We start from the raw sequence: 45,131 nt of genomic DNA, 5'->3' as shown, positions 1-45,131 counted from the left end.
CATCTCAAACCCCTCAAGATGATTGCCAAACTCTAGCGGTGTACCTAATGCAATTCCACGAAAGCTGACTGCGCGGGCCACATGGAATTCTTGGGCGATATCTACGCCGATGACTAGGTGATGAACGGTAATGTTTTCAATGAGTTGATTTTGCTTGTCCTGTGCCTTAAACTTCATAGTAGAGCGACCTCCTGGATGGGATTATTGAGGCAATGACCTCGTGCACAACCCCATCGTACCGAGGCGCTCGTTTTTGTTCAACCACCCAATTATTCGTATTACAGGAATTCTAACGGGGCAGTTTAATTGAAGAAGGAAAATAATTGTTTTACATAGAAGTAAATAAAATGTCTTAAAAAATAATGGGGTGTATAAACGGTGGTTATTATTGGGAATCCAAAAAAAGTGAATTTTATTTTTTGACGGATATGCTTTATGCATCTATTCATATTCCTAAAAATAAACCACATATAAAAAAATATCATGAAGGTTGGGGAAGAAAGGGCGATACAGCATACAGCATTAATAGCATTAAATACTAATAACCAAGCAGTCGGGGCTGTCTGATATAGATTGTTTAACGAATTTAATAAGGGATATGGTTATGTAGACAGTAACACTCCTGAAATAGGAATAGCAGTTGCTGAAGAAGTTAGAGGAACGGGAGTTTTCTGTGGCGAAGAGCTTATTTTTGCACTTCATGGATGGCTAACGGGGCTAAAGAGTTGAAGAGGGTTACTCTAAATATAAAATAGCAAAGGGGATATTAAATGGTAAGTGAAATAGAATTATTCGAAAAAGAGTCTCAGGAATTCAAACCTTTTAAACACTTTATTTCACGCATTCAAGTAATGCGGAAAGAATCCAGCTATGGGGCTGAAGTTGCCTCAAAATGGACTGATATTTTAAACCAAACTCTTCTAGATGAAACTTACCCAGTGATACATCCAATTGGTCAGGAGACATTCTCGTTATATGCAGAGTTCACGACTGGGGTATTTGAGTATACCTTAGACATAGACGGGGCTACTACATTTATAAAAGAAAAAAACATTAAACCCATAAAGACTTCTCCATCGAATATAATTGAATCTGTTGACCAAGGTAACATAAATAAAGACCCAAACCGAATAAAACCCAATCATAAAAATCCTGTAATGGTACTTCAGAGTCGATATTTAACCAACAACAAACCTTATTGTATCAATGGAAACCATCGTATATTTGAAGCAAATAGAAATAATGATGAACAAATAGAAATTTATGTTTTTAAAGATTTGGAGTTTGTTCCTTTCTTTTATGACGTTCTAAGTAAAGCAACATATTTTTTAGAGATTGATTACCATAATGTTGTTAATGATAAAAGATATTTATTGCATAACGAAAATGGTGCATTTGCAAATGAATTTAAGTAGATACGTTTCTTCAACTAACGGGTGCTTTAATTGAAAATTCGCATCCAGAAATCATCAATCTTTATTATAAAAATCAAACTAGATAAATAAAGAACCAACTGTTTTGATCAAACTTTGTTTCAAAACAGTTGGTTTCTTTCGTATATAAAATAAGCATTTGCAACTTACTTTTAATCGAACTTTGTTCAAAAGCTACATTATTTTGTGGATTTAAAATAAAGTCGCGACTTTTATAAAAAAACTGCGAAGCTTTGCCCCTTTGGATATGATTATCTAAAGGGGTGTTTTTGTGTCGAAAAGAAAAAGAACATCTAAAATTGATAAGTGGATTAAAGAGGGTCGAGGAACTGGCAGTGGGGCAGATATCAGCCTTGGCTTAAAATTCAAGATGTTTCCTCATTAGGTCGGTCAACAAGATTAAAAGGTATAAAAACCGCCAGACAACATGAGTTTTTATCAGATTTGGAGCGAAATTACTTTTATTTGACTGAATTTTCTGATGTCATTTTGGATATTCGTGAACAAATTCCTTTATTACCACAAGAAGAGACGATTATCATTGCTGAAGAGCTTGGGATTAAACACCCAGCTGATTCAAAAACAGGCGATCCAATTGTTATGACAATGGACTTTTTATTAACAGTTGATAAGGGGCAAGGTGTATTTGAAGTCGCTCATACTATATAAATGAAAGATAAGCTGTTAGAAGAACGTGTGTTAGAGAAGTTTGAAATTGAACGGGAATATTGGAAGCGAAGAAGCATTAATTGGGCAACTGTAATAGAGGAGGAAATTCATAAGACAATGGCTAGAAATATTAAATTATATCTATGATTTTTTTGATACTCGCAGCTATGATGTATATCAAGAAATGGGTGACCAAAATATTGAGGATTTATCCATGTCTCTTATGAATCGCCTATTGAATAATTCACGAAGTATCTGTGAAATTACTAATGAGTTTGATACAGATATACACTTACCTTTTGGAAGTGGCGTTACACTATTTTATCACTTACTTGCTAGAAAAATTGTAGTCATTGATATGCAAAATCCGATTGATTTAGAGCAAACAATTGATATTAAGTGTATTGATGAAGGTAATTTAGAGAAGGTGAAATACGGATGATTTATATTAATCAAGTGTTTCAATATGTGACCGATTCGACATTAACACTTGCTACGGAAATAGTCCCTACCAGTATACAATGATGAATATCCAGCTAGAGCGTACGGTTCCGACTTCTTAGTTTAGTTTTTTTATTGTAAAAATATGAATATACGGATTGGGGAGTTTATAAGGGCAAAGTCTAAGCGTGATCCAAAAACAGTAGAATTAGCTAATAGAATTATAGAACAATAGCCCGTAAAAAAGACCTGATTTCTCAGGCCTTATCGCTTTCACAATATTGATGTACAGCTTTCCAATGATTATTTTCACATACTAAATAATAGTCACCAGTAGTACAAACTCTTGCTCCCTCATTTTTACAATATTTTCCCTCTGCCGGGTCAGTGTGGTGCTGGGGATCTCTTGGCTTTTCATTGTTCATGTTTTATCACCTCCTGATAATTATATTCTACTTAATTTGTTTATTTATTAAGGAAATAAATGTTATATTATCTTCATACTGCCCGGTGATCCTATGTTTGAACATCTTCATTATTCTTTTTACCTCCATTATATCGAGTATAGCAATCTTTCTAGCTTCTTCCTTAGTAAGCCTGAATCCCACGGAATCCGGATTCATCCTTATTAGGGTAAACATTTTTCACCTGAAAGCTGCCTAATAACCGCTTATTCTTCAATGATCGTGGCCGAAGCATGAATCCGTTTTGATCAATCTTTTATTAAAATGGATTCTTTTTATTTACAAAAATATAGGTTAATGAGGGAATTTTTACGTGGGAAATTTGTACCGGCGTAACTGTCATAAAGTGCAGTGTGGATTGGTGAAGCTGGCTGCCAAGTACCACTGTCTTTTCACTTGGCACCGGGCAGCAAGATATTCAAAACATAGATTTAGTCCAATTTATGCACATATGTCCATGATTAATTGTCAACGTATGCAGGAATGACGGTTTGATTTTTTTAAAATTTCTTCTTGCTCAATAATTCCGATCCTGCTATTATGAAGAAGCATTAATTTTGGAAAGCGAATATTCAATATATTTTTAGGATCTTTCCAAGCAGATAATTTTTGACCACTTCCTCTCCGGAAGTTAAGGCCATACGGACAGCCGGGTCAAATGCCGACTGGCAACTTTTCGTTGCCTTATTGATTGAGTTAAAAGCTCAAATTTTATAAGTTGGTTACTTTACAACCAGTGCAATACGCACACAACTTGTGAAACGGTCAATAAGAGTGGTAAAGGCATTATTTGCTATATAGACTCTGATCCTAACAAAATATATTTGAATATAAGAGCTCTTCCATGAAACGATGAGTCCTAGGGGTGACTGATAAGCACGCTAGGAGTTTGTTCTGTCATGTTTATTGGGAATATCTTATTTTTTAAATATATCAAGCAAGTGTGATGCGCATGGTGCGTGTTTCACTTGCTTTTTTTGTTGCCGTTTTTACAGTGAAAAAAATTGAATTCGGTGAGGAGATTGAAAAATGGGAAAAGCACTAATCATTGGCGCCGGTGGCGTAGCATCTGTAGCAGTTCATAAATGCGTTCAAAACAGCGAGGTCTTCGAAGAAATCTGCATCGCCAGCCGTACGAAGTCCAAATGCGATGATCTGAAAGCAAAACTGGACGGCGGCAAAACTAAAATTACAACCGCACAGGTCGATGCCAATAACGTTGAAGAGCTGATCTCTCTGATTAACGAAGTCAAACCGGATATCGTCATGAACTTGGCTCTGCCTTACCAGGATTTGACGATCATGGATGCCTGCCTGGCTACCAGAACGCATTATATGGATACAGCGAACTATGAGCCAGAAGATACGGCGAAATTCGAATACAAATGGCAGTGGGAATATCGGGAACGCTTCGAAAAAGCAGGAATTACAGCACTGCTCGGCAGCGGATTCGACCCTGGCGTAACCGGCGTATTCTCGGCTTATGCGTTGAAACACTACTTTGACGAAATCGAATATATCGACATTCTGGATTGCAATGGCGGGGATCACGGTTATCCTTTCGCAACCAACTTCAACCCGGAAATCAATATCCGCGAAGTGTCTGCCAATGGTCGCTACTGGGAAAACGGGGAATGGATCGAAACAAAACCGATGGAAATTAAGCGTGAATATAACTTTGCAGAAGTCGGCCAAAAGGACATGTATCTGCTGTACCATGAAGAGCTCGAGTCTCTTGCGCAAAACATCCCTGGTCTGAAACGCATCCGTTTCTTCATGACTTTCGGCCAAAGTTATCTCATGCATTTGAAGGCGCTTGAAAACGTAGGAATGACCTCCATCGAACCAATCGAATACGAAGGAAAACAAATCATTCCGCTTCAATTTCTGAAGGCTGTACTTCCGGATCCGTCCTCCCTTGGACCTCGTACAGTAGGCAAAACGAACATCGGCTGTATCTTCAAAGGGAAGAAAGACGGCCAAGACAAGACGTACTATGTCTACAATGTTTGCGACCACCAAGAGTGCTATAAGGAAGTGGGCTCCCAAGCCATCTCCTATACAACGGGCGTTCCTGCCATGATCGGCGCGGCGATGATCCTCACCGGCAAATGGAACAAACCGGGCGTATACAATGTCGAAGAGTTCAATCCGGATCCATTCATGGAGGAGCTGAACAAATGGGGACTTCCATGGGTAGAAGACTTCAACCCTGTGCTGGTTGACGCCTTGCCTGAGGAAGCTAAAGAGCCGGAGCTCGTTCGTTAAGATGCGGTTTGAGGAATTACCGACACCCTGTTTTGTAGTCGATGAAGCACTCATCGAGAAAAACCTGAAAATATTGAACGGCGTCATGCAGCGTACGGGAGCCAAAATTGTACTGGCGCAAAAGGCTTTTTCCATGACTGCGATGTATCCGCTCATCGGAAAATACTTAAGCGGTACGACCGCGAGCGGATTATTCGAAGCACGACTGGGTCACGAAGAAATGGGCAAAGAAAATCATGTCTTTGCCCCTGCTTATCGTGAAGATGAGATCGATGAGATTATTTCCATTTGCGACCACATCATCTTCAATTCCTTCTCCCAGTTGGAAAAGTATAAAGCGAAGGCTCTTGCTGCTGGCAGAAAAATTGGCCTTCGTATCAATCCGGAATGTTCAACGCAAGTGGGGCATGAGATCTATGATCCTTGTTCGCCGGGCTCAAGATTTGGCGTCAAACGGGAGGATTTCCAGCCGGAACTGTTGGAAGGCGTTTCGGGATTGCACTTTCATACCCTTTGCCAACAGAACTCGGACGATTTAGAGACCACGCTGAATGCGGTCGAAGACAAGTTCGGACCTTGGCTGGCGCAAATGGAATGGATCAATTTCGGCGGCGGTCACCATATCACGAGAGAAGACTACGATATCCCGAAGCTCGAAGCTTGCATAACGCGAATGCAAAATAAATACGGCTTGGAAGTATACCTCGAACCAGGAGAAGCCATCGCGCTTAACGCGGGCTATATGGTCACTTCCGTGTTGGATATCCATCGCAACGGCATCGAGATTGCAATCGTGGACACGTCGGCTACCTGTCATATGCCGGATGTTCTGGAAATGCCTTATCGTCCACCTCTGGTCGGCTCGGGCGAATTCGGGGAGAAGCCATACGCTTACCGACTCGGTGGTCCGACCTGCCTTACGGGCGATGTCATCGGAGACTATTCCTTCGATCAGCCTCTCAAGAGCGGCGACAGATTAGTATTTGAAGATATGGCGATCTACTCCATGGTCAAAACCAATACCTTCAACGGCATGCCGCTGCCGGCCATCGCTGTGCAGGAGAAGGATGGGAATTGCCGCGTCGTGCGCGAGTTCGGTTATCAGGATTTTAAGATGAGACTAGCTTAATGAATAACCAAAGCCTTAACTCCGATGGGAATTAAGCGTGAATATAACTTGGCTGAAGTCGGCCAAAAGGACATGTATCTGCTATTCGGCGTAAAATGGAAAGATTTCGAGCCGGAACTGCTTAGAAAGGTTGTGACAGCATAAAATGGATCACCGTAACACGCCGCTATTTACAGCTCTGAAAGAACATGCGGCGAGCAATCCCGTACAATTTCATATTCCCGGTCATAAAAAGGGCGTAGGAACTGACAGTGAGTTCAGAGAGTTTATAGGCGATAGTGCCCTATCTATAGATTTGATTAACATTGCGCCGCTGGATGATCTCCATCAGCCTACCGGTGTTATTGAAGAAGCGCAAAAGCTTGCAGCCGACGCATTTGGCTCAGATTATACTTATTTCAGCGTACAGGGGACGAGTGGTGCCATTATGACCATGATTTTGTCTACATGCTCGCCTGGGGACAAAATTATCGTACCACGCAATGTGCACAAATCGATCATGTCGGCCATCATTTTCTCCGGCGCGAAGCCAGTATTCATATCTCCGGTTCGCGACGAGAATCTTGGAATCGATCACGGCATTACAACCAAATCCGTACAGCGTGCACTGGATCGCCATCCGGATGCCAAAGCGGTTCTGGTTATTAACCCGACATACTTCGGCGTATGCGCCAATCTGAAGGAAATCGTCGATCTTGCCCACAGCCGCCATGTTCCAGTGCTCGTAGACGAAGCGCATGGGGTACTTATCCATTTCCATGAGGATCTGCCGATGTCCGCTATGGAAGCTGGTGCGGATATGGCCGCAACTAGTGTGCATAAGCTTGGGGGTTCTATGACACAAAGCTCGGTTCTCAACCTGAATACAAAAAACGGCTATGTGAATCCTCAGCGCGTGCAGACGATCATCAGTATGCTGACAACAACTTCTACTTCATACGTGCTGCTTGCATCATTGGATACATCCAGACGCAATCTAGCGATTAACGGCCATGACATGGCGCAAAGAACGATTGATCTTGCCCAAAAAGCCCGCCGCAGCATTAATGAAATGGAAGGTCTGTACTGCTTCGGGGAAGAAATCCTTGGGGACGAGGCCACCTTTGATTATGATCCGACCAAACTCACCATCCATGTCCGCCATCTGGGCATTACAGGCTTTGAAGCGGAAAACTGGCTGCGTGAGCATTATAACATTGAGGTCGAGCTCAGTGATATGTACAACATCCTCTGCCTGGTAACCCCAGGCGACAACGAGGAAACGGTGTCGGTACTGCTTACAGCTCTCCGTGAGTTAGCTGGAACGTATTACAACGTGAACACTGCAAATGAGCTAATCGTGAAGATCCCGGAAATTCCTCATCTCTCCCTGATTCCAAGGGATGCATTTTACGGAGATACCGAAGTCATTCCGTTCAAGGAATCAGCCGGTCGAATCATTGCCGAGTTCATATATGTCTATCCGCCGGGTATTCCAATCCTGCTGCCGGGCGAAGTGATCTCCCAAGACAACATCGATTACATTGTCGATCATGTGGAGGTGGGGCTTCCGGTGAAAGGACCGGAGGATCGGTACATCCAAAATGTCAAGGTGATCGTGGAAACCGACCCGATCTCCTAAATCTGCATACCTTACGCGTAGAGTGCACCACGAAGCGCCGTCAATGCAAGTCTGGTCATTTTGATTGAAGGGCAGACGGGCGATATAGTCCGTCTTCGGCCTCCTTCGAAGCTATACATCGGCCACCCCGAAGGGGCATGGACTTGTATTGTTGAGGCGCGGAGTGGTAAGAGTTGCGATACCTGAAAAATAAAGTGTTAGACTGCCTTGGCCTCACTAAGCAATACCAGGATAGTTTGATAAATATATTTGATCCAAAGTACTTGACTATGACGTTACGTCATAGTGCATAATTCTCACTATAAATAACTAGTGGTGAGAGGTATGAACATAAAATCAATGCGTTCAGATTATATTTATCAAAAAGTTGCTCAAGCATCGCCCGAGGAAAAGCTTGAATTATTCAGAAACGAAATGATGGCTCCAATGACTCGCTATTTATCTGATGACAGGACGGGTGCAGTAGGCGACGAACCTTTACAAGAGGAGGAAACATAGGATGCTTGAAACAGTGCTCACGATTACTTCGATGCAGACGCCCGAAGAAGCTCGGGCCTTCAAAACACTTAACGAAGAATGGATCGCCCGAATCTTCACAGTCGAAGAGGCGGATCGGATACTCCTCGATAATCCGGTGGAGAACATCGTGAACAGAGGAGGAGACGTACTCATCGCACGCGATAGCGATTCGATCGTTGGATGCGTTGCACTCGTGCCGACTGGTGCTGGGGTGTTCGAGCTCTCAAAAATGAGCGTTATACCCGAGTTGCGAAGACGTGGATACGGACGGGAAATCATCCATGCCGCCATTAACCGCGCACGCGGACTTGGCGCGACATCGATCTTCTTGGGCAGCAGCACCAAGCTACCGAACGCCATTCATTTATACGAATCGGTTGGGTTCAAGCGCGTTCCTGTCGAGCAGATCGGGCCCATGCCCTATGTAAGAGCGGATGTGTTTATGGATATGGAACTAAAGTGAACGGAGACAAAATTAACATTGGTAAAAAAGAGTGAAACCATATAATTGTGCCGACCAAATAAAATTACAGATCGGCACAATTTTTTTCTTGTGGAAACCTATTACTACCATAAAAAAACTAGTCAACGGCTTTGGGACGGTATTTAATAAGCGATGCCGACACGGCTATTCTCATATCCTTCTTTATTTATCAAAGACCAGGTAAAATGAGCAGTATCGCCCACTGTAATTTTCGATCCGTTCAATGGTAGCACATCTACCTCAGTTCGATACATGCCCGTTTTTTCGCCATCGATTAAATGGGTAGGACAAATAATCGTCCAGCATAGCCCACTATTTTTTAAGGCTAGATAAGCAGCTAAATGATCTTCGGCAGCTGTGGTACTTCTTCTTTTTGATTCTTCCGATTGGAACCGATAGATCTTCGGATTAGTGCGAGCTTGTAAAATACCCGCTGTTCCAATTGTAACGATTCGGCTTATCCCCTCTTTTTTCATATGTTTAATAATGGTTTGCATACTTTTCGACAACGTGCCATTCCCATCTGTTCCAAGAGCACTGATAACGATATCAGCTTCCTTAAACGCCTTCTTCACATCATGTTCATCTAGTACATTTCCCTCGATGATCTGTAGATTCCTATGCGAACCTGCAAGCTTATTCTGATCACGCACTAAGACTGTAATATCATGCGAATCTTGTAATGCTAGTTTCAGTAGCTCTGATCCAACTCTCCCTGTTGATCCCAATATACATATTTTCATTTTTCCTTCTCCCTTACTCTCTAGTCTTTCTTTAAAAGTGGTAGAGACCGTTGGTTTCACGCCATGATGGGCCAGATGATGAAGACCTTGCAAAGCAAAGCCTATCTGAATGTGCCTACTTTGACAGGGGACACGTTTGAATCATCTCGATAAACCCGCATGCTGCCATGGAAAGCGGCATGTTGCGCATAATCATAATCCCCACGTGAGATGGCGGCAGCCGCACGTCCAATTGAATCTCGAAGAGGGTGCCCTCTTCCAGCTCTTTCGACACAAATTCTCTCGTCACGTATGAAATTCCGAGTCCTTTCCGAGCAAACTCGATGAGAAGATCTACGCTTCCGACCTCAATTTTAGGTGCGAGCTTATAGCCGTAGCTTTGAAATAATTCCGTAATGGTCATTCGTGCCCTGCTATTGCGCGAGAACAGGATAATTGGGTACTGGAGCAGCATATCCAGCGTTAAAACCGCATCCTTGAGCTCGGCATAACGTGTCCCCGCTACGAAGCATTCCTGCAGCTGAAAAGTCTCCCTCACTTCAAGTTGGGTATCGACGATAGGCATACGGATGACGCCTAAATCAATTTTCCCTTCTTTTAAGAAGGAGATGATTTCCGGCGTAGTTCCATGATTCAGGTGAAGTCTGATCCCGGGATGCTTCTCATGAAAGTCCTCCAAGTACGGGAGCAAATAATGCTTGAACAGCGAATCGCTTCCGCCAATCCGCAGCTCGCCGCTGTCCAAATTTTTAAGTGCTTCCATTTTTTCTTCGGCCAGCGATATTAAGATCTGTGACTGCTCAATATAGGAATACAGGATGGCGCCCTCTCTCGTCAGCCCAACGCCCTTTGAATTCCGGTAAAACAAAGTGACGCCGAAGCTGTTTTCAAGCTGTTTGATGGCGTGGCTGACGCTAGGTTGGGTTAGAAATAAGGCCTTGGCAGCCTGTGTCAAGCTGCCTGTCTTCGCAGCCCAATAAAATACTTTGTACAATTCGTAATTTATGCTCATAGATGTGGTCTATAGCTCCTGTGAAATATATTTATTACTTGTATAGATGATATTCGTATTATAGTGGAACTACGAAATAGAAACCAGAGCTTGATTAAGAGAGCGCTGCTTGAAGGAGAGAGAAACATGGAGCCGACCACTTTTGTTTTGTTTGGAGCGACAGGGGATTTAGCCAAAAGAAAAATATACCCTGCCCTTTACAACTTGTATATCGATCGGAAGCTGCCGCAATCATTCTCCTTATTTGGTCTTGGGAGAAGAGAACTGTCTGATGAATCGTTTCAGGCAAATGTCGAGCAGTCTATCCGTACTTTTTCCAGACGCGAAGCGAACAATTCTGCGTTAATCAAAGATTTTTTGAGCGCATTCCGTTACAGCGTTCTTCATATAGATCGCAAAGAAGATTATAGGAAGCTGCTGCAACTGATTGAACAGAGAGAAGAAGAGCTGCATATTCCGCCGAATCGCCTGTTTTATTTATCTGTTGGACCTGAATTTTTTGAAACGATCACAGCGAGCATTAAGGAAAGCGGGCTCGGTTCCGCGAATGGCTGGAAGCGTCTCGTGATCGAGAAGCCATTCGGCCATGATTTGAAATCTGCTCGTGATTTAAATCAGAAGCTGAGCCAAGCTTTTTCGGATCATGAAATTTACCGAATCGACCATTATCTCGGCAAGCCACTGATCCAGAAGCTTGAGATTTTGCAGCAGAATCCGGTTCTTAATGCCTTATGGACGAATCGTTATATTGCCAACGTGCAAATTACGGCAAACGAGACCGTCGGCGTAGAAGAAAGAGCGGGTTATTACGATCATGTAGGTGCCGTAAGAGACATGTTCCAAAACCATATGCTGCAATTACTGATGATGCTGACAAGTCATCTTCCAATCAACAGCGACTCGGAAATGGTGCGCTTTAAGAAGAAAAAGGTGATGGAAGCTCTCGAGCCGCTGCAAAAAGAGGAAGTGAGCGCGAGCATTATCCGCGGGCAGTACAAAGCAGGAACCGTTCAAGGTAAGCCGGTAATCGGCTATATCTCCGAACCAGGAATCGCTTCTACTTCCATGAACGATACGTTTATTGCCGCTAAATTGGAGATCAATGATTTCTTTTGGCGCGGCGTTCCTTTTTATATCCGTACAGGCAAACGAATGAAAGAGAAATCAACGCGGATTGTAATTGAGTTCAAGGATCTGTTAACGAAGTCCTCACAGGCAAATACAGAAGGAAAATCGCCTAACCTTCTGGTATTTGAAATTAGTCCTAACGAGGGCATTACGCTGCAATTAAATACAAGGGATCCTTTGCATAAAGGGGAGTTCAAGCCCCTTCAGATGAACTTTCATGAGAGCAAGGGCGATGTTCCCGAAGCTTACGAAAATTTGATTTACGATGCATTGCAAGGAGATCCTACGTTCTTCGCACATTGGGATGAAGTCGAATTGTCGTGGCAATGGGTTCAACCGATCCTGGAAGCATTCGAGGAGAATCTGGTTCCACTTCATCGGTATGAAGCGGGTACTTATGGACCTGCCGAATCCGATGCGTTGTTGGCGCAGGACGGCTATCATTGGTGGTTCGATGACAAATCAGAAGGAAATATTAAAGCGGAAGAAGGAGAACAATATGCTTACCAAGGAAACCATTGATCAATTATCCATCGATACGATCCGAACATTGTCTATCGATGCTATCAACCGTGCCAATTCCGGTCATCCGGGGCTGCCGATGGGGGCAGCACCAATGGCATACGCCCTTTGGTCCAGACTGTTAAATCACAATCCCGGCCATGCCAAATGGTTTAACCGCGACCGCTTCGTTCTGTCTGCGGGTCACGGATCAGCCTTGCTCTACAGCCTGCTGCATTTGTCGGGATATCAGGTGTCGCTTGACGATTTAAAACAGTTTCGCAAGCTGCACAGCAAAACGCCGGGGCATCCCGAATATGGGCACACGGATGGCGTAGAAGCGACAACTGGACCTCTGGGACAAGGGTTGGCGATGGCAGTCGGGATGGCGATGGCCGAAGCTCATTTGGCATCGAAATTCAATCAAGACGGATTCCCAGTAATCGATCATTATACGTATGCGCTTGTCGGAGACGGCTGCTTGATGGAGGGAATCTCTTACGAGGCGATGTCCATGGCAGGACATATGAAGCTTGGAAAGTTAGTCGTATTGTATGATTCCAACGACATCTCGTTGGACGGAGAGCTTAATCTCTCCTTCGGCGAAAACATGCAAAAAAGAGCGGAATCAGCCAATTGGGAATATATCCGGGTCGAGGACGGCAATGATATTTCCCAGATTACCGAAGCGATCGCGGCAGCTAAGCAAAATGATGCCCAGCCGACGCTTATCGAAATTCGGACGATTATCGGTTACGGCAGCAAGGTAGCGGGAACGAACAAAGTACACGGAAATCCACTGGGCAAAGAAGAGGCAAAGGCGACCAAGGAAGCTTACGACTGGAAGTATGAGGAAGAGTTCGCCGTTCCGGAAGAAGTCAAAGCGCATTTCGAGCAGCTGAAACGCAAGGGAGAGGCCAAAGAAGAAGCGTGGAACAAATTGGTCGCTACCTATAAAGCGCAATATCCTGCGGAGGGTAAGGAGCTTGAGCAAGTCATCGACGGCTCCGTGTCGATTGAGGCCGCGGATATCCTTACGTTCGACACTTCCAAATCGATTTCTACCCGCGTAGCAAGCGGCGAAGCGATAAATCATTACGTAAAAACCGTTTCTTCGATTTTTGGAGGAAGTGCGGATTTATCACATTCGACGATGACGGACATCAATGGAGAGCAAAAGTTTGCCGTGGAGTCTTACTCGGGACGCAATATATACTTTGGCGTTCGTGAGCATGCTATGGGTGCAGCCGGCAATGGCATGGCCCTGCATGGAGGTGTAAAGCCATTCGTAAGCACCTTCTTCGTATTCAGTGATTATTTGCGTCCGTCTATTCGTCTGGCTGCGCTGCAAAAAAAGCCTGTGATTTATGTGTTTACCCATGATTCCATTGCTGTTGGGGAAGATGGACCTACGCATGAACCCGTCGAGCACTTGGCTGCGCTGCGCACCATTCCGGGACTTACGGTCATTCGTCCGACCGATGCCAATGAAACGGCAAGCGCATGGGCGTACGCTCTGCAGCAAAATGAAGGCCCGGTAGCCTTAGTGTTGAGCAGACAAAATCTGCCTATATATGAAGCAACCAAGGCCAATGTTGAAGGGGTAGCCAAAGGCGCTTATGTCTTGAGCGAAACGGGCGGTCAGCCGGATGTCATCCTAATCGGAACCGGCTCCGAGGTTTCTCTGGCCATGAACGCCAAGGCGGAGTTGGAACGGGACAATATTTCCGTACGCGTCGTTGCCATGCCGAGCAGAGAGCTATTCGATCGTCAACCCGATGAGTACAAGCAGAGTGTTCTTCCTAATTCCGTTACGAAACGGGTGGCTATTGAAGCTGGCATTTCGCTAGGCTGGGATCGTTATACGGGACAAGGCGGAAAAGTACTGTCGATTGATACATTCGGCGCTTCTGGATCCGGTACAGAGGTTATGGAGTACTTTGGTTTCTCCGTAACTGAAGTGGTTCGCCTTACGAAGGAACTACTGAAGTAATAATAAATTACAAATAAAACAATGGAGGTACTTACCTATGAAATTCTTTATCGATACTGCAAATGTGGAAGACATCAAAAAAGCATATAAAATCGGTATTCTATCCGGTGTTACGACGAATCCGTCGTTGGTTGCTAAGGAAGGTGTGAAATTTGAAGATCGAATCGCCGAGATTTTGCGGGAAGTACCCGGAGTTGAATCGGTCTCCGCTGAAGTAACGCCTGATGCGGTGACAGCTGAAGAAATGATCGCGCAAGCGGACGAACTAATCAAAATCAATAATAATGACAAAAACATCACGATCAAGCTTCCGATGACGCTCGCTGGACTTGAAGCTTGCCGCTATTTGAGCGACAAAGGCGTGAAAACGAACGTGACGCTGATTTTCACTGTGAATCAAGCTTTACTGGCCGCTCGTGCAGGTGCTACCTATGTCTCGCCGTTCCTTGGCCGCTTGGATGATATATCGGAAGACGGCGTCCAGCTCGTCACGAAAGTTGCTGAGTTGTTCCGAGTGCATAACCTGGACACGCAAATTATCGCGGCATCCGTCCGCCATCCGGATCACGTGACGCGCGTAGCAATGGCAGGCGCGCATATAGCCACGATTCCATTTGCGGTGATCGAACAAATTTCCAAGCATCCCTTAACGGATCAAGGCATGGACAAATTCGCTGCCGATTGGAAAAAAACAGCAGGGATTTAAGCTGCGATTAAAATATACAAGATCAATATGTTGTTGCTGGGCAAGTCTGGTTTCGAAGCGCAAAAAGCCGGGCTCATCAAACGTTTATCTACAAAGAGAGAGAAATGACAGGGAGGGAATTGCAATGAAAAAACAGCAAATCGGCGTAGTAGGCTTGGCCGTCATGGGGAAAAACCTAGCCTTAAATATAGAAAGCAAAGGGTTCTCAGTTGCAGTATACAATCGTTCGCCAGAGAAAACGAATGAGCTTCTGGAGGAGGCGCAAGGCAAGAATTTCGTCGGCACGTACAGTGTCGAAGAATTCGTCCAATCGCTCGAGACGCCGCGGAAAATTCTAATTATGGTCAAAGCGGGACAACCGACAGACGATACCATCAATCAGCTAGTTCCTTACCTGAGTCAAGGGGATATTCTTATCGACGGCGGGAACGCCTATTTCCCTGATACGCAAAGAAGAAATAAAGAGCTGCAAGCCAAGGGATTCCGTTTTATTGGCGCAGGTGTCTCGGGCGGCGAAGAGGGAGCGCTAAACGGCCCCGCGATTATGCCGGGCGGGCAAAAAGAGGCGTATGAACTGGTAGCGCCCATCCTGACCGCCATTTCGGCCAAAGTGAACGGCGATCCCTGCTCGACTTATATCGGAGAAGACGGTGCCGGCCATTATGTCAAAATGGTGCACAACGGCATTGAATACGGCGATATGCAGCTCATCGGCGAAGCGTATCATCTGCTCAAAGATGTATTGAACGTAAATACCGAGCAGCTGCATGACATTTTCTCCGAATGGAACAAAGGCGAACTGGATAGTTATTTGATTGAAATTACAGCCGATATTTTCTCGAAGACTGATCCGGAGACCGGCAAGCCAATGGTGGATGTCATCCTCGATTCGGCAGGACAGAAAGGAACGGGGAAATGGACGAGCCAAAGCGCATTGGATTTAGGAGTTCCATTGTCCATTATTACTGAATCCGTGTTTGCGCGGTTTATCTCCGCTATGAAAGAAGAACGCGTGGCAGCAAGCAAGCAGCTGAAAGGCCCCGCGGCTTCAAGCTACGACGGCGATCCCAATGAATTCATCGAGGCCGTCCGCAAGGCTTTGTATGCCAGCAAAATCGCTTCGTATGCGCAAGGCTTTGCGCAAATGAGAGCTGCTTCCGACGCGTATAATTGGAATTTGAACTATGGAGGCATCGCCATGATCTTCCGCGGGGGATGTATTATCCGCGCAAGGTTCTTACAAAATATTAAGGATGCATACGACCGGAACCCAGAATTGAAAAACTTGTTGTTGGACGAATACTTCAGTGGGATTATTGCTAACTATCAGGAAGCCTGGAGAAAAGTCGTATCGATTGCCGTAACTAGAGGAATTCCGGTTCCTGCTTTCGCTTCCGCTTTAGCTTATTATGACAGCTATCGGACAGAGAGACTACCGGCTAATTTACTGCAGGCACAGAGGGATTATTTTGGGGCGCATACGTTCGAGCGGCTTGATAAAAAGGGGAGTTTCCACTTTCAATGGATGGAAAACAATGAACAATAAGTGATTTATTATTGTGTAGTAATCCTTTAAACCTTAAATAAAAGAATAGTTCAATAGAGTATGTTAAGAGCGTGTTTTGATCAATCTTTTTCAAAACACGCTCTTTTTTTATGTATGGATTTGGAACGTGAAAACAGAGCAAACTTTGATAAAATAAACAAACAACAGCTTGAGATAACGGGAGGTAGTTTCCAATAAACGGAGATTTCACAATGCTGCTTCAGCTCTTTGAGCGGGCAGCATTATTGCTCATTATTTTGTTTTTCTTAACTCGTATTCCGAGCTTTAAGCAGATTCTGCAAAAGGAATCACTGACAACGAAGGAGTTCGCCGTCGTGACGCTTCTGTTCTGTACCTTTGCACTATTCGGTACCTACTCAGGCATCGATGTGGAAGGCTCGCTCGTCAACGTACGGATCATCGTAATAACGGCAGGGGGCATCTTGTTTGGGCCTTGGGTCGGTCTAGTCGTGGGCGTGGTGTCCGGAATCCATCGTTATTTGATCGATATCGGCGGGGTGACCTCGATTCCATGTCTCATCACGAGTATTATTGCGGGGCTGGTATCTGGGTATATTCATCTTCGCACACCAAAGGCGAAACGTTGGTTTATCGGGATTCTTGCCGGGATGGCTTGCGAGGCCTTAACGATGCTGTTGATCATATTCATGGCGCAGCCTACTACATTAGGCAATGAGATTGTATCCAGAATTGCTACACCGATGATTCTCGGGCAATTGAATGTGGGATTGATCATTTTGTTAATTCAGAATGTAGAAAGTGAACGGGAAGGAATCGCTGCGCAGCAAGCGAAGTTGGCGTTGGACATTGCAAATAAGGCATTGCCCTATTTCCGCTCCATCAATACCGAATCCTTGCACAAGATCTGTTCCATTATTAAAGAAGACATTCAAGCCGATGCGGTGGCGATTACGGATTCCTCGAGCGTGCTCGCTTACGTCGGTTTTGGGGAAGACCGCTATCAACTTCGGCATGAGATCATAAGTGATATGACCAAACAGACGATACGGAGCGGGGAGTTCATGATAAGCAACCATGCGTTGGACGATGCGATGCCCGGCATTCAATCCTTGCTTATTATTCCGCTGAAAGAGCGGGAAGAAGTGACGGGGACCTTGAAGATTTATTATCGGAAAGCGCATAAAATTACCTATCCGCTGCAGACTATGGCCGTCGGTTTGTCCCAGATCATTTCAACATTAATGGAAGTTTCTCGTGTGGAAGAGATTAAGGAGATGGCGAATAAAGCGGAGCTCAAAGCGCTGCAGACAACGATTCAGCCTCACTTTTTGTTCAATGCGCTAAATGCAATTGGATCCTCGATCCGGACTAGGCCAGACCAAGCGAGGGAGCTGATCGTCAATTTATCCGGATACTTACGTTATAATTTGGAGCTAACGGATGAATTGATCGATATCCATAAGGAGCTGGAGCAGGTTCGGAATTACGTAGAGATTGAAAAAGCACGCTTCGGAAATCGGCTGCATGTCGTTTATGATGTGGATGAAGTCGCCGTGAAGATTCCGAGTCTCATCATTCAACCGTTAGTGGAGAATGCGATTGTCCACGGCATATTGAAGGAGAGAGGGCCTGGAACGGTCACTATCTATGTCAAAGATACAGAAGAGTACATTCGGATTGGCGTGCGGGATACTGGCGTGGGTATCCGTGAAGATATCATCAAACAGGTGATAGAGGAGCGCGTTCCACCGAATCATATTGGTCTGTTCAATGTGTACAAGCGTGTGAAGCTCATTTTCGGGCATGGTGTTACTATGGAGCGGCTAGATCAAGGAACGAATATCTTTTTTGACATACAGAAGGAGACACGATGAGAGCGATAATTGTGGAAGATGAAGTTTTGGCCAGTGAAGAGCTGGAATATTTGATTACCAAACATAGCCGCATTGAAATCGTGGAGCGATTCGAAGATGGCCTTGATGTGCTCAAATTTCTGCAGGAGAAGGAAGTCGATGCGATTTTTCTCGATATTAACATTCCATCCTTGGATGGGATGCTGCTCGCGACGAATATCAGTAAGTTCGCGCATAAACCGTATGTTATTTTTACAACAGCGTATAAGGAACATGCAGCCCAAGCTTTTGAACTGGAAGCTTTTGATTATATCTTGAAGCCCTACGATGAGAACCGGATTGCCGCGATGTTACGTAAGCTGGAGACCGCCTTCGAACGGGATGTGCAGCAAGGAGGAAGTTCAAATCCCCCGGACAGCAGGCAAAGAGCTGAGGAGAAACGCATTAATCTGTTGAAAAATGATAAGTATATCGTAACTGATAGCGATGACATCTACTATGCGGAAGCACAAGAGAAGGTGACCAACGTATTCACGAAGAGCGGTACCTACACAATGCCGATGAGTATATCGGACTTTCATGCTATGCTGCCACAAGATCGATTCTATCGTTGTCATCGTTCCTATACCGTCAATTTGTCTCAAATCCATGAAATCGTTCCATGGTTCAACAATACCTACCTGCTGCGTCTACGTGATATGGATGCCAAAGTACCCGTCAGCAGAAGTAAAGTCAAAGAATTTAGGCAGTTGATGCATATATAAATGCAGTTCATTCCGCAATCCCGTCATTTCATGTCGCTCATGGCTCAAGTAAGCGTTTTATCTTGTAAGATAAGGGTGTAAAAAGCAAAGCGTAAAAAGGCTTTCACTTCCCTACAGATAAAACACAACTCTTGATCATAGCAGAATGGAAAGAGGGATCTATCATGAGAACGCATCAAGCAACTGGGTCGCAAGTAAATCGATGGATGATCGTCCTTGGAACAATCATTGTACAAATGGGATTAGGAACCATATATACGTGGAGTTTATTTAATCAGCCGTTAGCTGACAAGTTTGGATGGGAGCTTAGCTCCGTATCGATTACATTTTCCATCACTAGTTTTGCACTGGCTTTCTCGACACTGTTCGCTGGTAAGATTCAGGATCGTATCGGAATTCGGCGTATGACAATGATTGCAGGTGCTGTTCTCGGTGCAGGGCTAATCGCTAGCTCACAGGTTTCATCGTTGTGGATGTTGTACTTGCTGGCTGGCGTGGTTGTTGGTTTTGCGGATGGTACAGCATATATTACATCGCTATCGAATTTAATAAAATGGTTTCCTGAACGCAAAGGGTTAATATCCGGAATCTCGGTGGGAGCCTTTGGGACAGGCAGCTTGGTCTTTAAATATATCAATGCGAATTTCATCAATACGATGGGTGTCTCCTATGCATTTCTGGTCTGGGGATTGATCGTGATGGTGATGGTAATTGCCGGTTCGTTCTTAATCAAAGAAGCCGTAATTACGGAAACACCTGCGAACGCAAATACGGGGTCGCAGAGTGGGCGGAATTATACAGTCAAAGAAATGCTGCGTACGAAAGAAGCATATATGCTCTTCATTATTCTTTTCACAGCTTGTATGAGTGGATTGTACCTGATTGGTATCGTCAAAGACATCGGGGTACAGCTTGCCGGTCTTGATGTCAGCACAGCAGCGAATGCGGTAGCTATGGTGGCGATTTTCAATACGGCTGGCCGGATCATCCTCGGTGCATTGTCTGATAAAGTAGGACGTATGAAAGTGGTGGCGGGAGCGCTTTTTGCAACGGCATTGTCCGTCATGGCTTTAAACTTCGTACCTTTGAACCTGGGCATCTTCTTCACCTGTGTCGCGGTGATCGCATTCTGCTTTGGCGGTAATATCACGGTCTTCCCAGCGATTGTGGCTGACTATTTCGGTTTGAAGAACCAAAGCAAGAACTATGGAATCATTTATCAGGGATTCGGTTTAGGTGCCTTGGCTGGTTCGTTCCTTAGTGCTCTGTTCGGTGGTTTTCATATTACCTTTACCGTCATCGCGGTCTTGTGTATGCTCTCTTTCTTGATTGCGATCTTTATCTCCGTACCTAGCGGGCGTAATCAGTCGAAGAAGAACCAAGAAGTGAAACCAGTAGTAAACCAAGAAGTGCTAAAACCGCGTTACAATGTAGGATAATCGCAGTGGAACCTCCTATTGGTAGGATAGGTCACTGAAAGAGTGTTAGATAATTAAACAGGTGTCTTTCGCACAGATAAGCGGTGCAAAGACGCCTGTTTTTTTGTTTATTCTAATGCTCGTACTGTCTAATTAACTCCCTGTATTTGTTCGAGCACACTTGTGGACGCTTCACGTTTGCCTACACGGGATCGTCTAACACCCTCTAGAGTCAAATCCACCTCAAGATCCAACATTCCATATTTATCCATTCACATGATCCATGTCTGAATGTGCTCCTCAGCAGTATTCAATCTCATGTTCTGTAAAGCTAATGGGGGAAGCATTAATTAAAATTTAACATTTGATTCCGTTTTAAATAAGTTCCATTTTAGATAGATATAGTGAAATATGGATCAAAAGTATAAGTGGTTTAATTCTTGGGGAGGAGGATTTCATCCATATTCTAAAAAGGAGGTGTAGCGATGATTACACGAAGCAAAATGATGGCTTTGAGTCTTTTCTTGTGTATGCTGCTCGCTTTATTACCTACATCAGGCTTCGCCGAGGCCGATGTTGATGTCGCAGCTATAGCAGGTGCTGTACCGAATCCGTGGAAACAACAAAATATCGGTTCTCCTGCATTAACGGGCAGCGCTTCTTATGATCCAGGGGGTGATCAATTTAGCGTAAGCGGCGCTGGCACAGACATCTGGGGCAAATCAGATCAGTTCAATTACCTCTATCAACCCTGGACAGGAGACGGCGCTATCATTGCCCTTGTCTCTTCTCAGACCCATACACACGATTTTGCGAAAGCAGGAATTATGATAAGGGAAACGTTGAATGCCAATTCCAAGCATGTCGATTTGCTATTGACGCCTTCCAACGGGTTCACGTTCCAGTACCGGACGGAGACGGGCGGATCATCTCAGAGTGTTAAAATTGCTTCGACGAGCCCGGCCTGGGTAAAGCTTGAACGCAAAGGCAATGTGATCAAAGGATATGTATCCAACAACGGGTTGAACTGGGGCGATCTGGGCAACTTGACTATTAATATGAATGCTTCGTTGTATGTAGGATTGGCTGTCACCAGCCATAATGTATCCAGCCTAAGCACGGCCACCTTTGACAAGGTAAAAGTCAATGCTACCGGTGATGTATTCCCGCCTACAGAACCAACAAACCTGCAAGCAAACCAAGTAACGGATACAACTGTGAACATATCCTGGACTGCATCGCTGGATGATGTAGGCGTGAAGGGCTATGACTTATACAAAGATAATGTTCTGACGCAAGCAAATGTCAAGGATACTACCTACACCTTTACCGAATTAACGCCGGATACTACCTATCAATTCACGGTCAAAGCCAAAGATGCGGCAGGAAATATATCCAATGCCAGCAGCCCTCTCACCGTAAAAACGACAAATCAAACTGACACGCAGGCCCCAACTGCTCCGTCAGGACTTGTAAGCCCGAGCAAAACATCTTCGTCAGTCAATCTGTCCTGGACGGCATCTACAGATAACGTCAGCGTCTATGCGTACGACATATATAAAAATGGCACACTCGCCGGAAGCACGCCTGCGACATCTTTTAATGTAACAGGACTTACGGCAAATACCTCGTATACCTTTACCGTGAAAGCAAGAGACTTAGCAGGAAATAGTTCCGCAGCTAGCAGTGCGTTGTCTGTCAAAACCAGCCCCGCCTCCTCCGATCCTTATACACCAGAGGTTGTTGCTACCAACTTGGAAACCCCATGGGCTGTTGATTTTGCACCGGATGGGCGGATTTTCTTCACCGAACGCAACAGCGGCAGAGTCCGTGTCATTGTGAACGGAAAGTTGAAATCAACGCCAGTTATTACGCTGGGCTCGCCTTTCTATTACATGCCTAAGAGCGAAGGCGGCTTATTGGGCCTGGTTCTCGATCCTAATTTCACCACCAATCATTACATGTATATCTACCATTCCTACAAAACATCAGACAACAAAGTTGCCAATCAGGTCGTTCGGCTGAAAGAGAACAACAACATCGCTACAGTAGACAAAGTCCTCATTACAAATCTTCCGGGTGCAGTCTATCACAATGGCGGCCGGATGAAAATAGGCCCCGACAACAAGCTGTATTTCAGTGACGGCAATTACGGCAACAAAGACGATACACTCACTTACCTTGGAGGGAAGATATTCCGCCTGAATCTAGACGGCACCATTCCAAGTGATAATCCGTTTGCCTCCTCGCCCATTTATAGCCGTGGACATCGGAATCCTCAAGGATTAGCATGGCAGCCTGGAACGAACCGTCTCTTTGCATCAGAGCACGGTGAATCCTCCAAAGATGAGATTAACTACATTCAACCCGGTAACAATTACGGTTGGCCTAAATATGAGGGTGGGAATCAGAACCAACCAGGCATTACACCCCCGCTCATTTATGCGAATGGCACAACCTGGGCGCCTTCGGGCATGACTTTTGTAACTCAAGGGCCCTGGGCAGGGAATCTGCTTGTTACCAATTTAAAAGGCAAACAGATCATTCGCATGATCGTTGGAGAACAGAACGGCCAACCGACGATCAAGAGCAGTGATCTTACTTACTTGTTCGTGAATAAATACGGACGCATTCGCGACATTGTCGAGGCGCCGGACGGATCACTCTACTTCGTCACCAGCAACAATGGCGACAAAAACGGTGACGGCACCCCGGATAAACTTATTCGATTGGCACCCAACTTCTAGCGAATATGGATGTATAAGTCTGTTTAAGCTTCTAGATGAAAAATAGACCTCCTATTAGAAGTAGGAGGTCTATTCTTCATTTCATATTGAAAGGAGTATGCGGAGCTTATTGCAATCGATAACCCGTTAGCCTAATAACTCTGCAGTTTGTAAGAAAGCGTCCAGCCGCTCCTTTTGAAGCAGATGATGACGGTAATGCATCTCCACCATCGTGAACCATTCGACCGCGTTTAACGCGCCGAAGGCTACGGCTGGATGAGTCGCCTTTCGCTGCAGCCGCTCTGGGTCTATGGTCTGCAGTGACGCTCCAATCTCATGCATGCGGTGCCTTGCTTCCTCAAGCTTGGCGACAAGCTGCTCCTTGCTCTCTGGCTGAGGAGGCGTATATTGCAAGTCGGCCGGTACCTGAATGCGAATCGGTGGGAAGCTCCCTTGCTCAAACACGGCATGGCCGGCCTCCGTCTTCCCACTGTCCTCCTCGCTGCCGCCACCGAGCGCTATGCACTGCTCCGCAAGACGGAGCTGCAAGTTCAGCGTGGAATGGGGCAGATGCAGGTACATTTGCCCAAGCGACCATTCGTTCTCGCTCGGCTTGCGACACAATTCCGCCAGACTATACTTGTCCAGCTCCCGAACATAATGCTTCGAAATTTCTTCGAACCTTACCAAAATATCAGTGATTCCTATGTTCTTGTTCATCAAGATCATCTCCTCGTGTATCACTATCTGCGATCAAAAGCAAGACTCGCAGCAAGACCTGTCAAGACACTTGCCATTAGCCAACGCTGCACCCATAGCCAGGTTGCCAAGAAGCGAGATGACTCCAGCTGTACGACCTTGCGAAATAGTACGAGAAACTCCTCTCTGTATTTCATCAAAGTTAGAAACTATTATATATCCTAAGTCCAGCTTTGATAACATTTTTTGTAAGGAGTATGAAGGCCAAGAATAAGAAAATAAAGTCCTAGATATCTAAGCACTAAGAAATCACTTTATTTTCTTTGATCAACATAAAAAAGTGTAGAGAAAGAATACATCTTTCTCTACACTCTGAGAACTCGGACTCCGAGTTCTTATTCATTAAAAATCAAAATTATCTGGGTCTGGACCTACACGATGGTTCTGATTTAATCCATCAATGATCTCCATTTCCTCTTTCGTCAGTTCAAAGTCAAACACATTTGCATTTTCAACGATTCGGTGCTCTTTTGTTGATTTTGGAATAGTAACAACCCCGTTCTGCAAGTCCCAACGCAAAATAACTTGGGCAATAGATTTATTATGCTTGTTCGCAATTTCCTGAATAACTTCGTTGTCAAGCAATTGACCTTGCATGAGAGGTGACCATGCTTCAAACTGAATATCGTTGGCTTGGCAAAATGCTTGCAACTCTTTTTGAGTTAAGCGCGGATGGTATTCTACTTGGTTGATCATCGGCTTAATTTCAGCATCCTTCATCAAGTCTTCCAAATGGTGGATTTGGAAATTACTTACGCCAATTGCTTTTACGCGGCCTTCTTTATAAAGCGTTTCTAACGCTCTCCACGCATCTTTATATTTTCCTTCAACCGGCCAATGAATCAAATACAAATCCAAATACGCTAAGCCCAGTTTCTTTAAGCTTGTTTCATAAGCAGCAATCGTCGATTCATATCCCAAATCCGCGTTCCAAACCTTAGAAGTGACAAATAGCTCTTCTCTTGAAATGCCTGCTTCTTTCAAGCCTTCTTGAATCCCTTGGCCAACGCCTTCTTCATTCCCATAAATCGCTGCTGTATCTACACTGCGGTATCCATGTTTAATCGCTGTTCTTACTGCGTTCACCAATTCAGGGCCTTCTTCGACTTTGAAAACGCCAAGTCCAAACCAAGGCATTTTCACGCCATTATTCAAAGTTGTTGTATCTTTCAAATTTTTTGCCATCATAATAAAAACCTCCAACATGTTATTATATTTTGCTTGCTCGATCTTTTCGTTCCATAGCTCTGCTAAATCCAGTTAAGATTGTAGCGGCTAATACCATAAGTGCTCCAATCCAAGTCGTATGGATAAGTCCTATCGAGTCTGTAACAATTCCGCCTACAAAGGAACCTATCGCAATCCCGGCATTAAATGCAGCAATATTGATTGCTGATGCCACATCAACTGCACTAGGAACAAAGCGCTCAGCCAGTATTACAACATAGACTTGCAAGCCCGGCACATTCATAAATGCTAACAGCCCCATCAACAGAATCGTTATCAATCCAGCAACTTTAAATGGTGCTGTAAACATCAAAATAAATAAGACGACTGCTTGTACAATAAACATATAGAACAATGCACCAATTGGGTTTTGATTCGATAACTTACCTCCAATCATATTCCCAATCGCAATCGCGATACCGTAAGCTAACAAAATGACAGCTACTGTTCCTTCTTTAAACCCAGTGATGTCTTGAAGCAATGGTGATAAGTAGGTAAACACGACAAATGTTCCGCCATATCCTAATGCTGTAATGATGAACAAAAGCAATAACCGACCATTTTTCACAAGCTTAAGCTGATCACGAAAAGAAGTTTTTACTCCTTTACGCAAATTAGATGGAACAAGGATGCGATTTGCAAGTAAGGCAATAACACCAATGATAACAATGGCAATGAAGGCTGTTCTCCAACCTAGCTGCTGTCCAATAAAGGTTCCAAATGGAACACCGGTTACTGTAGCTACGGTAAGACCTGTAAACATAATGGATATCGCACTGGCTCTGCGATTTTCGGGAACTAAATCGGCTGCAATTGTCGATCCAATAGACATGAATACCCCATGTGAAAATGCGGAAATCACACGTGCTACTAGCAATAACCCAATTGTCGTTGAGATTGCAGCAACAGTATTGCCAATAATAAAGACAATCATGATCCAAAGTAATAATGTCTTACGTGACATACTTGATGTCAGAGATGTCAAAATCGGAGCTCCAAGCGTTACGCCTAAAGCATATAAAGACACCGTTAATCCGGCCGTAGTAACGGGAATACGTAAATCATTTGCAATAAGCGGCAGCAACCCGACACTGATAAATTCAGTCGTTCCGATTGCAAAGGCACTTACTGCTAGAGCAAGCAATGCCAATGTGCTTTGCTTTTTATTTACATCCATATTGATATCCTCCTTTATTCTGCTATATAAATGGAAACCTTCTTTTCAGCGAATAATAATTTCTGAAATACATCAGCCTTCATTTGTTCATGAGATAAAAAAATTAGCACGCTTCGGACGGCAAATGTTATTATGAGATATATCATTCTTAAAGAAAAGTACGCACTTTTAAGTTATATAGTAACTACAAAGTAAGGTAGGTACTTTTTAGTGCCTATAAGAAGGTGGAGGACAAGGATGCAAAAAAAGAAATACAATATCTCTGTTGAGGCGACATTAGAAGTCATAGGTGGGAAGTGGAAGTGTGTAATTCTTTGTCATCTGACTCATGGAAAAAAACGAACAAGCGAATTAAAGCGCCTCATGCCAAATATCACACAAAAAATGCTTACCCAACAGCTGCGCGAGCTTGAAGAGGATGGGGTCATCAATCGAATCGTGTACAATCAAGTTCCACCAAAAGTAGAATACGAGCTTAGTGAATATGGACGAAGCCTAGAAGGTATCCTAAGTTCGCTATGTGCATGGGGTGAAAACCATTTAACGAAAGTATATGGAGATAAATTTTCTGTTCTAGAAGATAGTGTGTTGAATGAACAGCTTCAGTGAGGGGACATTCGGAGTTTGGTTACGTAGAGGGCATATGTGTAAGAACCAATAGATTGAGAATGGCTTTGCTTTCCGGAATGGAGGCGGAGCCCTTTTTGTATACCGACCTTCAGGCTCTAATTCGGTACTAATAGAACAGATCGAATCATATTCATATAAAAAATAAGAAGGGGTGCTCCGTTATTTGATAAAAGTAAAGGTTGGCTTACGGCCCATTGTAAGCAAGTTAAATATGCCCACTGTTTTGAAAACAGCGATCCTTCCAGGTGAATCAATTGAAAGATTATTTATTGCAACTCAAGTAGGTGAGATCTTTTACATAGGGGACGGGGATATAAGAACTTTTTTAGATATTCGCTCACGAATCATTACATTAGGTGCCTCTAATGGTGGGTATGATGAACGGGGATTGATAGGGCTAGCCTTTCATCCTGAATTTTATTTTAATGGTCTGTTTTATCTCCATTATTCAGTGGCGGGAACCCAAGGTCCAGGATCTCTTCCTGGTGAATTTGAATCTTTTAAGCCGAACCCGTGTGATCCTAAAACCTTAAACTTAAAGTGGATAAATCGAGAAACGCATTATGATCATATTGATACCGTTGAGGAATGGATTCTACATGCGAATGGACAACCTCAAAAACGGCGGACATTACTGAATATAAGAAGACCTTTTTTAAATCATAATGGCGTCAATAGCTTAAACTTCTCACCTGAAACAGGAAAACTTATTTTGACAACCGGAGATGGCGGATCAGGCTATGATCCATTTAATTTAAGCCAAACGGATATGGAAATCGCGGGTAAAATCGTTGAAATTGATATTTCCAAACCTACATTTATCGATAATCCGCCCGTAGTTACACGTTTTAATGAGCTGCCTGTGTCTATTCAGGAAACGCTTACGGTAATGGCCAAAGGGGGCCGCAATCTGCCAGGCATTGCATTTCAAAGGTTATCTTATAATCAGTACATCAAATACGTAGGAAGTGTCGGACAGGATCTTGTAGAGTCAATTTTTGCATTCATTCATTATAAACCCATACCGGTTACTCAGCTTGTTCAAGCTTCTTTGACTTTGACCAATTCTGTACTTGATCAAGAAGGATTTATTAACTTTGGCTGGCGAGGGTGGGAAGGCGCTTTTCCTACTTCGTTCATTACAGGCTGTTCTGCAGATCCGGCTTTGGATGAGAAGACAATTTCTTATTACGATGAAGCGATCACAACTTCAGTGCGGCGTCTTCCGCCTCTCATTAGTTATTTTCATAAAGATCCCCGAGCCGATAAGTTTGGAGGAACTGCCCTTACTGGAGTCCAGACCTATATGGGAAATGCAATCCCCGGTTTAACGGGAAGTGTTGTGTTTACGGATCTCGCCAGAAATGAAGGATCTCCCCCTCCAGTTAGAGGAGTTTTAGCTTATACCAGGGTAAGAACGGATTGTAAACAAAGTGATTTTAGTGTGATTGAAACCAATTATGATTTTGGGACTCAATCCGCTTATTATGTTAGTTTGGGCACGAATCTGAGTCAATCCAGACTGTATTTAGGGGTTTATGGTTCTGTAAAAGTGGCTGATCGTCACCAAGGAACTGTGTTTGAGATTGTTCCATGATTGCTGACTATTCCATTTTTAATAACGCCGGTAATAAGTGTTTTCGAAAGTATCTAACTTTAATATGAAAATAAAGTCCGATAATAATAGCTCTTGAGGATACATTATCCTTGAGAGTTTTTTTGTTTTACATTGTGTAATAGTTCATGGCTAAAATGATGGAGTTAATAAGAAGATATCTATTGAATTAGGTACTGAAGCCTATGTAGTAAATTTAGACTACTTACAATCAAAATCATGGTAATATATATGTAGTTAAATGTATATTAGCTTAAAAACTATTTTATTTTCGTTATAGATGAAAGGTTGGAAACGAAATATGCTAACAGGAGAAATCCGTAATAAAGTAGATAAAATTTGGACTGATTTATGGGCCGGGGGGATAACGAATCCACTAACGGTTATTGAACAATTAACGTATCTTATGTTCATTCGTTCTCTAGATGAAAAAGATTTGGAGGCTGAAAGCTTTGAAGCCTTAGGTGGAGATAAGCTTCCTAAAGTGTTCCCTGAGACCGAAGAAGGACAAGCGATGCGTTGGAGCAACTTTAAAAATAAAGATCCACGGATCATCTTCGATACCATCAATAATGATGTATTCCCGTTTATTAAAGGGATGAGTGAAGACCCAACAACGGCGTTTGCACGTTACATGCAGGATGCGATCTTTCTGATTCCTACACCACAGGTGTTGCAGAAGATCATTACAGGGCTGGACGAGCTCTATGAGCATGATATTAAAGATTTGGATATGCAGGGCGATTTATACGAGTACATGCTTGGAAAGCTGGCAACAGCAGGACAGAACGGACAATTCCGTACACCGAAGCATATTCGTGACCTGATGGTGCGTCTGATGGCTCCGACCCCTGATGATCGTGTCTGTGATCCAGCATGTGGTACGGCAGGCTTCCTGGTTTCTACAGCAGAGTATATTCGAGAGCAATATGAAGCAACGATGACAACGGAGCAATGGGAGCAGTTTGCCGGACACTTGGTCTCTGGGTTCGATACCGACCGTACGATGCTGCGTCTATCGGCGATGAACTTAATGCTGCATTCGATTACGAATCCACATATTGATTATGTAGACAGTGTATCGAAGCAAAATGATATTGCAAATGAATATACGATGATTCTAGCGAATCCTCCATTCACAGGAACGGTTGATGCTGACAGTATTCATGATAATCTGAAATCGATTTGCAACACGAAGAAAACAGAACTGCTATTCGTAGCCCTGTTCTTGCGTATGCTTCGCAAAGGTGGACGATGTGCTGCCATTGTTCCAGATGGAGTTTTATTTGGAGCAACCAAAGCGCACAAATCACTTCGCGAAGAGTTGGTAGAGAATCATAAACTAGAAGCGATCATTTCGATGCCAAGTGGAGTGTTCAAGCCCTATGCAGGGGTAAGTACAGCGATTCTCATTTTTACGAAAACGGATGCTGGCGGTACGGACAAAGTATGGTTCTACGATATGAAAGCAGATGGCTATTCTCTCGATGATAAGCGGTCACCAATTGAAGCAAATGATATTCCAGATATCTTGGCTCGATTCCACAATCTAGAAGCAGAGATGGATCGGAAGCCAATCGAACAAAGCTTTATGGTGGATAAAGTGGCGATAGCGGATAATGGTTATGATCTATCGATTAACCGCTATAAGGAGATTGTGTATGAGAAGGTCGAGTATGATGCACCAGCAATAATTATGGATCGACTAGAGCAACTGGATAAGGAAATTGCCTCTAAAATGAAGGAATTAAGGGGGCTTCTTGGTGAGTAAGTGGGAAAAGGTTAAATTGGGGGATATATGTGAAATTGAAAGAGGAGGTTCCCCTAGACCTATTGATAATTATATTACTGAAAATGAGAATGGTGTTAATTGGATAAAAATTGGTGATACAACAGAAGATAGTATGTTTATTACTGAAACAAAACAAAAAATACTTCCTGAAGGTATGAAAAAATCCAGATATGTACAACCCGGAGACTTTTTACTGACTAATTCAATGAGTTTCGGTAGACCGTATATATTAAAAATTGATGGTTGTATACACGATGGATGGTTAGTGCTGCGAGATAAAAATAATTACTTTCACAAGGAATATCTATACTATGCTTTAAGCAGTAAAAGTACTTACAATAGATTCAAACTACTTGCTGTTGGAGGAGTAGTAAACAATTTGAATTCTAAGATTGTAAAGGAAGTCGAGGTTTCCCTCCCCCCTCTTGGGGTTCAAAAACAAATTGCCCAAAACCTTGATACCGTTTCTGAACTCCTTGATTTACGGAAAAAGGAATTAGAGGAATTAGATAGGCTCATCAAGTCTGTGTTTTATGATATGTTTGGTGATCCTGTTACGAATGATAAGGGATGGGAAGTAAAGAAATTACAAGATATTACTTCTTTAATTACAAAAGGGTCATCTCCTAATTGGCAAGGGATAGAATATGTAGACGATCCTACACAGGTATTATTTGTTACAAGTGAAAATGTAAGAGAAACCTATTTAGATTTATCAAAGCCTAAGTTTTTAGAGGATAGATTTAATGATATACAGTCCAGATCGATATTGGAAAAAGGTGATATTTTATTGAATATCGTAGGGGCTTCTATTGGTAGAGCCACTATATTCGATCTAGATGTTAGAGCAAACATTAATCAAGCTGTTGCATTAGTAAGATGTCTAGAGAGTGAATGTCTGACCTATATTTGTTATTACCTTAATTCACCAAAGGCGAAGGTGATGTACTCGAATATGCAGGTTGATGTAGCTAGGGCTAATCTGAGTCTGAGGAATGTAAATGAATTACAAATATTATATCCTCCACTAGCCTTACAAAACCAATTTGCATCCATCGTTACCAAAATCGAAGAACAAAAATCTCTTGTCAAACAATCCATCCAAGAAACACAGCAGCTCTTCGATTCATTAATGAGCCAGTATTTTGATTAATACTTCCATGAGGTGAACAAAATGACTGCCAATTTTACGTTTTTGAGTGGACTAGCAGAATATGAGATGTTTGCTCCTGCTTGCATCGAAGCTGAACGTGTGCTTGCGACTTCCCCAGCAATGTCTGCTGTGGGAAGCCGTAAGGCTTTAGAGCTTGCGGTGAAATGGGTATACGCCGCAGACAAGTCGATACAGATGCCGTATAAGGACAATTTACAGTCTCTCATTCATGAACCTACATTTCGTTTTGCCGTTGATTCGCAGACATGGAGTAAGATCCCTTATATTATTAAGCTCGGTAATCTAGGCGTTCATACTAACAAGAACATCACACATAGTGAAGCAGTGTTGTCTTTAGCTTCACTATTTGAGTTTATTCAATGGATAGATTATTGCTATGGGATGCAGTATGAAGAACGTACCTTTAATGAACAATTGATTCCTACAGAGCAAGTTCAATTGGATGTACGTCGCATTAAAGAACAACAGGGACTCTTATCTGACAAAGAAAGTGAAATTGAACGTCTGCGTGCCCAGATAGAAGCATTAAGTAAGCAATTAACACAAGACAAGGAACAACATCAATCCGAAAGAACGTTTACTCCTCAAGACCTCTCAGAATTCCACACACGCAAAAAATATATTGATGTTGATCTTAAGTTATTAGGCTGGACCATCGGCGACGATGCTCAGGAAGAAGTCAAAGTCGAAGGAATGCCGAATGCGGAGAATATTGGCTATGTTGATTACGTCCTCTATGGACGTGATGGACTTCCCCTTGCTTTAATTGAGGCAAAACGTACATCCATTAATCCGAAAATCGGTACGCAACAAGCCAAATTGTATGCGGACTGCCTAGAGAAGAAATTCGGTCAACGCCCTATTATTTTTAATACAAATGGTTTTGAAACATACATATGGGACGATCTCTCGTCTCCACAGCGCGTAGTTAGCGGAATATTCTCACGAAATGATCTGGAGAAGCTAATGAAGCGACGTACTCAGAAGCAGTCTTTGGAACAAATCGTTATCAACGATAAAATTACAGATCGCTATTATCAAAAGGAAGCAATTCGTGCCGTAGGTCATCATATCGAGAAAGGTCATCGCAAGGCCCTTATTGTGATGGCGACGGGGACAGGGAAAACCCGTACGGCATCAAGTTTAACAGATGTTCTATCTCGTGGTGGTCATGTGACGAATGTATTGTTCTTAGCGGATCGGAAGTCCTTGGTAAAGCAGGCGAAGGATGATTTCAAGCAATACTTACCTGATATGACGCTATGTAATCTATTAAGCAATAAAGAAGATAAACTGGCTCGCATTGTATTTTCGACGTTTCCTACGATTCTGAATGCGATTGATACAGCGAAGTCAGAAGATGGTCAGCGGCTTTACTCACCAGCTCATTTTGACCTTATTATTATTGATGAAGCGCATCGTAGCATTTTTAAGAAGTATCGTGCGATATTTGAATATTTTGATGCCATATTGTTAGGTTTAACAGCTACTCCAAAGTCAGAAGTGGATCGCAATACGTATGAATTTTTTGAAATGGAACGTGATGTCCCTACCTATGCCTATGATTATGAGACTGCCGTCGAGAAGGATAAGGTGCTCGTGCCTTATTACAATATTGAAGTGCAAACGAAGTTTTTAGAGCAAGGAATAACATATGATGACCTCTCTGAGGATGATCGCAGTCGCTATGAAGAAGATTTTGTAGATGAAGATGGTGAATTGCCTGAAGAGATACCAGCCCCAGCGCTTAATGAATTTATTTTCAATCAAAATACGGTTGATCGTGTACTAGAAGATCTTATGACGCGTGGCATAAAAGTTGGCGGTGGCGATCTCATTGGCAAGACCATTATTTTTGCGCAAAATAAAAAGCATGCCGACTACATTCTGCAACGCTTCAATAAGTTGTATCCACAATATTATGGCCAATTAATACGCAAAATTACTTATGAAGATAAGTATGCTCAATCATCTATTGATGAATTTAAAGCAGCGGATAAAGCACCGTATATCGCAGTATCGGTTGATATGCTGGATACAGGAATCGATGTGCCAGAAGCCGTTAATCTTGTCTTCTTCAAGCGTGTTCGCTCCAAAGCAAAGTTTTGGCAAATGATTGGACGAGGTACACGATTACGGAAAAACTTATTCGGTGAAGGTCAGGATAAGACACACTTCATGATATTTGATTATTTAGGGAACTTCGAGTTCTTCCGTCAAAATAAAGAAGGCTTACAAGGTGCAGAGACATTAAGTTTGTCCGAGTTAATTTTTTCGAAGCGTATAAGGCTGATTCAGCAATTACAGCATGCTAATTATCTAGGTGAAGATTACCAATTATTGCGTCAGCAACTCATTCATGAAGTATGGAGTCAAACTAATGCATTAAATCTCGAATTGATATCGGTCAAAATGCAGCTCCAATATGTTGAGAAGTTTAAACGTAAAGAAGTGTTCGTAAGCTTATCTGATAGCGACGTGCATGAGTTGAATACGAATCTTGCTCCGCTCGTGTTTATGGAAGATCGAGATGAATATGCAAAGCGTTTCGATAATCTGATGTATGGCTTAATGCTCGGTGCGATGGAAGCAAATAAACAATTCAAGCGCAATAAAAAACAACTGATGGAAATGGCGCAAGTTCTGCAGACCAAGGCTACCATTCCGAAGGTCAAAGCTAAAATTGCTCTTATTAAATCGATCGATACCGACGAGTTCTGGTCTGATTCGGGGATTTTAGATTTTGAGAAAGTTCGTGTGGAGTTACGCGATCTAATTAAGTTCATCATTGACGAAGGCAATGATCGTATTGTCTATACGAACTTACAAGATGAAATTCTGGGAGAACGTATTGGTGAAGCATTAGATGCTGCCTATGACTTTGAGGATTATAGACTTAAGGTCAATCGATATATCGAGAACAATAAAGATCATCTTGCGATTCATAAGCTGCGAAATAACTTGCCTTTAACTGCAAGTGACTATGCAAGCTTGGAGAATATTTTTACAGGCGAATTAGGTACTGCGGAAGATTATGAACGTGAATTTAAAGATACGCCATTTGGTCTGCTCGTTCGCAAGATTGCCAAGCTTGAACATGAAGCAGCCATGCAGGCATTTTCGAGATTCATTAACGATCAGTCACTTACGCAAGCTCAAATTGTGTTCGTTCGTAAAGTTATTGATTATATTGTGGAGAATGGGTATATCGAAGCCCCTTCTGTTCTGATGAAGCCCCCTTTCGATCGCCCACAGAGCTTTATTAAGTTGTTTGATGGTGTAAAGCAGAAACAACTTGTGGAGTTGGTAAATGCGGTGAAGGAGAATGCGGTTAGGGTTGTATAGGCTGTGAAGGTAGCGACTTTAACTACATTATTTTGGGCTAATTATTTGAATTAGTAATAATCAAATGTCATATAAGAGTCGAGCAGATTCAGGATTATTTCTTGGCATTTGCTCGGCTCTTCTTTTTGTGGCAGAGGATCAGAAATGGGGGACGTGTTCACTCAAGCGTTTCTTGTGTGATTCTAATCGGTATTGTCCATGTGAATAATGATTACATCGCTGAAAATAGTGAAGCGGGTATGGTATTATAGGGGGTGGTATTAACACCCAATTTTTATAAAGGAGAGAGCTTCTCATGATTATCGAGTTCATTCGTTTGCGTTAATTTGAAGCACGTATCATCTACTCTCTTTCATTTTTTGAAATAGTCATGAGTATATTTGAGTTTCTTTTTTGCTTGAACGAATTCGAATGAAATGGGGAGTTATCTCGTGAGTGAAAAGATAAGAAAAATCAATGGCGTTGAGATATGCACAGAGAGTTTCGGCAATCCGAATCATCCAACTGTCTTGCTGATTATGGGAGGCATGTGTTCGATGATTTATTGGGACGATGAGTTCTGCCAAGGTTTGGCTGATTCGGGTCGTTATGTGATTCGATTTGATAACCGAGATGTGGGACGTTCCATTACCTATCCACCCGGGGAATCCCACTATACCGTTGTGGACATGGCTGATGATGCAGTTGGGGTGCTTGATTCATATGGGGTTGACCAAGCGCACATCGTGGGATTGTCACTAGGTGGCATGATTGCACAGATCATTGCAGTAAAACATCCGCAAAGAGTTCTAACGATAACTTTGATTGCCACAACAATCTTTGGATCTGATGATATCGACAGAGGGTTGCCTCCGATGGGTGAGAAGATTCTTGCTCATCATGCAGATGCAGCGACATTGGATTGGTTGGATGAAGAGGCGGTTGCAACATACTTGGTCAACGGCTCTAGACTGATGTGTGGTGCCAGGCATCACTTTGATGAGCATAGAGCGTATAAGCAAGTAAAACGCGAGATCAAACGAGCGAATTATCTAGTCAGTATGTTGAATCATGGACTACTGAAAGGTGACGATGCATACGAAGGAAAGTTAAAGGAAACCCATGTACCTGTTTTGGTTATTCACGGCACGGGTGATACAATTCTTCCCTTGGAACACGGTGTTGCACTTGCTAATGAAATACCAAATGCATCCTTGTTAACGGTTGAGGGAATGGGGCATGAAGTACACTTAGATGATTGGGATACGATTATTCAAGCAATTTCGAACCACACATCGTTGGAGTAATCGTGAATGGCAGTCAAATTGTTAGCTTACGAAATAATAGAGCGCAACACATGGTTTGCAACTAGATAGTGCCTTTTAGAGTGTCCTTTTGTTTCATTAGGGCACTCTTTTTTTAGAGGTTGGGGAACTGAACGTCGCTGCTTCAAGAGCCTGCTGACTGATTTTATATTATGGAAATTTTTAGATGTTAAAAAGCAATAGCGGCAGTCTAAGACTGTATTTTTCAGTTGGAGACTGCCGCTGGTTTTATATTGAAGTAAATGTAACACTTTATTTCCTATAGACATCTGTTTCATCAGCCTGCCGGAGGCAGGTCGGTCAGCATATCCGCTAAGTCGAGAAAAAAATCTCCCGTATTTTTTAGGCCCAATCCAACGATATCGAGATGATCCCAGGAATCCATGAGTCCTAAGTAGTTCCACTTTCCAATCTGCGGCTTTCCTTGGTAAGTAATGATTTGATCGTTTGATCCGTTTTTCGGGCCGTCCATGGAAATCGTATTTACCAGCCCATCATTTGGCCACCATTCCTCATCAATGACTACATGCCCTGGGGAATCGTACGCGAAGGAACCGACAAAATAGCTCGGCGGCAGCAATAACGGATTCATGAGCAGCTTTGGCGCATGCCATCCCGATAGCGGGATACGATACGATTTGTTGGTGGCGATCGAGAAATAATAGACGCTCGGATTTGCCTGTATTTGCTCGTTGAACTGTTTGGCCCCGTCAGGACTTAAATCCCACAGTGAGCTGTCTTTTGATATTCTCCAAAATTTACTGTTTATTACCCGTTGGAAATAATCGAAAAAGGAATCATCGGGCATTCGCTTCAATCCCCATTGATCCAATTTGAAATCATATAGGGGGTGCTCTGCATTGCCAGAAGCTGCGGCAATCAAGCCAATCAGCTGGTGGATGAAGGGAACTACTCCCCCTACAAAATGTGTAAAGCTGGTGCCATCATGCGGCGCGGCGAGGGAAACGAGGCTGCTAACATACAGAAGTGGTTGATCACTGAACAACGGGGATAGATCAGATGCATCGGTGATAGCACGTTCAGAAGCATCTCCTTTTTCCAATAGATGAATCAGCATGCGTGCGGTTTGTCCTCCCATGCTGTGTCCAATTACATGAATTTGCTTCGGACGCCCCGTATTCGGGTCGATCTCTCCCCATGATGGATACATCCCTTCATACGATCTGCCATATCGCTCGTGACCGTACAGTTCCGAGTGGGCTCTGCCATAATCTACGGTTCCCCCTTTAATTTGCGCATACAACTCACAGGCTCGATCCCAATTGCTCGATACCGTTCCTATCGCAGCTGTATATACCGAATGACCGTGTTTCCTTAATTGTTCTTGAATATCGCCCAATCCTCCCCAGTATTTAAACGAAAACATCTCGTCTCTTCCCCAGCCTCCAAATCCATGAACCAGCACGATAGGGAAGTCATTGTTAGCAATGGCATTGTTGACAATGGCATCGTCAGCCTCCGCGTGAACAGACGGCAAGTTGTTAGGAAGAATAGAGTAAAAAAGAATAAAGAGTAGCAAAATGCAGCTTGACAGTTTACGGATCATAAAATGCCTCCTATCTAGTTTTGTAATCGCTTTCAAATACAGTTGCTCTCAAACTTCCGCTATTCTTTCTGTTCTAGCATTGCTGGATTCATGAAGATACAAAAGGAGATTTTTGTGGTGTGTTGCCGGAATGGCGTGTTGAGGGGGACAGTTAGCATGATGTTATACATATACATTTACCATATGAACCTATTATTTACAACTATGTAAATTAAATATTTGCAAGTAAATAGCTTTTTGAAGCATTTGTCATCCAGTGATAGTTTTGGAGAGTTGATTAGCGAGGAGTGCGAAAGAAGCAGATATAAAAGGGAGTAAAGAATGGGCTGAATCCACTAGCAACGATAGGGAAACGGTACAAATGGGTTTGGGAAAGGGGCTGCTGAATGAAAAAATGGAGCCGTCTCTATGCCATTGTTAATGACCTGTGAGACGGCTCCATCCTTGTATGCCCCGGGGAGGTTGCGGTGGAACTGGAGGTTTTGTGCTTCCGTAGCGAGCTTCGTGTTACGAAAGCTGCTTATAGCAGCGAAGGCGAGGTTGCAGAGCAGCGGGCAGCAAGGGGGAGTGATTTCCAAAACGAGGCGTTTAGCTAATTTGACTCTATGTTCAAAAATGGGTTTGAATCGGATCCCCTTACGTGAACTGCTCTGCTTCCGTCGAGTCTGTGTAGGCGGTTGTAGATGAAATACCGCCCGAAATCGCTTGTGCCACCTCGTCGAAGTAGCCTGTGCCGACCTCACGCTGATGCTTAACCGCTTCATAGCCGAGCTGTTCCAAGGCGAATTCAGCCTGCTGCAGGTCGGAGTAGGCGGCCATGCCGCGCTCCTTGTAGCCTTGCGCCAGCTCGAACATGCTGTAATTGAGCGCGTGGAAACCGGCTAGTGTCACGAACTGGAACTTGTATCCCATACGTCCAAGCTCGCGCTGGAAGCCCGCGATTGCCTTATCGTCCAGCTTCTTCTTCCAGTTGAAGGAAGGCGAGCAATTATAAGCGAGCAGCTTGCCTGGATATTTGGCATGGATCGCTTCGGCGAATTGACGTGCTTCATCGATGTTCGGCTCGGACGTCTCGCACCAGACGAGATCTGCATAAGGCGCATAGGCGAGACCGCGCGCAATTGCCTGTTCAATCCCAGCACGCGTATAATAGAAGCCCTCCGGAGAACGCTGTCCTGTCAGGAATGGCCGATCGTACGGATCGACATCGCTCGTCAGCAGTTGGGCCGCATTGGCGTCAGTACGTGCGATAATCAAGGTGTCCGTGCCCATAACGTCGGCAGCCAAGCGAGCTGCAATCAAATGACGAATGGCTTGCTGCGTAGGCAGGAGCACCTTGCCGCCGAGATGCCCGCACTTTTTCTCAGAAGATAGTTGATCTTCGAAGTGTACGCCTGCAGCTCCTGCTTCAATCATCGCCTTCATGAGCTCGAATACATTGAGCGTCCCTCCGAATCCAGCTTCGGCATCTGCCACGATCGGGGCAAAAAAGTAGGTTTCATTTTTACCTTCCGCATGTTGGATTTGATCAGCCCGCTGTAGGGCTTGATTAATCCGCTTCACGACCTGCGGCACACTATTGGCCGGATATAAGCTCTGATCGGGATACATATGACCCGACAGGTTGGCGTCTGCGGCTACCTGCCATCCGCTTAAGTATATGGCGGGCAAGCCAGCTTTTACCTGCTGCACGGCTTGATTCCCCGTCAATGCTCCAAGCGCGGGCACGAATTCTTCGGTATGCAGCAGATGCCAGAGCCGTTCGGCTCCCATCTGGGCTAACGTATGCTCCACCTGGACAGAACCGCGAAGCCGGATCACTTCATCGGCAGAATAGGTACGCGTTACGCCTTCCCACCGTTCTCCTTTCCATTTCGTCTCCAATTGTTGAATCGTATGCTTATCCGTCACGGCAGCCATCTCCTCATATTCAATGATTTCATCCCAGCAATTCATAGCCCATCACCGTCAAAAACTCGCTGCAAGTTTCTTCGCTAATCAAATTTACGAACAATTGCTTCGCCTCAGTGAATCTGCGGCCCGCGAAGTCATCTTGGCCGATTGACTCTTTAATCTTGGACATTTCTTCTTCCGTCAGCTTCAACACAAGCTCAAGCGTGATGTCGTTTCCATTCGTAAGCCGGCCTTCCGGATGACGAATCCATTGCCACACCTGAGTGCGCGATATCTCGGCCGTCGCCGCATCCTCCATAAGATTGAAGATCGGTACGGCGCCGAATCCCCGCAGCCATGCTTCGATATATTGCAGGCCGACACTGATATTCGTCCGCAGTCCCTGCTCGGTAATTGTGCCTTCTGGTAAAGCGAGCAGGTCGCTTGCCGTGACACGGACATCTTCACGTTTTTTCTGAAGCTGGTTCGGCCCCTTCATCTGTTCATTGAATATTTCCATTGCGATCGGAACGAGTCCAGGATGGGCAACCCAAGTTCCATCATGGCCGTCATTTGCTTCGCGTTGCTTATCGGCGCGCACTTGCTCCATTGCCTTCGCGTTAGCCTCGGTATCATTCCGAATTGGAATTTGGGCTGCCATGCCGCCCATGGCATGCGCATCGCGTTTGTGACAGGTACGGATGACGTACTGCGTGTACGCCCGCATGAACGGCACGGTCATCGTGACCTGTGAACGATCGGGGAGCAGCGCATGTCTATGACGGTTCAGCCGCTTAATGAAGCTGAAGATATAGTCCCAGCGACCGCAGTTCAAGCCAGCGCTATGCTCCCGCAGTTCGTATAAAATTTCATCTGCCTCAAATGTGGCCAGAATCGTCTCGATGAGCACGGTTGCTTTAATCGTTCCTTGAGGGATGCCCAGCTCTTGTTGGGCGAACACGAATACATCGTTCCATAGTTTTGCTTCTTGGTGGGACTCCAGCTTGGGAAGATAGAAATAAGGTCCGGATTGATTCTCGATGAGGGTACGAGCATTGTGGTAGAAATAGAGTCCGAAGTCGACAAGGCTGCCTGAGGCGTTTTTTTCGCCTATGCGAATGTGCTTCTCCTCCAAATGCCAGCCACGAGGACGAATTAACAGGTAAGCGGTTTGTTCGTTCAGGCGGTAGGCTTTGCCCTCTGGGCTCGTAAAGGTGATTGTACGACGAATGGCATCGCGCATATTGATTTGGCCGCGGATCGAATTGTCCCATGTCGGGGAATTCGCGTCTTCGAAGTCGGCCATGAATCCTTTGGCGCCGGAATTGAGCGCATTGATGACCATTTTTGCATCCCCGGAGGGGCCGGTTATTTCCACCCGTCGGTCTTGGAGATCGGAAGGCACAGGAGCGACGCTCCACTCACCGTCCCGAATGTGCTTCGTTTCCGGCAGGAAGTCGGGGAGTTCGCCGGCATCCAGTCGGCGTTGGCGCTCGGCACGGTCAGAGAGAAGCTCTAATCTGCGGGCATTGAACCGTTCATGGAGCTTTCCGAGGAACTCGAGTGCCCCAGGCGTCAAAATCTCGGCGTACGGTTCAGGCATGTGTCCGAGTACAACAATTTCCTTGCAATTGTTAACCGGCATTTTGGACATGACTAATTACCTCCCTCTGCTGAAAGCCGGACTCAAATAGGCGGCTTGCAAAATATTCGTGATCGAGTCTTGCTCATTGAATTCGTAATCCAGGCTGCCGCTTCCGTTGCAGCGCAGGCAAGGCGTGATGCCATGCCCCTGGCATGAGCCACATTGGTGGCCGCTCTCCTGTTTTCCGTGTCCTTCGCATTCCAAACATTCCATTTCTCCATTGCCATGACAGTAGTAGCAATCCATTCCAAACGCCTCCTGAGTCATTTAGGTTATCTGTTATAATACAGATTTGTCATTCGTTGATCTGTATTATAACAGAGCTTTTAAAAATGAAAAGCCCCTTTTTTAAGAAAATTTTCCAGAATTAAAGGTCGATCCTAATAGGGGTGCGGCTTTGGGCTGAAAAAATATTTTTTATTTACACGGATTAAGCCAATATATCCTTCATCTCATTAACATCCGCAAACTGAAGAGAAGCAAAGGGGTTAGCTCCGATATTTGGGGTAGGTGACTGCTTGGTTGCATTGCCCGGCACATGGTTTATTCTCAAAAAAAAGGTCGCAGAGTACCCGGCGGTTTGCCGATTCTCTGCGACCTTTTGGTATATCTTTTATTTATTTTCCTTCCTCATCGGCCGAGGGACCATAGAGGCCTGGCAGCGGAATATCGAGTAATCGCAAATAAACCCCGAGCTGTGCCCGGTGATGGATCATGTGGCTTATTCCGAAGGTGCGAAGTGCGATCGCCCGCGGCTGGCGCAGGATGATATGATCGCCGTTTCGTAAAGTCCATTCCTCGGCAAGCGCGTTCTCGTCACATTCAGCTAACAACCTTTCAAGCTCCACGACATTTGTATCGAATTCCTTCAGCACGGCTCCACGTTTTTCCAAAGCTTCTCGACGATTCGGCACGGTTGAAAGATCGAGTTCCGGGTAACGAAGAATTGCGATTTGCCAATTCAGCAGGTTAATCAGGTGCGTGGCTAGCCCGCCTAACGACATCGATTTCACATGCGGCTTCCACGTCAAATGCTCTTCGGGTAAGCGCTCGAGTATGCGCCGCGTTGTGGCCAGTTCTTGCATGGCATCTCCGACGATTAATTGTTTTACCATTGATTTTTCCTCACTCCTTCTATGGCTAGAATACTATACAACCAGTCGAATGGAAAAGATCCCCTGAAAGCATTTTGACATACATTTGCAACATCAAAACTTGTTGGATATGATTATCCGCAAAGCGTTTCTAGTGTAATAGAACAATAATCCCTACAGTTGATAAATGGACGTCACCAAAGCACTGAAGGATAGGAATTGGTGTACTGACAATAATGTTATGTAAAAATCAGTTTTCATTTTAGGAGAGAGCGACATGGAAGTTTTTTCAGAATATTTAGAAAAAATTGAGCACCCACAGCATCGGGATCGAACAGAAGAGGTTTTGGCTTGGATCATTCAGAAATTTCCGAATTTAATGCCCAAAATCGCGTGGAATCAGCCTATGTTTACCGATCATGGCACATTTATTATTGGCTTTAGTGTATCCAAAAATCATTTAGCTGTTGGCCCGGAAAGGGCTGGGATTATTCATTTTTCTGATGAAATTGAGCAGGCTGGCTATGAACAGACGAAGCAGTTGTTTCGTATTCCGTGGAGTAGTCCGGTTCCTTTCTCATTACTTGAGAAAATGATTGCGTTCAATATTTTGGATAAGGCAAACTGCTCAACCTTTTGGCGAAAGTAATATCATGTATGATTGAACCCCCTTGAATGCCAAGGGGGTTATTTTATGCGTCAAGTGAAATGGAATAGGTTTGGTAATACGGATGACTGAATTGTATATTTTACCAGTATGTGTTTTTGATGTATAATTAGCAATTATAACCATCTCATTTCGGTCCAATCCCAAAGCAAAGTAAAGAGGAGATGGCGAAGCATGAAGAGATTTGGCATTCTTATTTTAGCTGCTACCTTAGGGGCAGGCTTCAGCAACAGTGTACATATTCAGGCAGCGGCAGCGGAACAAACTTCAATCAAAATCCCAACGAATTTGGCTTTAGGCGGGAAGGCAACGGCCAGCGGAGAGTACGCGCCACATCAAGGGAAGGATAAGGCATTCGATCAAGATGTTTTTTCAAAATGGTTGACGTTCAACAGCCCGGCATGGCTGCAATACGAGTTTCCTGACGCGAAAGTCGTAACCTCATACTCGATTACTTCTGCAGAGGACGAGCCATATAGAGACCCAAAAAGCTGGGTGTTAAAAGGCTCCAATGACGGGACAAGCTGGACTCAACTGGACGTGCAGCAGAATCAAAGCTTCACCTCTCGGCATCAAACGAAAACATATTCATTTTCCAATAAGACAGCGTATAAATTTGTGAAATTCGATAACTTTCATAATCAAAATGGAAGCGGAATGCTGCAGGTATCCGAAATCAAGCTATATGATGGCAGCTCAAAGGAATGGAGTACGACCAAGCCTGAGGTTGCGGCCAGTGGAGAAAAAAAGCCTAACCAAACCAAAGAGAATCTGGTGGACGGGACCAGCGTTACAAAATGGTTAACAAAAGATAATACCGCATGGCTCACATTCGATTTCGGCAAGTCGGTGACGATCGATGGTTACTCGCTTACGGCAGCTGATGATAGACCTGAACGCGACCCTAAAAGTTGGGTTCTTCAAGGATCGAACGATAATAAGAACTGGACTAGTATAGATAAGAAAAGCAATGAGATATTCAAGGTTCGACATCAGCGCATGTATTATCTTTTAGATAACAATACCGCAGCGTATCAATACTATAGACTCAGCAATATGAAAAATCATAGCGGAAACTCTATGCAATTGGGTGAGGTCGAATTCTCGCGTACGAATGATGTCGGGCATGCCATCAACCCAAAAATCGAAGTACAGATCCTTGATTCAACGAGTAAAGGTAAATTATTTAAGAAAGCTCTTCCCAATGCAGAGAAAGAAATATTGGCGGTCGCACGTAAAGTACATGAGATGTTATACAAGAGTCCGGCCGATGCGCCTGTAGATGTCAAAAAAATATTAGTTACGATAGTAGACGCTCCTGGGGTGGCTTGGACATCGGGAGATGCCACGCTGAAGACAGTAGGCTTCAGTGCGCAGTATCTGCAAAAGTTTGTAGAGAGCCCTGCCAAATCGCTGCGCGACGAAATAATTGGAATCCTTTATCATGAAATCGGTCATGTTTATCAATATAGCAATTTTGATGTAGAGGCAATAGCCGATAGCTTGCGTTATAGAGCGGGCTACCATGACCGTTATAGCGCGAGAAAGGGAGGAAGCTGGGAGACGCATGGGACAGCGAATTTCCTTCGCTGGATAGAGGATACGAAAAAACGAGGCTTCATTCGTGAACTAAATGCGACCCAGATCCCTTACAACATTGGAGGAGAAAATGAAAAAAGATTATGGAAAGAACGTCAAATCAAGTTGATTACCGGAACAGACGTGCAGACGCTTTGGTCACAGTATCAAGCGACACTTCCTAATTAGGTCTTAGCCAAATACACATGCAAAGTCGGATTGATTGCAATATTGCGAAATTCATATCATTAAAAAATGACCCCC

General features: G+C 44.1%; 35 protein-coding genes and 2 pseudogenes. 24 read left to right on the top strand and 13 right to left on the bottom strand.

Going from position 1 to position 45,131, the window contains the following annotated elements:
* Nucleotides 1-177, bottom strand: a pseudogene (locus BP95_RS33120) (IS110 family transposase); the annotation flags it as partial.
* Nucleotides 178-770: 593 nt separating this feature from the next.
* Between BP95_RS33120 and BP95_RS0115175 the strand changes: the two are divergent.
* Both BP95_RS0115175 and BP95_RS34420 read left to right on the top strand, forming a co-directional pair.
* Nucleotides 771-1,415, top strand: a complete 645-nt coding sequence (locus tag BP95_RS0115175) for a hypothetical protein (RefSeq protein WP_028532614.1) — start codon at nucleotides 771-773, stop codon at nucleotides 1,413-1,415.
* A 289-nt stretch (nucleotides 1,416-1,704) separates the two neighbouring features.
* Nucleotides 1,705-2,544: pseudogene (locus tag BP95_RS34420) on the top strand (TnsA endonuclease N-terminal domain-containing protein).
* 256 nt (nucleotides 2,545-2,800) lie between these two features.
* Here the strand turns inward: BP95_RS34420 and BP95_RS33575 are convergent.
* Complete coding sequence (locus tag BP95_RS33575) at nucleotides 2,801-2,968, bottom strand: hypothetical protein (RefSeq protein WP_175460709.1); 168 nt, start codon at nucleotides 2,966-2,968, stop codon at nucleotides 2,801-2,803.
* Between the two features lie 1,068 nt (nucleotides 2,969-4,036).
* Between BP95_RS33575 and BP95_RS0115155 the strand changes: the two genes are divergently transcribed.
* From BP95_RS0115155 to BP95_RS0115130, 5 genes are all read left to right on the top strand, one after another.
* Nucleotides 4,037-5,275, top strand: coding sequence for a saccharopine dehydrogenase family protein (locus BP95_RS0115155; protein WP_021255219.1), 1,239 nt, complete (start codon nucleotides 4,037-4,039; stop codon nucleotides 5,273-5,275).
* A gap of 1 nt (nucleotide 5,276) precedes the next feature.
* Nucleotides 5,277-6,404, top strand: coding sequence for a carboxynorspermidine decarboxylase (nspC, locus tag BP95_RS0115150; protein WP_021255218.1), 1,128 nt, complete (start codon nucleotides 5,277-5,279; stop codon nucleotides 6,402-6,404).
* Between the two features lie 145 nt (nucleotides 6,405-6,549).
* Nucleotides 6,550-8,025, top strand: a complete 1,476-nt coding sequence (locus tag BP95_RS0115140; protein ID WP_028532613.1) for an aminotransferase class I/II-fold pyridoxal phosphate-dependent enzyme — start codon at nucleotides 6,550-6,552, stop codon at nucleotides 8,023-8,025.
* Between the two features lie 324 nt (nucleotides 8,026-8,349).
* The gene (locus BP95_RS34570) at nucleotides 8,350-8,523 is read left to right on the top strand and encodes a hypothetical protein (RefSeq protein ID WP_442952330.1); all 174 of its coding nucleotides are present in this window, start codon (nucleotides 8,350-8,352) and stop codon (nucleotides 8,521-8,523) included.
* Nucleotide 8,524: 1 nt separating this feature from the next.
* Complete coding sequence (locus tag BP95_RS0115130; RefSeq protein ID WP_028532612.1) at nucleotides 8,525-9,007, top strand: GNAT family N-acetyltransferase; 483 nt, start codon at nucleotides 8,525-8,527, stop codon at nucleotides 9,005-9,007.
* A 143-nt stretch (nucleotides 9,008-9,150) separates the two neighbouring features.
* On the opposite strand, the gene BP95_RS0115125 is transcribed toward BP95_RS0115130, so the two are convergent.
* Both BP95_RS0115125 and BP95_RS0115120 read right to left on the bottom strand, forming a co-directional pair.
* On the bottom strand, nucleotides 9,151-9,771 hold the full coding sequence (locus tag BP95_RS0115125) for an NAD(P)-dependent oxidoreductase (protein WP_028532611.1): 621 nt from the start codon (nucleotides 9,769-9,771) through the stop codon (nucleotides 9,151-9,153).
* Between the two features lie 115 nt (nucleotides 9,772-9,886).
* Nucleotides 9,887-10,783: a LysR family transcriptional regulator gene (locus tag BP95_RS0115120; RefSeq protein ID WP_028532610.1), complete on the bottom strand. Its 897-nt coding sequence runs from the start codon at nucleotides 10,781-10,783 to the stop codon at nucleotides 9,887-9,889.
* A 126-nt stretch (nucleotides 10,784-10,909) separates the two neighbouring features.
* Here BP95_RS0115120 and zwf point away from each other — a divergent pair, with 126 nt between their 5' ends.
* From zwf to BP95_RS0115080, 8 genes are all read left to right on the top strand, one after another.
* Entirely contained in the window at nucleotides 10,910-12,433 is a 1,524-nt protein-coding gene (gene zwf / locus BP95_RS0115115; RefSeq protein ID WP_028532609.1) for a glucose-6-phosphate dehydrogenase, read from the top strand.
* Entirely contained in the window at nucleotides 12,411-14,405 is a 1,995-nt protein-coding gene (tkt, locus tag BP95_RS0115110; protein WP_028532608.1) for a transketolase, read from the top strand. Before zwf ends, tkt begins: the two co-directional genes overlap by 23 nt.
* A gap of 37 nt (nucleotides 14,406-14,442) precedes the next feature.
* Nucleotides 14,443-15,111, top strand: coding sequence for a fructose-6-phosphate aldolase (fsa, locus tag BP95_RS0115105; protein ID WP_021255212.1), 669 nt, complete (start codon nucleotides 14,443-14,445; stop codon nucleotides 15,109-15,111).
* 124 nt (nucleotides 15,112-15,235) lie between these two features.
* Complete coding sequence (gndA, locus tag BP95_RS0115100; RefSeq protein WP_028532607.1) at nucleotides 15,236-16,657, top strand: NADP-dependent phosphogluconate dehydrogenase; 1,422 nt, start codon at nucleotides 15,236-15,238, stop codon at nucleotides 16,655-16,657.
* Between the two features lie 212 nt (nucleotides 16,658-16,869).
* On the top strand, nucleotides 16,870-18,513 hold the full coding sequence (locus BP95_RS0115095) for a sensor histidine kinase (protein ID WP_028532606.1): 1,644 nt from the start codon (nucleotides 16,870-16,872) through the stop codon (nucleotides 18,511-18,513).
* Entirely contained in the window at nucleotides 18,510-19,256 is a 747-nt protein-coding gene (locus BP95_RS0115090) for a LytR/AlgR family response regulator transcription factor (RefSeq protein WP_021254023.1), read from the top strand. Before BP95_RS0115095 ends, BP95_RS0115090 begins: the two co-directional genes overlap by 4 nt.
* A 164-nt stretch (nucleotides 19,257-19,420) precedes the next feature.
* Complete coding sequence (locus BP95_RS0115085) at nucleotides 19,421-20,695, top strand: L-lactate MFS transporter (RefSeq protein WP_028532605.1); 1,275 nt, start codon at nucleotides 19,421-19,423, stop codon at nucleotides 20,693-20,695.
* A 464-nt stretch (nucleotides 20,696-21,159) separates the two neighbouring features.
* Nucleotides 21,160-23,421 (top strand): PQQ-dependent sugar dehydrogenase, encoded by a 2,262-nt coding sequence (locus tag BP95_RS0115080; RefSeq protein WP_028532604.1) that lies wholly within the window; start codon nucleotides 21,160-21,162, stop codon nucleotides 23,419-23,421.
* Between the two features lie 126 nt (nucleotides 23,422-23,547).
* Here BP95_RS0115080 and BP95_RS0115075 read toward each other — a convergent pair whose 3' ends face one another.
* From BP95_RS0115075 to BP95_RS0115065, 4 genes are all read right to left on the bottom strand, one after another.
* On the bottom strand, nucleotides 23,548-24,120 hold the full coding sequence (locus tag BP95_RS0115075; RefSeq protein ID WP_028532603.1) for a DinB family protein: 573 nt from the start codon (nucleotides 24,118-24,120) through the stop codon (nucleotides 23,548-23,550).
* A gap of 23 nt (nucleotides 24,121-24,143) precedes the next feature.
* On the bottom strand, nucleotides 24,144-24,296 hold the full coding sequence (locus BP95_RS34565; RefSeq protein ID WP_442952329.1) for a hypothetical protein: 153 nt from the start codon (nucleotides 24,294-24,296) through the stop codon (nucleotides 24,144-24,146).
* 205 nt (nucleotides 24,297-24,501) lie between these two features.
* Nucleotides 24,502-25,344 carry an aldo/keto reductase gene (locus tag BP95_RS0115070; RefSeq protein ID WP_028532602.1) on the bottom strand — a complete coding sequence of 281 codons (843 nt, stop codon included), beginning with the start codon at nucleotides 25,342-25,344 and terminating at the stop codon, nucleotides 24,502-24,504.
* 25 nt (nucleotides 25,345-25,369) lie between these two features.
* Nucleotides 25,370-26,563, bottom strand: coding sequence for an MFS transporter (locus BP95_RS0115065; RefSeq protein WP_028532601.1), 1,194 nt, complete (start codon nucleotides 26,561-26,563; stop codon nucleotides 25,370-25,372).
* Nucleotides 26,564-26,800: 237 nt separating this feature from the next.
* On the opposite strand from BP95_RS0115065, the gene BP95_RS0115060 reads away from it, so the two are divergent.
* From BP95_RS0115060 to BP95_RS0115035, 6 genes are all read left to right on the top strand, one after another.
* A complete protein-coding gene (locus BP95_RS0115060) occupies nucleotides 26,801-27,172 on the top strand; it encodes a winged helix-turn-helix transcriptional regulator (RefSeq protein WP_021254028.1) in 372 nt (123 codons plus the stop codon).
* A gap of 184 nt (nucleotides 27,173-27,356) precedes the next feature.
* Complete coding sequence (locus BP95_RS0115055) at nucleotides 27,357-28,790, top strand: PQQ-dependent sugar dehydrogenase (protein ID WP_028532600.1); 1,434 nt, start codon at nucleotides 27,357-27,359, stop codon at nucleotides 28,788-28,790.
* Nucleotides 28,791-29,109: 319 nt separating this feature from the next.
* The gene (locus BP95_RS0115050) at nucleotides 29,110-30,579 is read left to right on the top strand and encodes a type I restriction-modification system subunit M (protein ID WP_028532599.1); all 1,470 of its coding nucleotides are present in this window, start codon (nucleotides 29,110-29,112) and stop codon (nucleotides 30,577-30,579) included.
* Nucleotides 30,572-31,753 carry a restriction endonuclease subunit S gene (locus BP95_RS0115045; RefSeq protein WP_036667132.1) on the top strand — a complete coding sequence of 394 codons (1,182 nt, stop codon included), beginning with the start codon at nucleotides 30,572-30,574 and terminating at the stop codon, nucleotides 31,751-31,753. Before BP95_RS0115050 ends, BP95_RS0115045 begins: the two co-directional genes overlap by 8 nt.
* 21 nt (nucleotides 31,754-31,774) lie before the next feature.
* Nucleotides 31,775-35,119 (top strand): DEAD/DEAH box helicase family protein, encoded by a 3,345-nt coding sequence (locus BP95_RS0115040; protein ID WP_028532597.1) that lies wholly within the window; start codon nucleotides 31,775-31,777, stop codon nucleotides 35,117-35,119.
* A 431-nt stretch (nucleotides 35,120-35,550) separates the two neighbouring features.
* Nucleotides 35,551-36,405: an alpha/beta fold macrolide esterase gene (locus tag BP95_RS0115035; RefSeq protein WP_021254033.1), complete on the top strand. Its 855-nt coding sequence runs from the start codon at nucleotides 35,551-35,553 to the stop codon at nucleotides 36,403-36,405.
* A gap of 295 nt (nucleotides 36,406-36,700) precedes the next feature.
* Here BP95_RS0115035 and BP95_RS0115030 read toward each other — a convergent pair whose 3' ends face one another.
* The gene (locus BP95_RS0115030) at nucleotides 36,701-37,990 is read right to left on the bottom strand and encodes an esterase/lipase family protein (RefSeq protein WP_028532596.1); all 1,290 of its coding nucleotides are present in this window, start codon (nucleotides 37,988-37,990) and stop codon (nucleotides 36,701-36,703) included.
* Between the two features lie 467 nt (nucleotides 37,991-38,457).
* Here BP95_RS0115030 and BP95_RS34270 point away from each other — a divergent pair, with 467 nt between their 5' ends.
* The gene (locus BP95_RS34270) at nucleotides 38,458-38,586 is read left to right on the top strand and encodes a hypothetical protein (RefSeq protein WP_268632723.1); all 129 of its coding nucleotides are present in this window, start codon (nucleotides 38,458-38,460) and stop codon (nucleotides 38,584-38,586) included.
* Nucleotides 38,587-38,626: 40 nt separating this feature from the next.
* On the opposite strand, the gene aceA is transcribed toward BP95_RS34270, so the two are convergent.
* The 4 genes from aceA to BP95_RS0115005 all read right to left on the bottom strand — a co-directional run bounded on the left by aceA (nucleotide 38,627) and on the right by BP95_RS0115005 (nucleotide 42,643).
* Complete coding sequence (gene aceA / locus BP95_RS0115020) at nucleotides 38,627-39,910, bottom strand: isocitrate lyase (RefSeq protein ID WP_036667137.1); 1,284 nt, start codon at nucleotides 39,908-39,910, stop codon at nucleotides 38,627-38,629.
* A 19-nt stretch (nucleotides 39,911-39,929) separates the two neighbouring features.
* The gene (gene aceB / locus BP95_RS0115015; protein ID WP_028532594.1) at nucleotides 39,930-41,537 is read right to left on the bottom strand and encodes a malate synthase A; all 1,608 of its coding nucleotides are present in this window, start codon (nucleotides 41,535-41,537) and stop codon (nucleotides 39,930-39,932) included.
* A gap of 6 nt (nucleotides 41,538-41,543) precedes the next feature.
* Nucleotides 41,544-41,774, bottom strand: coding sequence for a hypothetical protein (locus tag BP95_RS0115010; RefSeq protein WP_021254037.1), 231 nt, complete (start codon nucleotides 41,772-41,774; stop codon nucleotides 41,544-41,546).
* Nucleotides 41,775-42,145: 371 nt separating this feature from the next.
* Entirely contained in the window at nucleotides 42,146-42,643 is a 498-nt protein-coding gene (locus BP95_RS0115005; RefSeq protein ID WP_028532593.1) for a DinB family protein, read from the bottom strand.
* A gap of 256 nt (nucleotides 42,644-42,899) precedes the next feature.
* Between BP95_RS0115005 and BP95_RS0115000 the strand changes: the two genes are divergently transcribed.
* Together BP95_RS0115000 and BP95_RS0114995 are read left to right on the top strand one after the other, a co-directional pair.
* Nucleotides 42,900-43,271: an iron chaperone gene (locus BP95_RS0115000; protein ID WP_021254039.1), complete on the top strand. Its 372-nt coding sequence runs from the start codon at nucleotides 42,900-42,902 to the stop codon at nucleotides 43,269-43,271.
* A 192-nt stretch (nucleotides 43,272-43,463) separates the two neighbouring features.
* The gene (locus BP95_RS0114995; protein WP_028532592.1) at nucleotides 43,464-45,056 is read left to right on the top strand and encodes a basic secretory protein-like protein; all 1,593 of its coding nucleotides are present in this window, start codon (nucleotides 43,464-43,466) and stop codon (nucleotides 45,054-45,056) included.
* The last annotated feature ends 75 nt before the right edge of the window (nucleotides 45,057-45,131 follow it).

Source organism: Paenibacillus sp. UNC217MF (assembly GCF_000686865.1).
In the GTDB taxonomy this organism is placed as follows: domain Bacteria; phylum Bacillota; class Bacilli; order Paenibacillales; family Paenibacillaceae; genus Paenibacillus_B; species Paenibacillus_B suaedae.
The sequence above is the reverse complement of the archived record's forward strand: the minus strand, read 5'-3'. Positions and strand labels throughout refer to the sequence as shown.

Bases quoted from the DNA above. Each gene is read 5' to 3' on its own strand.
- BP95_RS0115175 (WP_028532614.1), top strand. From the start codon at position 771: ATGGTAAGTGAAATAGAATTATTCGAAAAAGAGTCTCAGGAATTCAAA.
- BP95_RS33575 (WP_175460709.1), bottom strand. From the start codon at position 2,968: ATGAACAATGAAAAGCCAAGAGATCCCCAGCACCACACTGACCCGGCA.
- BP95_RS0115155 (WP_021255219.1), top strand. From the start codon at position 4,037: ATGGGAAAAGCACTAATCATTGGCGCCGGTGGCGTAGCATCTGTAGCA.
- nspC (WP_021255218.1), top strand. From the start codon at position 5,277: ATGCGGTTTGAGGAATTACCGACACCCTGTTTTGTAGTCGATGAAGCA.
- BP95_RS0115140 (WP_028532613.1), top strand. From the start codon at position 6,550: ATGGATCACCGTAACACGCCGCTATTTACAGCTCTGAAAGAACATGCG.
- BP95_RS34570 (WP_442952330.1), top strand. From the start codon at position 8,350: ATGAACATAAAATCAATGCGTTCAGATTATATTTATCAAAAAGTTGCT.
- BP95_RS0115130 (WP_028532612.1), top strand. From the start codon at position 8,525: ATGCTTGAAACAGTGCTCACGATTACTTCGATGCAGACGCCCGAAGAA.
- BP95_RS0115125 (WP_028532611.1), bottom strand. From the start codon at position 9,771: ATGAAAATATGTATATTGGGATCAACAGGGAGAGTTGGATCAGAGCTA.
- BP95_RS0115120 (WP_028532610.1), bottom strand. From the start codon at position 10,783: ATGAGCATAAATTACGAATTGTACAAAGTATTTTATTGGGCTGCGAAG.
- zwf (WP_028532609.1), top strand. From the start codon at position 10,910: ATGGAGCCGACCACTTTTGTTTTGTTTGGAGCGACAGGGGATTTAGCC.
- tkt (WP_028532608.1), top strand. From the start codon at position 12,411: ATGCTTACCAAGGAAACCATTGATCAATTATCCATCGATACGATCCGA.
- fsa (WP_021255212.1), top strand. From the start codon at position 14,443: ATGAAATTCTTTATCGATACTGCAAATGTGGAAGACATCAAAAAAGCA.
- gndA (WP_028532607.1), top strand. From the start codon at position 15,236: ATGAAAAAACAGCAAATCGGCGTAGTAGGCTTGGCCGTCATGGGGAAA.
- BP95_RS0115095 (WP_028532606.1), top strand. From the start codon at position 16,870: ATGCTGCTTCAGCTCTTTGAGCGGGCAGCATTATTGCTCATTATTTTG.
- BP95_RS0115090 (WP_021254023.1), top strand. From the start codon at position 18,510: ATGAGAGCGATAATTGTGGAAGATGAAGTTTTGGCCAGTGAAGAGCTG.
- BP95_RS0115085 (WP_028532605.1), top strand. From the start codon at position 19,421: ATGAGAACGCATCAAGCAACTGGGTCGCAAGTAAATCGATGGATGATC.
- BP95_RS0115080 (WP_028532604.1), top strand. From the start codon at position 21,160: ATGATTACACGAAGCAAAATGATGGCTTTGAGTCTTTTCTTGTGTATG.
- BP95_RS0115075 (WP_028532603.1), bottom strand. From the start codon at position 24,120: ATGAACAAGAACATAGGAATCACTGATATTTTGGTAAGGTTCGAAGAA.
- BP95_RS34565 (WP_442952329.1), bottom strand. From the start codon at position 24,296: ATGAAATACAGAGAGGAGTTTCTCGTACTATTTCGCAAGGTCGTACAG.
- BP95_RS0115070 (WP_028532602.1), bottom strand. From the start codon at position 25,344: ATGGCAAAAAATTTGAAAGATACAACAACTTTGAATAATGGCGTGAAA.
- BP95_RS0115065 (WP_028532601.1), bottom strand. From the start codon at position 26,563: ATGGATGTAAATAAAAAGCAAAGCACATTGGCATTGCTTGCTCTAGCA.
- BP95_RS0115060 (WP_021254028.1), top strand. From the start codon at position 26,801: ATGCAAAAAAAGAAATACAATATCTCTGTTGAGGCGACATTAGAAGTC.
- BP95_RS0115050 (WP_028532599.1), top strand. From the start codon at position 29,110: ATGCTAACAGGAGAAATCCGTAATAAAGTAGATAAAATTTGGACTGAT.
- BP95_RS0115040 (WP_028532597.1), top strand. From the start codon at position 31,775: ATGACTGCCAATTTTACGTTTTTGAGTGGACTAGCAGAATATGAGATG.
- BP95_RS0115030 (WP_028532596.1), bottom strand. From the start codon at position 37,990: ATGATCCGTAAACTGTCAAGCTGCATTTTGCTACTCTTTATTCTTTTT.
- aceA (WP_036667137.1), bottom strand. From the start codon at position 39,910: ATGGCTGCCGTGACGGATAAGCATACGATTCAACAATTGGAGACGAAA.
- aceB (WP_028532594.1), bottom strand. From the start codon at position 41,537: ATGTCCAAAATGCCGGTTAACAATTGCAAGGAAATTGTTGTACTCGGA.
- BP95_RS0115010 (WP_021254037.1), bottom strand. From the start codon at position 41,774: ATGGATTGCTACTACTGTCATGGCAATGGAGAAATGGAATGTTTGGAA.
- BP95_RS0115005 (WP_028532593.1), bottom strand. From the start codon at position 42,643: ATGGTAAAACAATTAATCGTCGGAGATGCCATGCAAGAACTGGCCACA.
- BP95_RS0115000 (WP_021254039.1), top strand. From the start codon at position 42,900: ATGGAAGTTTTTTCAGAATATTTAGAAAAAATTGAGCACCCACAGCAT.
- BP95_RS0114995 (WP_028532592.1), top strand. From the start codon at position 43,464: ATGAAGAGATTTGGCATTCTTATTTTAGCTGCTACCTTAGGGGCAGGC.